48 protein-coding genes, 1 tRNA gene and 1 riboswitch (1 of these 50 running past the window's edge) are annotated in these 57,671 nt (G+C 53.8%); of the genes, 23 read left to right on the forward strand and 26 right to left on the reverse strand.

Annotated elements, in window-relative coordinates; all coding sequences use genetic code 11:
• Positions 1 to 378: 378 nt before the first annotated feature.
• Positions 379 to 753 carry a type II toxin-antitoxin system PemK/MazF family toxin gene (locus VB741_RS19495; protein WP_323366869.1) on the forward strand — a complete coding sequence of 125 codons (375 nt, stop codon included), beginning with the start codon at positions 379 to 381 and terminating at the stop codon, positions 751 to 753.
• A gap of 178 nt (positions 754 to 931) precedes the next feature.
• Here VB741_RS19495 and VB741_RS19500 read toward each other — a convergent pair whose 3' ends face one another.
• The gene (locus VB741_RS19500; RefSeq protein ID WP_323366870.1) at positions 932 to 1,312 is read right to left on the reverse strand and encodes a hypothetical protein; all 381 of its coding nucleotides are present in this window, start codon (positions 1,310 to 1,312) and stop codon (positions 932 to 934) included.
• A gap of 171 nt (positions 1,313 to 1,483) precedes the next feature.
• Between VB741_RS19500 and VB741_RS19505 the strand changes: the two genes are divergently transcribed.
• The gene (locus VB741_RS19505) at positions 1,484 to 1,900 is read left to right on the forward strand and encodes a heavy metal-responsive transcriptional regulator (RefSeq protein WP_323366871.1); all 417 of its coding nucleotides are present in this window, start codon (positions 1,484 to 1,486) and stop codon (positions 1,898 to 1,900) included.
• Between the two features lie 43 nt (positions 1,901 to 1,943).
• On the opposite strand, the gene VB741_RS19510 is transcribed toward VB741_RS19505, so the two are convergent.
• The 3 genes from VB741_RS19510 to acnB all read right to left on the reverse strand — a co-directional run bounded on the left by VB741_RS19510 (position 1,944) and on the right by acnB (position 5,619).
• On the reverse strand, positions 1,944 to 2,495 hold the full coding sequence (locus VB741_RS19510) for an HD domain-containing protein (protein ID WP_323366872.1): 552 nt from the start codon (positions 2,493 to 2,495) through the stop codon (positions 1,944 to 1,946).
• 30 nt (positions 2,496 to 2,525) lie between these two features.
• Complete coding sequence (locus VB741_RS19515; RefSeq protein ID WP_323366873.1) at positions 2,526 to 2,909, reverse strand: 4a-hydroxytetrahydrobiopterin dehydratase; 384 nt, start codon at positions 2,907 to 2,909, stop codon at positions 2,526 to 2,528.
• Positions 2,910 to 3,012: 103 nt separating this feature from the next.
• Positions 3,013 to 5,619: a bifunctional aconitate hydratase 2/2-methylisocitrate dehydratase gene (acnB, locus tag VB741_RS19520; protein WP_442786402.1), complete on the reverse strand. Its 2,607-nt coding sequence runs from the start codon at positions 5,617 to 5,619 to the stop codon at positions 3,013 to 3,015.
• 666 nt (positions 5,620 to 6,285) lie between these two features.
• Here acnB and VB741_RS19525 point away from each other — a divergent pair.
• The 3 genes from VB741_RS19525 (at position 6,286) to VB741_RS19535 (ending at position 8,993) form a co-directional block, all read left to right on the forward strand.
• A complete protein-coding gene (locus VB741_RS19525; protein WP_323366875.1) occupies positions 6,286 to 6,651 on the forward strand; it encodes a hypothetical protein in 366 nt (121 codons plus the stop codon).
• A gap of 405 nt (positions 6,652 to 7,056) precedes the next feature.
• Positions 7,057 to 8,466 carry an LCP family protein gene (locus tag VB741_RS19530; RefSeq protein WP_323366876.1) on the forward strand — a complete coding sequence of 470 codons (1,410 nt, stop codon included), beginning with the start codon at positions 7,057 to 7,059 and terminating at the stop codon, positions 8,464 to 8,466.
• Positions 8,466 to 8,993 carry a plasmid pRiA4b ORF-3 family protein gene (locus VB741_RS19535; protein ID WP_323366877.1) on the forward strand — a complete coding sequence of 176 codons (528 nt, stop codon included), beginning with the start codon at positions 8,466 to 8,468 and terminating at the stop codon, positions 8,991 to 8,993. Before VB741_RS19530 ends, VB741_RS19535 begins: the two co-directional genes overlap by 1 nt.
• Positions 8,994 to 9,017: 24 nt before the next feature.
• On the opposite strand, the gene VB741_RS19540 is transcribed toward VB741_RS19535, so the two are convergent.
• From VB741_RS19540 to sir, 3 genes are all read right to left on the reverse strand, one after another.
• Positions 9,018 to 9,428, reverse strand: a complete 411-nt coding sequence (locus VB741_RS19540; RefSeq protein ID WP_323366878.1) for a hypothetical protein — start codon at positions 9,426 to 9,428, stop codon at positions 9,018 to 9,020.
• A 68-nt stretch (positions 9,429 to 9,496) separates the two neighbouring features.
• Entirely contained in the window at positions 9,497 to 10,084 is a 588-nt protein-coding gene (locus VB741_RS19545) for an NUDIX hydrolase (RefSeq protein ID WP_323366879.1), read from the reverse strand.
• Positions 10,085 to 10,103: 19 nt separating this feature from the next.
• Positions 10,104 to 12,050: a sulfite reductase, ferredoxin dependent gene (gene sir / locus VB741_RS19550; protein ID WP_442786403.1), complete on the reverse strand. Its 1,947-nt coding sequence runs from the start codon at positions 12,048 to 12,050 to the stop codon at positions 10,104 to 10,106.
• Positions 12,051 to 12,438: 388 nt separating this feature from the next.
• Here sir and VB741_RS19555 point away from each other — a divergent pair, with 388 nt between their 5' ends.
• The 4 genes from VB741_RS19555 (at position 12,439) to VB741_RS19570 (ending at position 14,609) form a co-directional block, all read left to right on the forward strand.
• Entirely contained in the window at positions 12,439 to 12,696 is a 258-nt protein-coding gene (locus VB741_RS19555; RefSeq protein WP_323366881.1) for a chlororespiratory reduction protein 7, read from the forward strand.
• Positions 12,697 to 12,858: 162 nt separating this feature from the next.
• Positions 12,859 to 13,713: a YaaW family protein gene (locus tag VB741_RS19560; RefSeq protein ID WP_323366882.1), complete on the forward strand. Its 855-nt coding sequence runs from the start codon at positions 12,859 to 12,861 to the stop codon at positions 13,711 to 13,713.
• Positions 13,714 to 13,812: 99 nt separating this feature from the next.
• Positions 13,813 to 14,274 carry a J domain-containing protein gene (locus VB741_RS19565; RefSeq protein ID WP_323366883.1) on the forward strand — a complete coding sequence of 154 codons (462 nt, stop codon included), beginning with the start codon at positions 13,813 to 13,815 and terminating at the stop codon, positions 14,272 to 14,274.
• Between the two features lie 62 nt (positions 14,275 to 14,336).
• A complete protein-coding gene (locus tag VB741_RS19570) occupies positions 14,337 to 14,609 on the forward strand; it encodes a DUF3143 domain-containing protein (RefSeq protein WP_323366884.1) in 273 nt (90 codons plus the stop codon).
• An 84-nt stretch (positions 14,610 to 14,693) separates the two neighbouring features.
• Here VB741_RS19570 and VB741_RS19575 read toward each other — a convergent pair whose 3' ends face one another.
• Entirely contained in the window at positions 14,694 to 15,107 is a 414-nt protein-coding gene (locus VB741_RS19575) for a thiol-disulfide oxidoreductase DCC family protein (RefSeq protein ID WP_323366885.1), read from the reverse strand.
• Positions 15,108 to 15,549: 442 nt separating this feature from the next.
• Here VB741_RS19575 and VB741_RS19580 point away from each other — a divergent pair, with 442 nt between their 5' ends.
• From VB741_RS19580 to pstB, 4 genes are all read left to right on the forward strand, one after another.
• Positions 15,550 to 16,554 (forward strand): PstS family phosphate ABC transporter substrate-binding protein, encoded by a 1,005-nt coding sequence (locus tag VB741_RS19580; RefSeq protein ID WP_323366886.1) that lies wholly within the window; start codon positions 15,550 to 15,552, stop codon positions 16,552 to 16,554.
• Between the two features lie 148 nt (positions 16,555 to 16,702).
• Positions 16,703 to 17,686 (forward strand): phosphate ABC transporter permease subunit PstC, encoded by a 984-nt coding sequence (gene pstC, locus VB741_RS19585; RefSeq protein ID WP_323366887.1) that lies wholly within the window; start codon positions 16,703 to 16,705, stop codon positions 17,684 to 17,686.
• A gap of 83 nt (positions 17,687 to 17,769) precedes the next feature.
• Complete coding sequence (gene pstA, locus VB741_RS19590; protein WP_323366888.1) at positions 17,770 to 18,678, forward strand: phosphate ABC transporter permease PstA; 909 nt, start codon at positions 17,770 to 17,772, stop codon at positions 18,676 to 18,678.
• A gap of 50 nt (positions 18,679 to 18,728) precedes the next feature.
• The gene (pstB, locus tag VB741_RS19595) at positions 18,729 to 19,526 is read left to right on the forward strand and encodes a phosphate ABC transporter ATP-binding protein PstB (protein WP_442786400.1); all 798 of its coding nucleotides are present in this window, start codon (positions 18,729 to 18,731) and stop codon (positions 19,524 to 19,526) included.
• Between the two features lie 197 nt (positions 19,527 to 19,723).
• Here the strand turns inward: pstB and VB741_RS19600 are convergent, their stop codons facing one another.
• The 3 genes from VB741_RS19600 to VB741_RS19610 all read right to left on the reverse strand — a co-directional run bounded on the left by VB741_RS19600 (position 19,724) and on the right by VB741_RS19610 (position 22,802).
• Positions 19,724 to 20,956: a DUF445 domain-containing protein gene (locus VB741_RS19600; RefSeq protein WP_323366890.1), complete on the reverse strand. Its 1,233-nt coding sequence runs from the start codon at positions 20,954 to 20,956 to the stop codon at positions 19,724 to 19,726.
• Positions 20,953 to 21,660, reverse strand: a complete 708-nt coding sequence (gene ubiE / locus VB741_RS19605; RefSeq protein WP_323366891.1) for a bifunctional demethylmenaquinone methyltransferase/2-methoxy-6-polyprenyl-1,4-benzoquinol methylase UbiE — start codon at positions 21,658 to 21,660, stop codon at positions 20,953 to 20,955. Before ubiE ends, VB741_RS19600 begins: the two co-directional genes overlap by 4 nt.
• A 200-nt stretch (positions 21,661 to 21,860) precedes the next feature.
• Positions 21,861 to 22,802 (reverse strand): response regulator, encoded by a 942-nt coding sequence (locus VB741_RS19610; protein ID WP_323366892.1) that lies wholly within the window; start codon positions 22,800 to 22,802, stop codon positions 21,861 to 21,863.
• A 206-nt stretch (positions 22,803 to 23,008) separates the two neighbouring features.
• On the opposite strand from VB741_RS19610, the gene VB741_RS19615 reads away from it, so the two are divergent.
• From VB741_RS19615 to VB741_RS19625, 3 genes are all read left to right on the forward strand, one after another.
• Positions 23,009 to 23,368: a VOC family protein gene (locus VB741_RS19615; RefSeq protein ID WP_323366893.1), complete on the forward strand. Its 360-nt coding sequence runs from the start codon at positions 23,009 to 23,011 to the stop codon at positions 23,366 to 23,368.
• A 33-nt stretch (positions 23,369 to 23,401) separates the two neighbouring features.
• Entirely contained in the window at positions 23,402 to 24,334 is a 933-nt protein-coding gene (locus VB741_RS19620) for an SGNH/GDSL hydrolase family protein (RefSeq protein ID WP_323366894.1), read from the forward strand.
• 91 nt (positions 24,335 to 24,425) lie between these two features.
• A riboswitch (TPP riboswitch) is annotated at positions 24,426 to 24,522 on the forward strand.
• A 137-nt stretch (positions 24,523 to 24,659) separates the two neighbouring features.
• Complete coding sequence (locus VB741_RS19625; protein ID WP_323366895.1) at positions 24,660 to 26,138, forward strand: sodium:solute symporter family transporter; 1,479 nt, start codon at positions 24,660 to 24,662, stop codon at positions 26,136 to 26,138.
• A 26-nt stretch (positions 26,139 to 26,164) separates the two neighbouring features.
• On the opposite strand, the gene VB741_RS19630 is transcribed toward VB741_RS19625, so the two are convergent.
• Both VB741_RS19630 and pyrE read right to left on the reverse strand, forming a co-directional pair.
• On the reverse strand, positions 26,165 to 26,764 hold the full coding sequence (locus tag VB741_RS19630) for a glutathione S-transferase family protein (protein WP_323366896.1): 600 nt from the start codon (positions 26,762 to 26,764) through the stop codon (positions 26,165 to 26,167).
• A gap of 162 nt (positions 26,765 to 26,926) precedes the next feature.
• Entirely contained in the window at positions 26,927 to 27,529 is a 603-nt protein-coding gene (gene pyrE, locus VB741_RS19635) for an orotate phosphoribosyltransferase (protein WP_323366897.1), read from the reverse strand.
• Positions 27,530 to 27,785: 256 nt separating this feature from the next.
• Between pyrE and VB741_RS19640 the strand changes: the two genes are divergently transcribed.
• Positions 27,786 to 28,217 (forward strand): hypothetical protein, encoded by a 432-nt coding sequence (locus tag VB741_RS19640; protein WP_323366898.1) that lies wholly within the window; start codon positions 27,786 to 27,788, stop codon positions 28,215 to 28,217.
• Positions 28,218 to 28,320: 103 nt separating this feature from the next.
• On the opposite strand, the gene VB741_RS19645 is transcribed toward VB741_RS19640, so the two are convergent.
• Positions 28,321 to 28,393, reverse strand: a tRNA-Ile gene (locus tag VB741_RS19645).
• Positions 28,394 to 28,547: 154 nt separating this feature from the next.
• Between VB741_RS19645 and VB741_RS19650 the strand changes: the two genes are divergently transcribed.
• The 3 genes from VB741_RS19650 to VB741_RS19660 all read left to right on the forward strand — a co-directional run bounded on the left by VB741_RS19650 (position 28,548) and on the right by VB741_RS19660 (position 31,564).
• Entirely contained in the window at positions 28,548 to 28,808 is a 261-nt protein-coding gene (locus VB741_RS19650; RefSeq protein WP_323366899.1) for a hypothetical protein, read from the forward strand.
• Between the two features lie 76 nt (positions 28,809 to 28,884).
• Positions 28,885 to 30,297, forward strand: a complete 1,413-nt coding sequence (locus VB741_RS19655; protein WP_323366900.1) for a hemolysin family protein — start codon at positions 28,885 to 28,887, stop codon at positions 30,295 to 30,297.
• A gap of 208 nt (positions 30,298 to 30,505) precedes the next feature.
• Entirely contained in the window at positions 30,506 to 31,564 is a 1,059-nt protein-coding gene (locus VB741_RS19660) for a Gfo/Idh/MocA family oxidoreductase (protein ID WP_323366901.1), read from the forward strand.
• 3 nt (positions 31,565 to 31,567) lie between these two features.
• On the opposite strand, the gene VB741_RS19665 is transcribed toward VB741_RS19660, so the two are convergent.
• From VB741_RS19665 to VB741_RS19685, 5 genes are all read right to left on the reverse strand, one after another.
• Complete coding sequence (locus VB741_RS19665) at positions 31,568 to 31,828, reverse strand: hypothetical protein (RefSeq protein WP_323366902.1); 261 nt, start codon at positions 31,826 to 31,828, stop codon at positions 31,568 to 31,570.
• Between the two features lie 252 nt (positions 31,829 to 32,080).
• A complete protein-coding gene (locus VB741_RS19670) occupies positions 32,081 to 33,166 on the reverse strand; it encodes a DUF3326 domain-containing protein (protein WP_323366903.1) in 1,086 nt (361 codons plus the stop codon).
• A gap of 44 nt (positions 33,167 to 33,210) precedes the next feature.
• Positions 33,211 to 33,426, reverse strand: coding sequence for a hypothetical protein (locus tag VB741_RS19675; protein WP_323366904.1), 216 nt, complete (start codon positions 33,424 to 33,426; stop codon positions 33,211 to 33,213).
• A gap of 100 nt (positions 33,427 to 33,526) precedes the next feature.
• On the reverse strand, positions 33,527 to 33,847 hold the full coding sequence (locus VB741_RS19680; protein ID WP_323366905.1) for a 2Fe-2S iron-sulfur cluster-binding protein: 321 nt from the start codon (positions 33,845 to 33,847) through the stop codon (positions 33,527 to 33,529).
• Between the two features lie 103 nt (positions 33,848 to 33,950).
• Positions 33,951 to 34,133, reverse strand: coding sequence for a hypothetical protein (locus tag VB741_RS19685; RefSeq protein ID WP_323366906.1), 183 nt, complete (start codon positions 34,131 to 34,133; stop codon positions 33,951 to 33,953).
• Between the two features lie 211 nt (positions 34,134 to 34,344).
• Between VB741_RS19685 and VB741_RS19690 the strand changes: the two genes are divergently transcribed.
• Positions 34,345 to 34,902 carry a DUF2854 domain-containing protein gene (locus tag VB741_RS19690; protein ID WP_323366907.1) on the forward strand — a complete coding sequence of 186 codons (558 nt, stop codon included), beginning with the start codon at positions 34,345 to 34,347 and terminating at the stop codon, positions 34,900 to 34,902.
• A 181-nt stretch (positions 34,903 to 35,083) separates the two neighbouring features.
• On the opposite strand, the gene VB741_RS19695 is transcribed toward VB741_RS19690, so the two are convergent.
• From VB741_RS19695 to cimA, 4 genes are all read right to left on the reverse strand, one after another.
• The gene (locus VB741_RS19695; RefSeq protein WP_323366908.1) at positions 35,084 to 44,794 is read right to left on the reverse strand and encodes a DUF4347 domain-containing protein; all 9,711 of its coding nucleotides are present in this window, start codon (positions 44,792 to 44,794) and stop codon (positions 35,084 to 35,086) included.
• 608 nt (positions 44,795 to 45,402) lie between these two features.
• Positions 45,403 to 48,357: a right-handed parallel beta-helix repeat-containing protein gene (locus VB741_RS19700; protein ID WP_323366909.1), complete on the reverse strand. Its 2,955-nt coding sequence runs from the start codon at positions 48,355 to 48,357 to the stop codon at positions 45,403 to 45,405.
• Between the two features lie 894 nt (positions 48,358 to 49,251).
• Complete coding sequence (gene pgeF, locus VB741_RS19705) at positions 49,252 to 50,067, reverse strand: peptidoglycan editing factor PgeF (protein WP_323366910.1); 816 nt, start codon at positions 50,065 to 50,067, stop codon at positions 49,252 to 49,254.
• Between the two features lie 30 nt (positions 50,068 to 50,097).
• Entirely contained in the window at positions 50,098 to 51,762 is a 1,665-nt protein-coding gene (gene cimA / locus VB741_RS19710; protein WP_323366911.1) for a citramalate synthase, read from the reverse strand.
• Between the two features lie 740 nt (positions 51,763 to 52,502).
• Between cimA and VB741_RS19715 the strand changes: the two genes are divergently transcribed.
• Positions 52,503 to 52,976 carry a hypothetical protein gene (locus tag VB741_RS19715; RefSeq protein WP_323366912.1) on the forward strand — a complete coding sequence of 158 codons (474 nt, stop codon included), beginning with the start codon at positions 52,503 to 52,505 and terminating at the stop codon, positions 52,974 to 52,976.
• Between the two features lie 56 nt (positions 52,977 to 53,032).
• On the forward strand, positions 53,033 to 55,063 hold the full coding sequence (gene thiO, locus VB741_RS19720; protein ID WP_323366913.1) for a glycine oxidase ThiO: 2,031 nt from the start codon (positions 53,033 to 53,035) through the stop codon (positions 55,061 to 55,063).
• 15 nt (positions 55,064 to 55,078) lie between these two features.
• Here the strand turns inward: thiO and VB741_RS19725 are convergent, their stop codons facing one another.
• From VB741_RS19725 to VB741_RS19735, 3 genes are all read right to left on the reverse strand, one after another.
• Positions 55,079 to 56,785 (reverse strand): hypothetical protein, encoded by a 1,707-nt coding sequence (locus VB741_RS19725; RefSeq protein ID WP_323366914.1) that lies wholly within the window; start codon positions 56,783 to 56,785, stop codon positions 55,079 to 55,081.
• 171 nt (positions 56,786 to 56,956) lie between these two features.
• On the reverse strand, positions 56,957 to 57,424 hold the full coding sequence (locus VB741_RS19730; protein ID WP_323366915.1) for a QcrA and Rieske domain-containing protein: 468 nt from the start codon (positions 57,422 to 57,424) through the stop codon (positions 56,957 to 56,959).
• Between the two features lie 89 nt (positions 57,425 to 57,513).
• A protein-coding gene (locus VB741_RS19735) for a cytochrome c biogenesis protein (RefSeq protein ID WP_323366916.1) crosses the window boundary here: on the reverse strand, positions 57,514 to 57,671 show its final stretch. 1,567 nt of this gene lie beyond the right edge of the window; 158 of the gene's 1,725 nt are visible here — the last part of the coding sequence; the start codon falls outside the window, past its right edge; it ends in the stop codon at positions 57,514 to 57,516.

Raw genomic sequence — 57,671 nt, forward strand, 5'->3', positions numbered from 1 at the left:
ATGTTAGTAGTCATTCAACTGACGTTCGCTGCATAGTCGTCCTCTAGTCCGGGTAAGCTGTCCCTCTTTTTTACTTTAAGCTTTTCTAAGAACATGGGCCTGATTTGGAGTGAGGAGCGTACGATATGTTATTAGACATCTGGTCTGTCTCCCAATGCATAGTCGTCTCCTCGTCTCCTCGTTTAATCCCCGTCTCCCCATAAATTCAAATGTAGCGGACGGTTGAGGGTCGTTGATGCTGAGTTCGAGGTTATCTGCCGCCGCTGATTTGAGCCGTTAGCTGTCTGGCTTGATAGCAGATTTGCCTAAACTGGTGATCGACGTGACCATATATAATCGTTCTCCGAAGTGAGTCCGAGATAAAATCGTGGAGAGTACATGCTCATCAATCAAGGTGATATCTACTGGATGTCATTCGATAGGCCGAGTGGGCCCGAATCAAGCATTGCCCATCCTCAGGTCGTCATTCAGGATAACATCTTAAACCGCAGCCGCATTGACACTGTAGTGGTTTGTGGCTTGACGACAAATGCAAAACGAGCCAACTTACCGGGGAATGTGCGGCTTGAAGTTGGTGAAGCCAATTTACCTAAGCCAAGTATCGTGGTCGTTTCACAGGTCTCAACAGTGACTAAGACGCAGTTAGGTGAATACATCGGGTCACTCACTCAGGAGCGGATTGATCAGATACTGGCCGGTATGCGGTTTTTGCAATTACTAGCTGAACATCACGATGCCCATGAAAACCAGTAATCGTGCAAGTGAAGAGCCAGCTAACAACGGCTTGCAAGCGACTCACGTTCCGCTTGGCTTCACGCGACGCCTGAACTCAAACGTTCGACCGCTGAAGTGTAGACAGGCGTGTGGCTGAGAGTTTATCTATTTGACCTATCCCACACTTCTTTGGTTCACGACCGAATTTTGTCAGTATTCATGGACGCGGTTGAGGATGGAGTTGCTTCCTTAGTACCATTAACAGCCAGGGGAGAACGATAATCAAGCCCAATAGGGCTTCACCCAATCCAACTGTTGGTCCTATTTTCGCCATCACTGGTTCGCTGACCACAGCCGCTGACTCCGCCAAGGTTGAAGCCTCCGTATTCAGATCTTGTGCTGCTAGGTCGGCATCATCTGCCGCAATATGATCGTCAGGGGCAGCGGTCTCTGGCGTCGGTTGCCCGTGAAGTTCTCCAGAGTGGGCAAACACTGGATAGGCCAGTGGTATACCAGGGATCGTAGCAGTGGCCCATGGCCATATTTGGCGCATCAATTCTCCCCTTGCAGTTTCACCGTGATCCTTTCCCAGCAGCATGTCGACCCTAGACCGTAGAAATTGAAATCAGTCAACGTTTCAACCATCATCCTTACTTTAACAAGGGCTGACCTTACAGCACTGTTCTATGGATACCTTAAACTCTACAGTTCACTTTAGGGTTAAGACGATATATTGAAACTAGTTTTAATTCTGTCAGCAGCATGAATCATGACAACTACCTTAAAAATTGGTGCCCTATCTAAACAAACCGATGTGGCCATCGGTGCCCTACGCTATTACGAGAGTTTGGGGCTATTGCATGCTCAGCGGGGTAACAATGGCTATCGTCATTACTCGTCTGAAGCAGTTCATCAGGTGCAGTTTATCAAAAAAGCCCAGGCCATTGGTTTTTCGTTAGAAGAGATTGGCGAAGTCCTCAATCTACATCACAAGGGAAATACTCCCTGTGGGTTAGTCCAGTCATTGCTGCAGGGAAAAATTGCTCAGCTAGAGGCTCAAATTCTTCAGATGACTGAGTTTAAGGCAGAGCTGGAGAGTTATCGTGACCGGTGGGCGTCTGATCAGCCTCAACCGTCACTAGGGGATATTTGCCCCTTGATTGAAACGGTGAATTTAGGCTCATAGAGGTTATTCTCTTCTCTATGGGTACGCGAGTCCTCGAATACCTCTAACCAGCCTCACCGTAAACCCTATAGACAGCAATCTTCTCTGCCAATCGCTGCGACAACCATCCATTCGCTTCACCCAACGCAGTCAAAATCACCTGGGCTTCCGACCCGTACCGCACAATCTTTTCTCGGTCCCAATGCTTCGGTGGTGGTTGCAAATTACTAATCCGATCTGCCAGCTTTACCATCCACACCTCCTCAGGCTGCTGCCGAATCCGAGCCAAACTATCCGCCATCTGCTCCGCCTTGGGTAGGTTCGGATTCTTACTCAATGCCGCGACCCCTGCCGCGACCTCGAGCCCAAATGTGGCCTCAACGACTTCATAGGTCACCGTTGTATCTTCAATCGTGTCATGGAGCAGGGCACATTGCACCGCTAGATCGGGTTGCTGCACCGTCGGCCCTGACGCAATTGCCCGCATTACCTCCATGGCCACATTGCCCAGATGGTTAATGTAAGGCCGCTGAGTTCCCGGCACCCGCTGACCCTGATGGGCATCCGCCGCAAAGTTCCACGCCTTGGTATAGGTATCCGGCGTCCACAGATTCATCACGCCACCCCGCCCGTGTCTGAGTTAGGCTCAATCATCCTGGTGGGAAGGGGCTGGAGTATCACTGGTTAACCCCCGGGCAATGTCATCTGTTTTGGCTGCCATAATGAAATCATTGCGATGGAGTCCCTTTAGGGCATGGGTCCACCAGGTGACGGTCACCTTGCCCCATTCCGTCAGCAACGCTGGATGATGTTGCCCTGCTTCGGCTAGAGCACCCACATGGTTGGTGAACCCTAGGGCCGTTTTGAAGTCTCTAAAGTGATAAACCCGTTGTAATTGGTCGACTCCATCTGTTGAAATGATGTCCCACTCCGGGATCTGGGGCTTGAGCTCGGTTACTTCAGACTCGCTGACGGGGGGGACTTTACCACTGCAAGGAATACAGGTTTGATTGGTTAGTGGGGTACTCATCTATTTACCTCCTTGGTTTATCGTTTTGGCTCAATAGACCAGGACTGATCCAGGCAGTCTCTTGTCTTATCTCTTGTTTTGTCTCTTGTCTTAAAAGATGTTTCTAACTGGCGGAGATTGCTGCTTTCTCGATTTTCTCCTCTTCATCCTTGGAGACTACCCGACCTTCATCTTCAAATCCTTTGATTTGATCGAAGTTCAAGTAGCGGTATAGCTCATCTGCAAAAGGATCAATCTTCTTGGCAACAACTTCCAAATACTCTGTCATATTGGGAATTCGCCCCAACAACGCACAGGCTGCGGCTAGCTCGGCAGAGCCTAGATAAACCTGAGCCCCTTTACCCATGCGGTTGTTAAAGTTACGGGTAGAGGTGGAAAAGACTGTTACCCCATCTTCTACTCGGGCTTGGTTGCCCATGCAGAGAGAACAGCCGGGCATCTCTGTGCGGGCTCCAGCGGCGGCGAAGATGCTGTAGTAGCCTTCCTTGCGCAGCTGCTGTTCATCCATGCGGGTGGGGGGACAAATCCACAGACGCCCCTTCACAGTGCCTGCCCCTTCCAGCACCTTGGCTGAGGCTCGATAGTGGCCAATATTGGTCATGCAGGAACCGATGAATACCTCGTCCACTTTGTCGTCAACAACTTCTGACAAAGCTTTGATGTTGTCGGGATCATTGGGGGCTGCCACCAGGGGTTCTTTGATTTCGTTGAGGTCAATTTCAATCACCTCAGCGTATTCAGCGTCAGCGTCGGCTGACATCAGGCTGGGGTTGGCCAGCCATTCTTCCATGGCAGCAATGCGGCGGGCCAGGGTGCGGGCATCGGCATAGCCCCGGGCAATCATGTTTTTCATGAGGGCCACATTGGACCGCAGATACTCGGCAACGGTGTCTTCGCTGAGCTTGATGGTGCAACCTGCGGCGGAACGCTCGGCGGTGGCATCGGTGAGTTCAAAGGCTTGCTCCAGCTTCAAGTCAGGCAGCCCCTCCATTTCGATGATGCGGCCAGAGAAAACGTTCTTTTTGTTTTTCTTCTCGACGGTGAGCAGACCTTTTTGAATAGCTACATAGGGAATGGCATTGACAACGTCCCGCAGGGTAATGCCGGGCTGGAGTTCTCCCTTAAAGCGGACCAGTACAGACTCAGGCATATCTAACGGCATGGCTCCGATGGCGGCGGCAAAGGCCACCAGACCAGAGCCAGCGGGGAAGGAGATGCCTAAGGGGAAGCGGGTGTGAGAATCGCCGCCGGTACCCACAGTATCGGGCATTAGCATGCGGTTGAGCCAGGAGTGGATAATGCCATCGCCAGGCTGGAGGGCTACTCCACCTCGGGAGGAGAAAAAGTCGGGCAGAGTGGCATGGGTTTCCACATCTACAGGTTTGGGATAGGCGGCGGTGTGGCAGAAGGTTTGCAGCACTAGACCGGCGCTAAAGCCAAGGCAGGCCAGCTCTTTCATCTCATCGCGGGTCATGGGGCCGGTGGTGTCTTGGGAGCCCACGGTGGTCATTAGGGGCTCACAGGACATGCCGGGGCGGACACCGGTCAGACCACAGGCTTTGCCGACCATTTTTTGGGCCAGGGTATACCCTTTGCCCGTGTCAGCTGGGATGGCGGGACGGACGAAGACATCGCTGGGTTCTAGGCCTAGTGCGGCGCGGGTTTTGTCGGTCAGGGCTCGGCCAATCATCAGGGGAATGCGGCCCCCGGCTCGGACTTCGTCTAGCAGGGTATCGGGGGTGAGACTGAAGGTGGAAATGACGCTGCCATCTTTGGTGATTTTGCCTTTAGCGATGTGGATGGTGATGATGTCGCCGGTTGCGAGCTGGGAGACGTCACACTCAATGGGCAATGCCCCGGAGTCTTCGGCGGTGTTGAAGAAGATTGGGGCAATTTTACCGCCCAGAATATAGCCCCCGGTACGTTTGTTGGGCACTTGGGGAATGTCGTCACCCACGTGCCAAATGACGGAGTTCATGGCGGATTTACGGGAGGAGCCGGTGCCGACGACGTCGCCGACATAGGCCACCGGATGGCCCTTGGTTTTTAGCTCGGCGATGATTTCGAGGGCGTTGGGCATGCTGGACTCCAGCATTACCAGGCCGTGGAGGGGAATGTCTGGGCGGCTAGTGGCGTGGGGGGCGGGGGACAGATCGTCGGTGTTGGTTTCACCGGGCACTTTAAATACGGTGATGGTGATGCTATCGGGTACTTCGGGCTTACTGGTGAACCACTCGGCGGCGGCCCAGGCATCTACCACTTGTTGGGCATAGTCGCTGCCTTGGCCATTACTTTGGGCCAGTTCGAGGACGTCATTGAAGGCGTCATATATCAGCAGCGTTTTTTTTAGGGCAGTGGCGGCGGCGGTGGCAATGTCGGTGCTGTCTGACTTGAGCAGGTCCACTAGCGATTGCACGTTGTATCCGCCCAGCATGGTGCCGAGGAGCTGCACCGCTTTGAGGGGGGAGACTAGGGGACTGGTGGCTTCGCTGTTGGCAATGGCGGTGAGAAAAGATGCTTTGACATAGGAAGCGGGATCGACGCCGGGGGGGATGCGATCGCAAAGCAACTCCATCAAATACTCAGCTTCACCCTCAGGTGGGTTTTTCAGCAAGTCACACAGATCAGCTGTCTGCTCAGCATTCAGCGGTAGCGGAGGAATGCCTAATGCTGCCCGTTGATCTACATGTTCACGATATTTTTCAAGCATCATTTTCGCTATTTTCGCTACGCTGTGGGGATCGGATCGGTGATTTTCTCAGTTTATTAAAATGCTCATGAAACAAGCATTTTTAGCAGAGGATCCTACCATTGATCATAGCCATTTTATTTGTTTTGTGCTAACACACAAGTGTTTTGGGAATACAGCTTGGTCAAAACTCGCGCGAATGACTTTGTTGGTGTCGAAATATACCTGCCAATCTCTTCAATCATGCCTGTCATCCCCTCAGCCATACTAAAGCCAACCACCTTGAAGGGTTGCAAGACGACTGGGAACACTCTTGCTGCAAAGCGAGCCAACAAACCACTCCGGGCTACACCGATGGCGATACCACCGGCTTGCTAGAATTGCTGCCAAGGGAAGTAGTTTCAACGCCAAAGCAGCCTAAGATGGCGATCACTTAAGATGACGTTCAGTCATGCACCTAGAGTGGACTTGAGGTAAACGATTAATGTGGGGGCAATCGTAGACTTCTGGAGGCTATTGCTGACAAGGCCAATGGCAAACTTGACGAGCTATCGTCCAACAACCCAAAGAAGAATAGCCCCAATGATATTTTGAGGCCCACAGTGTCTAACCCCCATTGTTATATCTTGTGCTTATTCTTAAGCAATTATCCTCAGCTTGCGGCTAACTATCCGATAAATGTGATTTGTGAAACCTTCGTCATCTAACGCCCCATTGCGGCTACGCCTTTATCTAAACTTAGTGCCCGTGTTTGGGGTGCCTGCCTCTCTGTGGACCCTTTACGGCACCCATCAACAATCCCAACCTCAATTGAAACAGGTAAGTCGCTTAGCCATTGTCTTAGGCATGGGATGGCTGTTGGCTACCGTGCTACTAAGCGCTGGTGCCCATAGCGAATTTTCCCAGATGGCCACCCTCCGATTTTGGATTGCCAGTAGCGTTGTGGGCAGTGGTTATTTCATCACCAATCTGTGGCTGATGCTACAGGTGTCTAGGGGACGTTCGCCTAAGCTACCGGGGATCACTCGTCTGAGTCGTCGTTTGCCGGACTAACTGGGCCAAATTAACGAGTGTTGCGTTTTGAAAAGATCCGTCTTTTCTGAGCAATATTGCTACCATGCTGCTAAAAATTAATCAGCCTGGGCAACCTGAAGCAACTCCAAGGCAGATAGCCCTAGGCAAGGGGGTTGCGCATTTCTGGTGTTTGCCCTCCTAACTTGAGCGCCATAAACCCTTCAAGTAATGCTGTTTGATCCCGGCAAGGGGGCGATCGTTGCTTAGTCCATGATCATGGCCGTCAGCTAGGCAGCTAACTTTTTTAGATTAATTAGCCATAGTAACCAGCTATGAAGGGCAAATAGTCGCTACACTAACGTCTACATTATTGTTGCTCATTCCCCGTCCACCGTTTTTCCCTGTCCACCGTTTTTAATCAACATCCAGGTTCGAGGTTATTCCGTGTCCATCCCACACCGTAAAAAGCCGTCGGCTACCCCCCCGAAAAAGGCCAAAGCAACCCCGCAACGCCAGGGACGTGGCTGGCTAGGACTTCCTAAGTGGGCATGGATTACGGTAGCCCTAGCCAGTGTGGCAACGATCTCGGCGGGGACCGGTGCTTTACTGGCCGTGTCCATGAACAGCCAGCCGCTACTCCAAAGTCAGCTTTCGCCTGAGGAGGCAGCGATATTCAGTGAGGGAGATCCCATGCTCTCCACCAGTAGTTTGCGGCTGCCACGGCTGACCAGACCGGTCAATATTTTGGTGCTGGGGGTGAAGGTGTTGACCTCGGATCTCGACGAGCCCGTTCCTGGTGCTGAAAACCTGGGCTATCATGCCCTGGTTAATTCCTTTGAAGGGCTATCGGACACCATGCTCCTACTGCGGTTTAACCCCCGCACGGGGCAAATGGTGGTGATGTCAGTTCCACGGGACACCAGGGCTCTGGTGAATGGGAACTTAACCAAAATCAACGAGGCCAATCGGGAGGGTGGTCCCGCCCTAACAGCGGAGTCCATCAGTGAACTGCTGGGGGGAATTGCCATTGATCGCTACGTCCGGATCAATGTGCAGGGGGTGGAAAAGCTGCTGGATGCTTTGGGTGGTGTGACGGTTAACGTCCCGAAAGATATGAAGTATCAGGATGATAGCCAGCACCTATATATCAATCTAAAAGCCGGTCGCCAGAAATTAGACGGCAATCAGGCCATGCAATTTTTACGGTTTCGCTACGACGAGAATGGTGATATTGGTCGGGTGCAGCGGCAGCAAACGATGATGCGAGCGGTGATTGAGCAAACCTTAAACCCGGCAACCATCTCTCGACTACCCAAAATTTTATCGGTGATTCAGTCCCATGTAGATACCAATCTGTCGGTGGAAGAATTGGTGGCTTTGGTGGGTTATGGCTCCCAAACCAATCGCTCCGATGTCCAGATGTTGATGCTACCGGGCAACTTCAGCAGTCCTGACGACTATGAACTCAGCTACTGGCTGCCGAACTATGCCATGATCGACACTATGGTGGAGCAATATTTTGGTTTGGAATCGTCCGAGGTGATGGAAGCCACCAGTCCGTCCTACCTCCAGGTGGTGATTGAGGATAGTACGGGCGATGATGTGGCGATTCAATCGTTAGTGGATAGTTTGTACGACAGTGGTTACCCGAATGTGATTGTGGGCGAGGATTTGAACGAGGTCCTCTCGGAAACTCGCATTGTGGCCCAGCGGGGTGACCGGGCCAGTGCAGCCATGCTGCAGCAGTTTTTGGGCGTTGGCGAGGTACGAGTGGAAAGTACAGGCAATCTCGACTCAGATATTACGATTCAGCTCGGGGAAGATTGGCTGGACGCACATGGAGCCAATCTTTAATGGCAAATAATGATCGGATCTATCAACTAAAGCTCACCCTTACCGACAGCCAACCGCCTATCTGGCGACGACTATTGGTCAGTGCCGCCACCAGTCTAGAAGAGCTGCACCGCATTGTGCAGATTGCCATGGGTTGGCAAAATCTATCCAATTATCACTATCGCATTGGCCAACAGCGTTCTGATACTGAGCCCGGTTTGTTGCAGATGCCCCTGAATGAAGTCATCAGGGATGATTTAACCCGGTTCTGCTATGTCTATGACCTACGGGATGGCTGGTTTCATACTTTGGAGGTGGAAATGGTTCTACCGGCCGATCCCCAGGGAAACTATCCCCACTGTGTTACTGGAGAGCTGCGCTGTCCGCCAGAAGGTAGTGGTGGGATCTGGGGCTATAACGGACTGCTGGAAATTTTAGATGATCCAGCCGATCCAGAGCACCTCAGTAGATGGGATGAATTGGGTGGTGACTTCGATCCAGACTATTTTGATTTGGGGCTGGTGAATATGCAGCTCCATGCGGGCTAAGGCCACGGGGGCTGCAGGGTTGAATCACTCATCCGGCGACGAAATTTGTTGAAAGCCTTGGGCCGCTTGCTGCCAACCGTTGCGAATTTGGGGCCCTTGGTAGTGGAAAAACCACTGGGCTCGGGTGGCAAACAGGGCCAATTCCATGGGTAATGTGAACTGAATTAAGCCCTTTTTCCTTAGCGTACCGACGTAGGTATCAAACTGCTGTCTTAACTCACGGAGCTTGGTTAAGTACCAGTCAAGGCTGGCATGGCGTAGTTTGGCGGATTTTTTAATGCGCTGCAGTTCGGATCTGAAGGTGGTTAGGGAGGCCATAAAAACCTGATCGCGCATCTGATCTTGCAGCATGTACTGACTGAAAAGATGGGCGGTGCTTAGGGATTGGGATTGCTCTTGGACAAGTTGTTGGGGTGGCTGGGAAAGATCTGGCATAGCTTTAAGGCATAGCTTTAAACAGTGGAAAGAAGTAGCTGAAACCATCCTGCGGTTCAGCCCACCGCTCATTTTGCAGACGGATCTGAAGGCGTAGCTGGGGATGCATCTGACGGTGGCCAAATGCTAGCAAATTCATGGGCGAGGCAGCGACTTAAACAGTCTTGATGCCGGAAGGCTAGGTCCATCCCTAGGGCCTCTTCTAAGGGAAACCAGCCCACATCAGTCACCTCTCCCTGGCTGACTTGGGGAGTTAAGTTTGGTAACTTGGCTCCAGGCTGGAGAAACACCATCAGGGGATAGTGCATGGAGACATTCTGGCGGCGGCGGGGTTCGCTAAATACAAGGCTGGGTTGTTCCAGGCATCCGACTAGGTGATGGTTGGCCTGGAGGTCCAGCAGGTCTAGTCCCAGCTCTTCCCAAACTTCTCGCATCATGGCATCACCAATGGTTTCGTCATAGTCCAGGTAGCCGCCAGCTAAGCACCATTTGCCCACCTCAGAGGGCAGATCAGGACCGCGCTTATTTAAGGGTACGTAAGCGTTACCGTCGCAGATGACGATTAAAATAGCCAACACGGTAACGCTACGGCTAACCCAAATCTCTTCGCCCTCAACCAGGACACATCGATTTGGAGTACTGGTGAACTTAGCCATGGCAAGCCCGAAGGGTTCCTTAGTTGCTTTTTTCTTGCAGATAAGCGGCGATGGCACTTTCTGCAAGCTGAGCCATGCTCAGGCCCTGGGCGGCGGCGGATTCCTTGAGCTGCAGGTAAATATCGCCGGAAAGGCCTACCCGGTGCCTGCGCCGACCTGATGCCCCCTTGGCGGGTACATAGGATTCAGAGAAGTTCCGCAGGGCCTCGAAGCCGATGCGATCGCAAAAGTCCCCAAAACTTTCCGCCGGTTGGCGTCCCTTCTTAAAGAACGCAAACATGGGCTCCAGGGTCTTCTCCAGATCGTCAATGTTCATCTTTTGCATGTAGGCCTGGGCCAACCGAATTTGGTTGGGGGAGCCCCCCAGCCACAGCTGATAGGTATTGGGGGCACTGCCCACAAACCCTAGCTCCGCCATATAGGGACGGGCACAGCCATTGGGGCAGCCGGTCATGCGGATCACAAAGTGTTCCTGCTGCAGCCCCATCTTATTCAAGAGCGCCTGGATGCGATCCAAAATGCTAGGAATGACCCGCTCTGACTCCGTGACCGCCAAACCGCAGGTGGGCAGGGCGGGGCAGGCCATGGCGTAGCGGTGCAGCAGATTAATCTGATCTTCCGCATCAATGCCGTTGCTGCTCAGGATGCGATCAATTTCATCCTTATGGGCTGGCTCAATCTCCGTCAGCAGCAGACTTTGATTGCTCGTCAGGCGAATGGGCAGACGATAGCGCAGCTCAATCTCCTTCAGGGCTGACTTAATCTTGAACGCCCCCCGGTCATGGATCCGACCGTTCTCGATGTGCACCCCGAGGAACAGTTTGCCATCCCCCTGCTCATGCCAGCCCAGGTAGTCATAGAATTTCCACTCAGGCAAGGCTCGGTAGGGTTGAATGCTCTTGCCAAAGTACTCTTCTACCTTGGCGCGGAAGCGCTCTACACCCCAGTCGTTAATCAAGTACTTCATGCGGGAATTGCGGCGCTGCACCCGATTGCCATAGTCTCGCTGGGTGGCCACAATCGCCTTGAGCAGATCGTAAATATCCGCCTTATCGACGTAGCCAATCTCATCGGCCACGCGGGCAAAGGTTTCTTCCTTATTGTGGGTGCGTCCCATGCCGCCACCGGCCAGCACGTTAAAGCCCAAGAGTTCCTTGTTAGCATCCACGATGACCACCAGGGTGACGTCCTGGGTATAGGCATCCACGGAGTTATCGCCGGGGACCGTGACCGAACACTTAAACTTTCGGGGCATGTAGTGGGTGCCATAGATCGGCTCCACACTGTCATGGATGATGGTGCCATTGCCATTGCGCTGGCGAGCGGCTACCACATCTGGGTGTTCTTCTGCGGTTACGGCCTTTTCCCCATCCAGCCAAATCTCATAGTAGGCGGGAGTTTGGGGAGTCAGCAGGTCAGCAATCCGATTGGCATATTCCCGCGCATACACATACTCAGGCTTGTCTTTAAAGGGGGCGGGCACCGCCATTACATTGCGGTTAAGGTCGCCACAGGCCCCTAGGGTGGACCCCAGGCTGCGGATAATTTCCGCCATGGTGGCCTTGAGATTTTTCTTTAGAATGCCGTGGAGCTGAAAGGCTTGGCGAGTGGTGGCGCGGATATTGCCATAGCCATATTTATCCGATAGTTCATCTAGGGTCAGGTATAGCTCTGGTGATACCAAGCCCCCTGGATTTCGGGTCCGCAACATCATGCGGTAGTCCTTCTCTTGCCCCTTGGCCCGGTTATCCCGGTTGTCCTGCTGGTAAGACCCATGGAATTTCAGGATCTGGATACCTTCTTCCGTGAAGTGGGTGGTGTCCTGGGCTAGCTCGGTGGCTACCGGTTCCCTCAGAAACTGGCTCCGCTCCTTAATTCCTTCGAGCTTGGAAACCTTTTGTACGGCTGGAGTTGGCGCTTGACTTGAATTAGCTGTCTGCGCAGGAAATATCGGAGCTTGAACCATGATGGAGCGGTCGATAGCAGAACAATGAACAAAATCCCGAAGGTTGATGCCAAGGGTAGCCATGGCAGGCGACATCTAAATCCTTTCCAATTAAATGAACCAGAAAATGAATTTAGAGGCTTCGGAAACCGAACTTGAAAGAATAATTGTAGTCAGCGAGCTAACTAGCAATGGTATTCCCCATTAAATCGTTAGATTTGATTGTCCGGTAATCCGCTCGGAATAGTGGTGTATGCCTAATGGTATCACTGCTAACTGTTTTCTGAATGATTATTCTGCTTCCAAATGTTATCTAATGCTTAAAAAACCAGATGGAACGAAACGCGATGTTTCCTGGATTTACCCTTTAGGATGAGGGGGTTCAACCCTTATGAAGGGAGGTAAGGCCATGGCAAATGCCACCATGTACAGCGAAGATATGTTCGTTTTGCTCGTTCCTGGCAGCGAACAGGTGTTTCTCGAACCTGATGAGCTACTGGCAAAGCTTAAGTCTATGTTGGAACAATATCCTGATCCTCTGCCTAGGGACTTACAAAAGTTTGCCTTGGTCGATCAGCAGGCTCAGCATCTGCGGGATACGGGCTGCGAGTTTGAGGTTTCTCCAGGGGTGACGTGGCAGTGGTATGCGGTGCGACTGGAAAAATAGGGCGTCAGGGAGTTAGGACATCCGGGGTAGGGGGCCAACGAGCAAGCCAACGCTCCATATGTTTTGGAGAGCTGATATCTGGTGGTTTGGCTACACCGTTTTCCCTAGGAACTAGGTAGAATAAGGCAAATTCTGCTGTTGCTTGGAGCGATTAGCTGATCTGTGGATGAACTCAGGACGGGGTTAGAGTTAGCAACCCATGATGAACTGGCGGCACTGGCTGAGGTGCTGTTTCGGCCCAAATTTAATCCTTTAGACTACTGGTGTACCCCCTCCCCACAGATGGTGCAGGCTTGCGATCGCAACCAACGTCTGGCCCAGATTGAGTCCCGTGTCCGCTACCTCGCCGCCGATGGGCTGACGGTGTTGCGGCAAGAAAGCCAGCAGCTGAGCTATCGGCAGATTTTGCTACAGCTGAGCCAGCACCTCAAGCTACAGCTGTCCCCTCGCCTATCTACCCTCGATCTAGAAGCCGAAATCTTTTTACAGCTGCTGGAAAAAACCTGGCGACGGCTCACCCCGCATCAGCAGCAACAGCTGCAGCGACGGTTGACCAGTGAACTGGCCCAGGCAGAACAGTTCCAGCAGCTATCTCCCCAACTACAGCAAAACCCTATGGCGTTGGTGCTCAAGGGGAGCAGTGCCGTGGCCATTAGCTCGGTCATCCGTCCCTGGCTGATGCAGCAAATCGCTCAACAGTTTGCCCTCCAGCTTGCCCGTTATGAGGTGGCCAAACAAACCCTTCGGGGGGCCGCCACCTGGGGGGCCAAGGTGCAAGGTCGGACAGCGATCCATTTGGCCTCTCGGGGTATGGCCATTAACGCCGCTCGCTATGGTGCGGTGCGCAGTATTTTTGCCTGCTTAGGTCCGGCCCTATGGACGTGGTTTTTAGTCGATCTGGGCTGGCGGGCCGTCGCCTCCAACTATACCCGCGTGGTGCCGGTGGTGTTTACCCTGGCCCAGATTCGCCTGACCCGCGCTGGGGGCAGCCATGGGGAATTAGAGGCAGTGGCATAGGCCTGGAAAATATGACAAACAGCGGCGCGACAGTGGTATTGGCCTACACATAGATATGACAAACAGCGGCGCGACAGAGGTATTGGCCTACACATACATATGACAAACAGCGACTCCGACGATAGTCCGAAAAATCATTACGATCTCCTGGGGGTAAAACCCACGGCCTCTGCCCAGGAGATTCGCCGAGCCTATTGGGAGTTGAGTAAGCTCTATCATCCTGATACGACGGCATTGGCGGCTGCGATCGCAACCCAAAAGTTTCAGGCCCTCAACGAAGCCTATGGCATCCTCAGCAATCCTGAACAGCGCATTACCTACGACATACAAATTGGCTATTCACGCCTTTACGTGAGCCAATCCCCCCAGGAATTTAGGGATGGGGCCCTAAAAAATCAGCCCTTTGAATCCCGATATAGCTACCTTGACCCCCAGGATCGACCCCTCTCAGCAGGGGAAATCTTTGCCCTGTTCATATTGGGACTTACCTTTGCCGGCTGTTTGGTCCTAGTATTTATCCTGGGCCTAGCAAACAGTGATTTCACCCTGTCTGCCCTATAGCCCCAGCCCCTATCTTCACTACACCACCAGCAAAACATCCAAAAACACCCAGAAAACCATCTATGGCCCTCCCCTCAGCAGACACCCCCCTCTACAACCACACCCTGCCTGACATTGAGCTATGGCTCACCCAACAGGGGGGACAACAGGACCGCTCAGAACTCAACCGTTGGGAAATTACGAAGATCGCTTGGCGAGCAGACCTGCTGCTAGAAACCGACTCGATCATCGTGCGCTATCTGGATGCGGGCAACGGCGGTGAAGATATTCAACGCGGCTTTAAATACTCCCTCAGTCGCCAAGATTTAGAAGATGCTATTTTTGCTGGGCCATAACCTGGTTACTAGGCCGTGACCACAAAACGCCCCCAAAAAGACATTCAACCGTCCTAAAGATAGTGCGCCTAGGAATAAGTGCGCCTAGAAATAGTGCTCACATCGATCTGACTGACAGATGCCGTAGGCGGATTCATAGGTAGAGGAGCGGCGACCGAAAAGTCTATATCGGTTATCCCTCACAGACCCATACACTCGATCCCCCGCGCGATTTAACCCCGGCAACCCTCGATAGGCCGCCAGAAATAGCGCCCCTGTCGGTAACAATGCCCCGATTTCTTCAGCCGCATCACTGCCCTGCCACCGCTTCATCGGCTCAGCTGCGTCAATCAGTAACATGCCTAATTCACAGTCAGCCGCTGTCACGTTGAACTGCTTGAGCAGCTCCGTATCCTGCATGGCACCATAGCGAAACCGCTGCCCCCGATCGAGCCACCCCAAAAACTGCACTAGGGTGGTGCAAAGGTTGCAGTCGCCGTCATAAATTACAAAGTGCATCTTGGTGAATCAGGGGCATCAGGGCCACAGCAAATAAGTATCGTAGCTAGACCAACGTGCCGAGGTGCAACGACCTCACAGACAGAGATCTATAGGTATGGGAGAGGTCTGGCAGACATCCATCTGACCTAGAAAAAAGAAGTAAATTTAGTCAGGGGAGAATATAAATATATCACCTCCACCGTGGCACATTCTCCCCCCACTGCGATCTAAAAAAACTAGACCTAATGGACATTGAGAGCGGTCCAATGTATCGCGAACTACATTAATTTCGTTCTCAAAAGCACAAAAGTAGGGAATAAATCATGATAGGTTATGGGCTTTTTCCCAATATCCTTAACCTTGCCTTTACCTTGACTCGGTAGTTTGCACTAAGAATGTTGTCAGACATTCTTAGTGAGGAGTTCAGTCTAAGGTAATCATGGAATTTAAAGCACGGAAAATGCGCTACGCACACTTAGTCTCTTTGCTGGCTCTATTGACTGGTCTAGCTGCTTGCGGCGGTGGCACAACTACGGATACTGCAGATGCGCCCGCTGAAGATGGTGCCGAGGTTGCGTCTAGTGAAGTATCTGGTGACGTTCTAATTGACGGTTCTAGTACCGTATTCCCCATTGCAGAAGCTGTGAGTGAGGAATTCAGCAACGTTAACGCTGCTGTCAATGTTACTGTGGGTGTTTCTGGTACCGGTGGCGGTTTTGAGAAATTCTGCGCTGGTGAAACCGATATCTCTAACGCGTCTCGCCCGATCAAGGATGAAGAGGTTGCAGCTTGCGAAGCAGCAGGTATTGAGTTTATCGAGGTGCCTGTCGCTTTTGATGGTCTATCCATTGTGACTAACCCGGCTAACGACTGGGCCCAGTGCCTGACAATAGATCAGCTCAAGACCATGTGGTCTCCTGAGGCTGAAGGTAAGGTTGCCAACTGGAATCAGGTAGACGCATCTTTCCCCGATAAGCCCCTAGGTTTATATGGTCCTGGTACTGATTCTGGTACATTCGACTACTTCACTGACGAAGTTAACGGCGAAGAGGGTGCAAGTCGTGGTGACTACACTGCTAGCGAAGACGATAACGTTATTGTTAACGGTGTAACTAGTGATGAGGGTGCTCTCGGTTACTTGGGTTACGCTTACTTCGAAGAGAACTCAGGTGCTTTGAAAGCAGTTGAGATCCAGAATGAAGCGGGTGATTGTGTTGCGCCTTCTGCTGAGACTATTGCCGATGGCTCCTACAACCCCATGGCTCGTCCTCTGTTCTTCTATGTGAAGAAAGAGTCTTATGATTCTAAGCCTCAGGTGAAGGGATATGTTGACTTCATGCTAGATCCTAAGAATGGCGTACTGATTAGCGATGCTGGTTATGTGCCGTTGCCCGATGATATCTTGGCCAATTCTAAGGCGCGTGTGGATGAAGGTAAGCTCGGTACCGATCCTACTAACCTGTAGAGTTTGCAGGCGATCAGGACTCTGCCTGATTGGGTAATAATAGCTGGGGAGAGTGAACATCTTCCCAGCTCTCCTTGCATAGATATCATTCAGCATCGTTTGATCAGTTTTCCAAGTTTAGCCCCGCCCTGCGCTGAGAACTTTTTCCATGACAGTCCAGCTTCCCATAACCGATATTGCCCCAGGTGCTTGGCAACCGAATCGTAGTCGTTCTCAAGCTATTCAATTAATTGTCAAGGCCATTTTTGGTGCATTTGCTGCGATTTCGATTTTCACCACCATTGGTATTATCGGAACGCTGATTTTTGAAACCATTTCTTTTTTTGGAGACCTGCCAGCAGAGTTGTCAAAGGATGGTCAGTCCGTCTCCTATGTTCAAGGTATTTTTCATTTCTTAACCGCTGGCCGTTGGACACCTTTATTTGCCAGTAAACAGTTTGGGGTTTTCGTTCTCATTAGCGCCACGCTGATGATTACCTTTATTGCGATTTTGGTGGCTCTTCCCTTGGGATTATTGGCCGCTATTTGCCTCAGTGAATATGCCAGTCCTAAACTACGCCGAATCCTTAAGCCTGTTTTAGAGATTTTGGCTGGGGTTCCAACGGTAGTTTACGGTTATTTTGCGCTCCTAACTGTCACACCTTTTTTGCGGTCGTTTCTGCCCCCTGTGGAGGGTTTTAACAGTCTGAGTGCAGGTATTGTTCTAGGGATTATGATTACACCCCTGATCGCGTCTTTGAGTGAGGATGCCATCTATTCTGTTCCTCAGTCCCTGCGAGATGGCGCCTATGCGTTGGGGACAACTAAGCGTGAAACGGTTTGGTCGGTGGTGTTGCCTGCGGCGCTATCTGGGATTGTTTCGTCACTGATTTTGGCTACGTCCCGCGCGATTGGTGAAACCATGATTGTGACATTAGCCGCAGGTGCAAACCCCACCTTGGGCTTTAATCCATTTGTGCCTGTTATGACAATGACGGCTTACATCGTCCAGGTTACAAAAGGAGATGCTCCCCACGGCACCATTGCTTACGAGACTTTGTACGCGGTGGGTATGGTGCTGTTTTTGATCACCCTAGCTCTGAATATCTTTAGTTTCTGGTTTGTGCGTCGTTTTCGTCAAAAGTATGACTAAAGCTTGGCTTGAGGCTGCTCGCGAATCTGGTTCTAGGGCTTTGGTCAGCGATAGAGAAATTATGCAAGTAGGAATGTAGGGACATGACGGCTCAAGGGACGAAAGGAAAAGATGTAGCAGGTGGTAACTTTGATCAGAACCTATCGGGCCGCTACAATCTGGACAAAATGTTTGCAACAGCTGCCTGGACAGCCACGATTGTTGCTGTTTTGATATTGGGCTGGCTTTTATTTACGATTTTGATCGATGGTTTAGGGACTATAAATCTTAATTTTTTGACTTCCTTTTCGTCACGAAAAGCTGAGGATGCTGGTATTAAGCCCGCTTTCTTTGGCACATTGTGGTTGATGATGGTGGTAGCAGCAACATCGTTCCCTATCGGTGTTGGAGCAGCTGTTTATTTGGAAGAATTTTCTACTGATAACTGGTTTACCCGCTTGGTGGAAATCAACATTGGCAATCTGGCGGGTGTGCCTTCCATTATTTATGGTTTGCTAGGCTTGGCTGTTTTTAAGCGTCTGCTTGAGCCGATTACGGGTGGTAACAGTGTGCTCTCAGGCGGCTTAACGCTTTCATTGCTGATTTTGCCAGTAATTATTGTGGCGACCCGAGAAGCCCTTAGGGCAGTGCCCAATGGTATGCGTCTGGCGGGGTTTGCCTTGGGAGCCAATAAGTGGCAGGTCGTTTCGAATCATGTTTTACCCAGCGCGATGCCGGGTATTTTGACAGGGGTGATTCTGTCATTGTCTCGGGCGATCGGAGAGACGGCTCCCTTAATTGCTATTGGTGCGGTTGCGTTTATTCGCTCAACGCCTAGCAGTCTACAAAGCCCGTTTACGGCGATGCCAATTCAAATCTTTAACTGGGTTGGACGTCCTCAAGCTGAGTTTCATAACCTTGCAGCATCCGGAATCATTGTCTTGATGGTTATGCTGCTGCTGATGAATGCGATCGCAATTTATCTACGCAATCGTTTCCAGCAAACCCGGTAACCATTGCAACCATTCTTTTAGACCTTGGGTATTAGCAGGAATACTGAACTATGCAAGATACACGTACTCAAACTATGACTGATGTAGCTCTGAAGGCCGAAAAAGTCTCAGTCTATTACGGCTCTAACTTGGCGGTTAAAGACGTTTTCTTAGATATTCCTCGCAATCAAATTGTTGCTTTTATTGGTCCATCTGGATGTGGTAAGAGTACCGTGTTGCGTTGTTTTAACCGCATGAACGACCTGATCCCTGCGGCCCGTGTGGATGGCGACATTTCATTCAATGCAGAAAACATCAAGCGGTTTGATCCAGTGGAGCTACGGCGTCGGGTGGGGATGGTGTTCCAGAAGCCTAATCCCTTTCCTAAGTCGATTTACGAGAATATTGCGTTTGGTGCTCGGATTAACGGCTATAAAGGGGATATGGATGGGCTGGTGGAGAATTCCCTTAAGGGGGCGGCCCTGTGGGATGAGGTGAAGGACAAGCTCAAGGAAAGTGGTCTGGGTCTATCGGGGGGGCAGCAGCAGCGTTTGTGTATTGCCCGTGCGATCGCAATTGAACCCGAAGTCATTCTAATGGACGAACCTTGCTCCGCTCTGGACCCGATTTCCACCCTGAAAGTGGAAGAGCTGATGCATGATTTGAAGGCGCGTTACACCATGGTGATTGTTACCCACAACATGCAGCAGGCGTCCCGGGTGTCCGACAAGACTGCATTCTTCAATGCCCAGGCCACTGATGCGGGCGGCAAGATGGGCTACCTGGTGGAATACGACGACACCCAGACCATCTTTAGCAATCCTCGGGAAGAGTACACCCGCGATTATGTCTCTGGCCGATTTGGTTAATGGCCATTTGGTTAATGACCTAAGAGGGGTTTCAAGATTAAATATCTCCGTAGGGGTGCCCCTGGTGGGTGCCTCTTTTTTTTGATGGGTAGGCTTTTGATGGGGTAGGCACAAGGCCCTGCGGGAGTTTAGACACAGTCCCTGGGGTATTCACAAGGCACTGCCCCTACGTCCGCCTGGGGTATTTATGGGGGTATTTATGATTGAAACAATAAAATGGCTGTCTGCATCAGACCGATGATAAACCCGAGGATACCCCCCAGATTAACAATAGCCTGGAGTTCATGGCGGACAATACCTTGCACCGCCATCTCTAAGTTCCGGGGCGATGTGGCATTGACGCGATCCGTAATCACTTGATCAATATCTAGAATCGGAATCGCCTTGGCGACAATATTTTCCAGGTCCTGCTCTAAATAGCGCTCTAAAATCAGGGCCAACTCCTCACTGGCGGTGTCCAGGGAAGCCATCACCACCGATGAACTCTGGAGACGTTTCAGCAGCCGCTGGGCGACTGCCTCCCAATTGATGGAGTCACTCAGGCCCTTGAGCAGGGGGACGCCATCGGTTTGCAAATAGCTGCGAATGGTTTGCCTGAGGGTTACCCGTAGCTGCTGCACCGTAGAAATGGGCAGCTCTTGCAGGGAGAAATTTTGTAGCCACTCTTGAAACCGATTTTCCACCCGGAGGGCGGTAATCAGTTCGGCAATGCGATTGTTGCACTTGATCGGTTCGTCCAGGCAATAGGTGCGCAGCCGGGTGAGGGCATTGCGCACACCAAGAATATTCGCCACCACCCAGTAGGTGCCACTGGTCTTTTCCCGCATGGTTTCGTCGATCACCTTAATATTGCGATCGGTCAGAAAATCAATCATCAGCCGTCGCAGGCGGTCAGGGGGCAAAATTCCTTGGCGCACCCATTTTGAAATTTGCTGGGCTTGGCCCTCATTGAGCCGAAAGTCCAACAGCACCTGCTCAAAAATATGGTCAATCTGCTCCGTCAGGAAGTTTTCATCCCTAGCCCACACCTTAAGCATCTTGGGTAGAGATTGTCCCAACATATCCTGGAGGATATTGCCTAGAATATGGGCCGTTTTATCCTGGTTAGTGGTTCGGGTTTGGGTCAGGGCCAGGTCCAATAGCCAGCGAATGGCGGCCTGCATGCGCTCGGTTTTGAGTAACCGTTTGGCTAGGCGCTGCAATTCTTCTGGGGTGAGTAGGGACCCCATGATCGTATCGGCAATGCGCTTGGCTAGGCGGCTTTGGTTGCTGGGAATCAGGCCTGGGGTGAAGGGCAGCTGACGGCCAAAGAGATGGATGGGCCGATAGGGCCGAAACAGCATTTTGATGGCGAGATCATTGGTGAAATAGCCAATGATGCCACCGGCAATGGGCGGTACGCCCAGGAGCATGGGGGAAAGGGGACTCATTTTTGCGCCACCAGGATGCCCATCATCCCCCCCACTAGGGGATAGTGCACCGCCTGGTTAAAGCCTGCTGCCCGGGCCAGGTCCACCTGTTCCGGGCCGACGGGGAAGCGATCTACACTGGGACCGATGTAGGCATATTCTTCGGTCAGGCCACAGCGCTCCGCCGCTGGCACCACAATGGTGTTGAGATACCACTGCTGAAACTGCTCCACCCAGCCAGCGCTAGGCCGATGAAAGTCGAGCACGGCGGCTTTGGCCCCCGGTTTTAGCACTCGGTGCAGTTCCCGGAGTCCTTGGGGAATATCGATGAGGTTGCGCAGACCGTAGCCCATGGTGAGGGCATCAAATTGCTCTGCTGCAAAGGGTAATTGAAGGGCATCGGCCTCCACCCAGTGGGTGCGGCTGGTATAGCCTTTGACCTCGGAACGCTGGGCTGCGATCGCAAGCTGCTCCACTGCAAAGTCTGCCCCAGTCACCTGCCCCTGGACTCCTACCCGGCGGGCTAGTAACAGGGCTAAATCACCACTACCGCAGCACACATCCAAAACGTTCATCCCTGCCTGGGCATCGCTCCAATCCACCGCCATTTGCTTCCAAACCCGGTGGAAACCCAAGCTGAGGGACTGGTTTAGATCATCATAAACCGGGGCAATCCGGTCAAATAAATCACGAATATAGGTGGCATCGCGGGTGGCCTGGGCCATTAGTCGTTTCCTACAGACGAGTGTGCCCAGTTACCGCAATACGCCAATGCAAGGGGAAACAGGCGATCCCTATCATACTGCCGCTGGACTCAGTCTGCCTCGGCTTAGCATTTTAAACCCAGGTATTCGATCTGCACGATGGTTTAACTGCTCTAGTTCAGATGCATGCTCTAACTCAGTCACAGCTCCACCCCAGCCTTTCAATACCGGAGAGCCACTAGAGCCTGAGCCAGTTGAGCACTGGCAGTGGTCAGGATATTACCCACATCTTCCAAGGTTTCATAGCTTTGCGCCCAATGGAAAGAAACCACGGCCAAAAGAGAACCCCGATACATCACCGGGATAACCAAATGGGCTTGGGTAGCCGTGGCCGCATAGAGGCTGTCAAGGGGGCGACCATCCAATGCTGTACCGCTGCTGGTGGCATGATCGCTGGCGACATTGGGCAATGCCTGCATGGCCCAGGTGGCGATCGCCCGGCGCACCAGGGGATTATCCCCCAAACGTTGTCCCTGCAAATCCCCGAAAACAGCCGTCGTATTCCCGCCCTCCTCGCCTAGCATCTCAATGGCACATAGGCTAGTGGATAAGGTTGGCCCCCAGCCATCAACAATAAATTGGAGTGTATCGCCTAGGGAAAGCTCCATCGTCGCCAGCTGGGCCACTCGGTCCATGAGCTTGGCCTGGCGCTCGGCAACATAGAGGGCATGGTTACTTTGCTTAAGCAGCTCATAGGTCTGGGTCGCCTGTTGCACAAGACTCCTGAGGGTATCGGGCTCCCAGGGCTTAGTAATGTAGCGATAAACTTGGCCGTTATTAATGGCTTGCACCAAATCCTCCACATCCGTAAACCCGGTGAGGATGATGCGTATCGTGTCCGGAAATTCAGGGACCGTTTTACTCAAAAATTCAGTGCCCGTCATTTCAGGCATGCGCTGATCGGAAATGATCACTGCCACCTCACCGCCATGCTGCAAAACATCTAGGGCTTTTCTACCGCTCTCTGCCTTGAGCACCTCATAATCACGGCGAAAGGTGCGGTACAGCAAGGCTAGATTATCGGGCTCATCGTCCACTACTAAGAGCCGAGGTTTACACTGGGTTAATCCTGAAACCATATTTAAAGGGCTGAGGGTACTCATAGATTGGAGCCGGAATATACAAGGAAATATAGCTTTGGCATATCGTTGATCACCCGACATGGGGCGTCAAAGGTGTTCTATGCAGATAATATTAGTAAACCCAAGTTGTTCGAAGAGTCACATTTTTGAGATCTGAACAAGTAGGTTTGATGTAACCTAGGCTCGATGCACCCAATACAATAAGGTAGTTACACGAGAAATAAGAGATGTTACAGTCCCTGCTCCATGCCGCTATCAATGTTTCAGATTTAGCAGCAGCTGAACATTTTTACGGAACAGTTCTAGGTCTGAGTAAGGTTGAGCGCTCCCTAAACTTTGCCGGAGCCTGGTATCAGTTAGGCCCCACCCAAATTCACTTGATTGTAGCGGAGCGGACCCATAACATGCCAGTGCCCGAGGAAAAGTGGGGACGTCGCCCTCATTTGGCCTTTGCGATCGCAGATCTAGCCGCCGTCAAACAGTATTTAACCGCCGCAGGCATCCCCATGCAGCCCAGCGACTCAGGTCGTACCGCTCTATTCATTTGTGATCCAGATGGCCACATCATTGAACTAACTCAGTTATAAAAGGGGTTCGTTTTTGGGGGACAGGGTCTAACCGTGAAAGTTTTTATTGTCGGCTCATTGGCCCTATTGGTAGTTGTCCTACTAACCGAGCTGACCCTGCGACTGATATTAGGCTTGGGCAACCCGCCCCTCTACATCCCGGATGAGCACATTGGGTATCTGCTCGCCCCCAATCAACGGATCCGACGATTGGGCAATCTGATTATCATCAACCAGTACTCCATGCGCACCGAAGCCATTGAGAAATCGCCAGCAGCCAATACCCTGCGGGTTTTTCTCATGGGCGATTCCATCGTCAATGGCAACTGGTGGACCGATCAATCCGACACCTTGTCAGCCCGCATAGAGAACGCCCTATCCCCGCACCAGCTGGTCGAAGTCCTCAACGCATCTGCCAACTCCTGGGGTCCCCGTAATGAGTTGGCCTATCTCCAACGGTTTGGCATTTTCGAATCGCAAATAGTCATGCTGGTGATCAACACCGATGACCTCTTTGGCACCCAACCTAGCCCCCTACAGGTGGGCAAAGATCGGAGTTATCCTGACAAGAAACCGTTACTGGCCCTCTTAGAACTGACCAATCGATTTAAAAAACAACCACCCATCCCAGGGCTGAAAGAGATTCAAAATGAACCCGGCGATCGCATTGGCAAAAACTTGCTGGCCATTGCAGATATCCAGAAATATGTTGCCGCCCATGATGGTCAGCTACTGCTGGCCATGACTCCCCTCAAGCGAGAAGTTCTCGATGGTCCCAGGGACTATGAAATCATTGCCCGCCAACGGGTAGATGACCTAGTGGAACAACAACAAATTCCCTACATCGATTTTCTCGCCGTGTTTCAATCCGCCCCTGACGCTGCAGGTCTCTACCGCGATCACATCCACCTGAGCCCCATCGGCAACAATTTAGTCACCCAATCCATCACTGATCTGATCCGCCAATCTTTACCGGCTCAACCCTAGTCTTCTCCTATTGCAAGTACCATGGGATTTGTCCAAATTCTCCCCTGGTTTCTAGCCTATTCTCCCCCATGCCCTCCTGTGATACTATCAACTACACAGCTAGGGGTGCCCGCAATGATGGGCTGAGATTATACCCTCGGAACCTGACTCTGGGTAATGCCAGCGTAGGGAAGCAGCCGATTTAGTCGATGGCGATTGCTAATTCGTGTTCGTGGGAAATCTGAGGGAAAAGGAAAAGGGAAAAGTCTGTTAATCACAGATCATTAACCCTAAACAATCCGCTCCATGACTCCTAGTGATTTGTCCAACACGATGAGGCAGGACTGTGTCCATAGGAGCCATTGCGCTGCTCGTGACCCTGGTTACGACCGCGGCATTTACCTTGTTTGGCGTATTGTACGCCGGACGGAAAAGTATTGATTTAGAAAGCTATATGGTCAACCGCAACCAGGTAGGTGGTTGGTCGGCCTTGGCGACGGTGACGGCATCGGCCCTGGGGGCCTGGATTTTGTTTAGTCCCCAGGAGGCCGGGTCGGCCTTTGGCGGGGTGTCGGCCATTTTGGGCTATTGCCTGGGGTCCGCCGGGGCTGTTGCCCTGTTTTTTGTGGTGGGCCCCCGGTTGCGCCATCTCATGCCCCAGGGCCATTCCCTGAATGAATATGTCAAGCATCGCTTTGGCGACCCCATGTATTGGCTGGTGGAAGTGGTGATTGTGTTTTACATGTTTATTTACCTGACGGCGGAACTGACGGCCATTGCCAAGGTGCTCCAGCTGGTGGCCGATGTGCCCTTGGGGGTGACGGCCCTAGTGGTGATCATAGCGGTGTTTATCTACACCACCGTGGGGGGCTTGGGTGCCACCATCTTGACCGATGTGGTGCAGTTTGTGGTGATTGTCCCCCTGTTGTTGCTATGCGCTGGAACCATTGTTATGGCTCTAGGCGGGGCCGATGCCTTTAGGGCTGTTGCCGCCCAGCAACCGGAGTTACTGTCCCTGGGTAATATTGGTGGTTTGCGCTTTGGGGCAACGCTGCTCATCGCCATTGTGGCGGCGGAGGTGTTTAACCAGGGCAACTGGCAACGGGTCTATGCCTGTCGCGATAGCCGAACTGTGCGCCGCGCCTTTCTTGGGTCAGCTGTGGTGATTTTGCCCCTGATCTTTATTGCGGGGATGTTGGGTTTGTTGGCGGTGCCTTTGGCCACAACGCAGCCCGACATCATTGGCGAGACCGCTTTGTTTGGGGTGTTGAGTCAGCTGGCAATGCCCAACTGGGTGTTGGTGACAGTGATTGTTCTGGCCCTGGCGCTGGTGATGAGCAGTCTGGACTCCCTGCTCAATGGTCTGGCCAGTGTGTTTACCTTGGATTTGATGCGACTACTGCCCGACCCCTCGGCCACCAATGTGCTGAAGATATCGCGAATTTTGACGGTGTTGATGGGGGTGCCTGCGATCGCAATAGCTTCCCAAGGCTACAGCGTACTGTATCTATTCTTTGTGGCCGATTTAATCTGTGCCGCAGTCGTGTTCCCCGTGTTGTACGGCCTGTACAGTCGTCATCTGACAGGGATAAATGCATTTGTTAGCTCCCTGGTGGGCATGGTCGCCGGACTGCTATTTTTCCCAAAACCGGACTTCTCCCCATTATTTGCCGCCGTACCTGGCAGTGCCGATCTGCTGCACAGTTTTGCCGCAGCCCTGATGGCGTCAACCGTTGTCACCTTAGTGTGGACTGCCTTAGCCAAACAAAATAAAACGGCTCCAATTTTTAACTACGATCAGCTCCGGGCTAAAACCTACTCATGATCGATCAGATGCACTATGCGCGCCGTTTACCCCATGGTGACGTGCTGAGGATGGTTGGCAATGCGCTGTAGCCAAGCCTGAATCGCAGGATAATGGGTCAGCTCAAAATCACCCTCATGGGCGACATGGGTATAGGCATACAGGGATATATCAGCAATGGTCATGGTGGAACCCACGAAAAAAGCCTGATTTGCTAGGGCAGTTTCCATCACATCTAGTGCCCTATATCCCCCCGCTTTTTTGCCTTCAAATTCTTGTCGCCGTTCTTCCGGCAGGCCTAGATATTTGGCAATAAAGCGAGCCACAGCGATGTAGGGCTCATGGCTATACTGTTCAAAAAATTGCCATTGCAACACATTGGCCCTTAACCAACGCTCCTCAGGCAGATAGTCAGTGCCCTGGGCAAGATAGTTGAGAATGGCATTGGATTCCGCAAGACATTGACCCGAGGGCAATTCTAGGACTGGAATTTTGCCGTTGGGATTCTTTGCGAGAAAATCAGGGGTGCGCGTGTCTCCCTGCAAAATATCCACCTCTATCCATTCATGGGCCATGGCTAGGTGGGCCATGAGGAGTTTGATTTTGTAGCAGTTGCCAGACTGGCTATCTCCATACACTCTGTACACAGGCAAATCTCCTCCAGGAATGGACTGTCAAAGCATTGTACGGGTCTGCATAAACAATGGAGGTACAGATGAATGAATGACCCAACTAAAAAGCCCTACGGGGGACGGAGCGATGGTTCTGGCACCTGAGGCAGAGGGGGAGGGAGCCGAATAGGGGGGTGGCTAGGCTGTTTGGAGTTCTTTCCAGCGGGCTTGGATCTGGTCGATGGTGTAAACCGCCTTGAAATCGATATTTTCTCGGGTGTAGTATTCTGCTCCCCCCTGTTGCCGATCGACTAGGGAAATCACCTGATTCACCGCGTAGCCAGCATCCCGTAACCGCACAATGGCCTGCATGGCAGACTGTCCGGTGGTGACCACATCTTCCAGAATCACCACGTTGCTTTGAGCGGGTAAAATTGGCCCTTCAATATAGGCTTGGGTGCCGTGACCTTTGGCCTCTTTGCGCACAATCAGCGGGGTGATCGAGCGATGCTCATAGGCTGCTACGACACTCACAGCGGTGAGAATGGGATCGGCCCCCAAGGTGAGTCCACCCACTCCCACGACGCTGCTGTCTAAATAGTCGAGCATTACCCGACCCACCATCTGTCCTCCTTGGGGATGGAGGGTGACGAGCTTGCCATTGATGTAATAGGTACTCTGCTGGCCCGATGACAGGACAAAGTCGCCTTCTTTGTAGGCGTCTGTACAAATTAAATCGAGTAGCTGCTGCTTAACCGTAGCGAGGTCAGCAGCGAGGTCAGCGGTCGCGGGGGACGTCATGGCGGATATCACGTGATCAGTGGGTAATTTAGAAGAATCGTCAACTAGGCTCTAGCACTAATATGACCAAGCAGCGTTGCAAAAATTAGTAAAACAGATAAGATAGAGTCCAACTTTTGTTAAGCAATTCTGCTTGAATTTTTGGCAGCTTCATTATCAACTGCCGATATTAGCTGCAGAATAGTGCTTAGCCAGTTTATCGATTTTTATGGACCGGGGTACCATATGCCCCAAATTGTGAGGGAAAAGAACCATCATGACATTTAAGGGATTAGTCCTCGGTACGGTGGTTGCGATCGCAACCTTATCAGCAATGGCCACCCGTGCCAATGCTCAATCTGCCTCGTTTGATGAACCTACTGTGCTGGAAACCATGGACGAGGTTATGACCGCCGAAAGTGGTGATTATTCCAGAGATCGCAGCAGTCTCCGGCAAACGGCCCATTACTTTGGCCTCGGATTACCAGGCCGCTCAGCGTTTCCTGAGCTAGAGCTAGACCGTAACAGCGATGCCATTCTTGAAGCCTATAACGAGCTAATGCTACTGCAGACGCAAAATACGGCAACTATTCGGGTACCTGATCTAGCCAGCCCCTACTACACCTCCTTGCAAAGCTTGCCCAGTGCCCAGTCTGGCACTCGGGCGATCGGCACTGAACTAAACTTTGCCCCCCTGCCAAGTCGCTAAGCTAGATTCCCGAACGCAGCTTTGGCCCTTTACCAAGTCGCTAAGCTAAAGCCCCTTGCCGATTGAAAACCCCCGGAGTTTTTAAAACTCCGGGGGTTTATAATCCAGGGTGCAGGAGTTGAACCTGCCTAGGGCGAATTATGAGTTCGCTGCCTCATCCGCTCGGCCAACCCTGGCTTGATGAAAGCGTATTTATCGTTAGATTCGTTATAGCATAGCCAACTACTCAAAATAGTTGAGTGGTAGTTTTTGATATATTTGAGCTGAGGTTTTTAAAGCTACGCTGCTTCTGAATAAACCCCACCTACACCGAGTCCATCCCCTGATCCCATGAGAATTAATCCAGCCATCGCCTTTACCTTGATACTGCTGGCTGCCATGTTTGGCTCCGGTATCGTTAGCGCCTCCTGGGGATATTCACTGGGGCGCCAGGCCCTCACGGGTATTCGTCAGCCCGAAACTCGACCCGCCAGCGCTTCCACGGCCAGTCGAGGCACTAGCCAAACCAGTGACTTTGTCCTGCTCAAAGAAGAGGATATCCTCAAAAACGTTAAGGCCCGCATCGAAGGCGGTTTAGAGACCACTGAGTAATGGAGCCGAGTCCGCGATATATCAGCAGCTTGATGATGAAATCACACCGAGGATCAGTAACGTCCATCAATAAACTTTGCCTTTTAGGGGACTGGCGGTGACTGTGGAAGGCATAGATGCCGTTGGTAGTGGTTCTTTACCCATCAGCGCTACAGGCATCACGATCCGCCTCTTGGTGATCGTGGGCTTGATTTGTTTGAATGCTTTTTTCGTGGCTGCGGAATTTTCCATCGTTTCGGTTCGCCGGTCGCGCATTAATCAACTGGCGGCCGTGGGTGATTTCCAGGCCCAAGCCGTACAAGGCTTACAGCAAAGCATTGAGCAGTTCCTCCCCACTGCTCAAATTGGCATTACCATGGCCAGTTTGGCCCTGGGATGGATTGGGGAAGATACCCTGGCGCTCCTATTTCGTCATTGGTTTCGGCAATGGTCCATTCCCCTGACCTCCTTTTCCCATGAGATCGCACTTGTGGTGGCCTTTTGGACCCTGGCCTATTTACAAATTGTTTTAGGGGAACTGGTCCCCAAGTCCCTAGCCCGTAGTTATGCCGAACAAACCTCCCGCCTGCTAGGCCCGGTCAGCCTCACCGTATCTCGTCTATTTTCGCCGGTGGTGTGGGTGTTAAACCACTCCACCCAGGCGTTTCTAACGCTGCTCGGACTACAGGGGCAACGGCAGTTCGATAATCAGCTCACCTCTGACGAACTGCAAATGATCATCAGCACCCCCACCGCCGTGCTCGATTTGGACCAAGAAGAACGGGAAATTCTGAATAATGTCTTTGAAACCCGCGACTTTACCGTAGAAGACATTATGGTGCCGCGCACCCAAATCATCGGTCTCGAAGAAACCGCCACCTGGCAGACATTGCTCAATATGGTGGTTGAGACCGGCTATTCCCAGTTTCCGCTCCTCGGTGACTCCCTGGACAATATCAAAGGCATTCTCGACTTTAAGGCCATGGCTGAGCCCCTAGCCAAGGGTGAGCTTACCTTGACTACCCCCATTGCTGCTTGGATGAAGACGGCCCGGGTGGTACCGGCCGATTTACCCCTCAGCGATTTACTCAGTCGCATGCAACAGTTAAACCGTTCCATGCTGATTGTGGTGGATAACTATGGCGGCACGGCGGGGTTGGTGACTTGGGCCGATGTCACCGCTGAACTGATTGGCGAAGCCGATGAGGTGGCCGGGGACATTGCTTATGTCGATGACTACTCAGCGGTGGTCCCGGCTCAAATGGAAATTGACGCGGTCAATAAGCAATTTATGTTGGAATTGCCTACCACGGAAGACTACCAAACCCTGGCTGGATTTCTGATCCACGCCCTACAAAAAATCCCCAGGGCAGGGGAGCAGCTAAGTTATGGTGAGGATTTGGTGTTTACGGTCAAGGCGGTTAAAGGTCCTAAGTTAGAGCAGATTCAAATTGTGCGTCAGCAGGTACCCCTACGTCGTCGAAGTTCCCGTAGACAGCCGGGAAATTGACACAGTGCCTGCTGCAGTCATGCCCAATCTGGCCACAATCCGGATAGCAAAGGCTGGTAAAACTAGTTTGAAAATTAGTTGGGTAATTGCCCCGATGGGGTTGCAGTCCACCAAAGAAGGCGAGATTGCTGTGGTAATATCTGGTTGACTTTGAGCAAAGTAAAGTCATTTTGAGAGGAATTTACTCTCTGGTGTGAGGGACCCTGGTGTGCAAAAACGAGATTCTCAAATCGCAAGTGATAGTCATGAAGACTTGCTCCGCATTGGTGTTATTGGCGTGGGCAATATGGGCCAACACCATGCTAGGGTGCTTAGTCGCATCAAAGAGGTGCAGCTAGTCGGCATCGCGGATACTAACGTTGAGCGCGGTCTGTCTACGGCGGGCACGTATGGGGTGCGTTTTTTTGAGGAATATGACGAGCTGCTGAAATATGTGGATGCGGTTTGCATTGCCGTGCCCACCCGGTTTCATCACACGGTGGGTATGGCCTGCTTGAAAGCAGGGATACACATGCTGATTGAAAAGCCCATCGCCGCTAATATTGCTGAGGCTGAGTCCTTGGTGAATGCAGCAGCAGAGGCCAACTGCATCCTACAGGTGGGGCATATTGAGCGCTTTAATCCCGCCTTTCAGGAGCTCCACAATGTGCTCAAAACTGAGAAACTCCTGGCGTTAGAAGCTCGACGCATGAGTCCCTACTCCCAGCGGGCGAATGATGTGTCGGTGGTGCTGGATTTGATGATCCATGACATTGACCTGCTGCTGGAGTTGGCTTCGGCTCCGGTGGTGAAGCTGACGGCCAGTGGTAGTCGCGCTGAGGATTCTCCCTATTTGGACTATGTGACCGCTACCTTGGGTTTTGCCAATGGTATTGTGGCCACCCTCACCGCCAGCAAGGTCACCCATCGTAAAATCCGGAGCATTGCCGCCCATTGCCAAAACTCCCTGACCGAGGCGGATTTTCTCAATAATGAGATTTTGATTCATCGTCAGACAACGGCCAACACCATGACCGACTATGGGCAGGTGCTGTATCGCCAGGATGGTCTGATTGAGAAGGTTTATACCAGCAATATTGAACCACTCCACGCGGAGTTAGAGCATTTTATTAACTGCGCGCGCGGGGGTGGTCAACCCTTTGTGGGTGGTGAACAGGCGCTGAAGGCCCTGCGGTTGGCTAGCTTGATCGAGCAGATGGCCCTCGATGGCCAAGCTTGGAAAACTGAGGATGAGATGATCGGGGTATTGCAGACCGCTACGGTATAGCACTTAAGGTATGGCGGTGATGACGGCGGGTTCGATTGCGATCGCAACCCACCCACTTTCCTGGCCGGACATACCAAAAATCACCTCCCCGGCATGGGCGGTAAAGAAGCAGCGGCGGATACCATCCACGGTGCGACAGAGGGCGACCGTGCCGGAACGCACTTGCCATGCCTGTTCTGGAGAATTTAGCTCCAGAATTTCATCCCGCTGGATATGGCACGCCGTTGGTCGGTCTGCTCGGGGTAGTGTGCTCAAAGTAGCCATAATTATGTGCGGTATACCAATTAACAGAATCTCCTAGCATAATCACCTGGGGGTATGGAGTGGGCATTTCCCCATTTATCTTAGGAATATTGAAATAAACTTTATGGAAACCTAAGGGCATATTGCCCTAGCCCGATAAGGGCACTACCAGAGCGTATTTTATCGGGGTTTTTACGGAGGGACCGTGATCTGGGTCGGGCTCGGTTTTGGCGGCCTAGCTTTGTGGAGCTAGTTTTGTAGAGACCTGGGCCGTTACGGTGTCCCGTTTAGTTGGGTGCCCGCTAGCGGTTGTAGCTGCGCGATGTGGGGACTTAATGAGGATAGGGCAATGCCCGCTCTCTGGGCTGCGATCGCACCCACGGCCTCCAGATAGGACGTTACTCTGACCACCCTCAGGCCCAAGGTCGCCGCCGTCACATTAAGGGCCGTTCTGTTGTCTTGGACGGCAATGATTTGGGTACCAGTGCCACTCAGGCTGAGGACGGCACTGCCCCCTAGGGCGCTGGCTGGCACCACCAGGGCATCCACATCTTGGGCGCTGATACCCTGGGCAGGAAAGGTCTGGGCAGGGAAGAGGCTGCTAGGATTTGTATCCCTAACCTGAGGCATAAACTGGGGGGCTTTACTTAACCCAGCCAACACACAGGGTAAAAACGTGTAGCCCAGTTCCTCGGCGGCAGACCGGGGGGAAATGGTGGGATCGAGGGGCAGGGGTTGTAGGGCGGGGGCATGGGCACAGGGCACCTGAAACTGGCGCACCACCAGATGACTAATGACGGCTTCAGCCCCCGCTAGGGGGTCCACCCCCTCCCCCTGACGGTAGGCGGTGAGGGCATCGCTGTCCTCATCATCGGGAAAGCGGGCCACCACGGCAATGGCGGTACAGCCTGCCTGGAGTAACTGTTCCACGGCCCGCAATAGGCTGTCAGGGCAGTCTAGGGTACCCCAGGTGGCGGCTTCGGCCTGTTGTAGACGCACCCCCAAAGGCTGGTCGGTGGTGACATAACCGCGAATATCTAGACCTAAGGTGGCTCGGGCCGCATCGGCTGCCTGCAGGTGTCGCCAGCGCAAGTCGTCTTCCATAGCCTGGTCTAACACCAAGCCGATGGTGTTTTGATGCACCGGCTGCAGGTGCCAATGTCCGGCGGCGAACTGGTCTAGGCCATAGCCTTCCACATAGTAGGCATTGGGCAGGGGCCAATAAAGCTGGGCCCCGTTGAGGACATTGGGATGGGTGATCAGACGGTCGGTGACCTGTGCGATCGCACGGGCCACGGGCAATGCATCCCCGGCATAGCCACCGATGGCAGCCCCCACACCGGTAGGAACAATCATCATCGTGGTGTGGGGCCGGGCATAGGATGGGAGCGGAGCATTCACCCTCATGGCTGGGCAGCAGCGCCCAACGTCACCACCGCCTCCACATGGGCAACAGACCCATCCACTGACGTAATTGCCCACCGCAGGGGCTCACCATAGTCGTGGAGCTGGGTTTCAATCTGATGCCGCAGCTCCACCCCCGTAGCCCCTAGCTCCACCGTCATCCGCACAAACTTCGTAGCCAGCCGCGCACTACCGGCTGCTGCGTTATTGACCACTCTGATCACCTAATTAATTCATTGGGCATTCCCACTCTCCAACCATGGCCATGGCCCCATGGGCATGGCCATGGGTAAAAGATACAGTGTTCAGACACAGTTACCCCTGAAACTGACCAAACTGAGCCTGATAGACTTCATCTTCCTTTTCCGTCACGATTTTGAGATCAGAGGTGGCATAGGCCACACACAGCAGGGCATAGCCTTTATCCTGTAACTCTTGACTAACCCCCATCCCATCTTCCTGGGATACGCTGCCCTCAGTCACCAATGCAGCGCAGGTGGTGCACACCCCCGCACCACAGGAGGTGGGCAGGTCGATGCCAGCGGCATGGCCCGCTTCTAAAATCGTTTGGCTGCCATCAACAGTGATGGTTTGCACAGTCCCTTGATGATTAATTTCGACAGAGTAAGTCGCCATGGCGCAGATTATTTTGAAAAATGTTTTTGAAAGAGTCTGAAACGGAAAGAGTCTGGAACGTGATTAGCCTGAAACAGATACCAATTGGACGGGGATTGTCATCCTAGGCCTGAGATTTTTCTTGGAACACCCGCTCAAATTCGTCGAGCAAATCATCCATTTCCTCCAGGGCCTGATTAACGTCGATTCTCAATGTACCGAGGTTAGGTTGTTCTAGCAGCTGAAGCAGGGAATTACGTTTTAATTTGATCTGTTCAATTTGAGTTTTAATCATTTCTAGGGTCATGGTCAGGTCTCCTCTCAACGTCTACAGATTTCAGAATAAGCAAATTTGGGTGACTAATGCCAGGTATAAGGCTAGGGGCTAGGGACAATAGCCCATGGGTTCCCAGGCGTTATGTTTTGGTCGGAGGTCAACGTCAAATCCCTTTACTATGGATTGAGTACGTTTATTTATTATCTCTCACCACTCTTTTTTTCTTAAGACTGCAATCCATATGCTACGCAAAATTCCCCTCGGTGGTGTTTTACTATCAATCGGGTCTATCCTGACCATCGTTGGCTTTGTGGCCTATTTCAGGGATATGGCGACCTTAAACTTGGTGGGCTTTTTCTATGGCATCCCGATTTTGCTGGGGGGAGCGGCGTTGCGAGCGGCTGAGTTAGAACCCGTGCCCTACAGCCAAGCACCCAGTAACACGGTGATTGAGCTTAGGGATAAGACGGCTACACAAACTCAGAACCAGGTGCGCAAAGATGTCACTCGCTATCGCTACGGCCAAGATGCCCATCTGGATATTGCCCTGGAGCGCCTTGGTCTGAGTCCGAATGATAAGCAGCGGCCAGTACTCAGTGGTTTGCGGGAAGAACTGCGGGATGGTGCCTATGCTCTGGTATTGGAGTTTGACTCTCCGTATATCACCCTGGATACTTGGCAGGAAAAGCACGAAAAATTTGAAAATTTCTTTGGTCCTAATATTCGGGCTGAAATTGGCTTGATGGCCGATGAGCGTAAGGAATTAGCGTTGATTACTGTTCTAAACTCGGATACGTAATCTGGATCCTCCCAAGGCTCAACAACGCCAAAAAAATAAACATCAGACGCGCCTTTTCTAGGGAAGACGCGTCTGATGTTTTTGGATAATCAATCCTTTTGGATTTGGATTTGGGTGATGCCGAATCAGTTATCTTGATTCGACATCGTTATGCCCATGGGAAGCTCCTTTAGAAGCTCCTTTAGAAGATGAAGTTGCTGTCGTCAATGGTGACGGCATTGACATTCATCAATAGGGCTACCTGCTCCATGCCCGTGCCGGGGTTGGCCATAATCGCGGTATGGTTACCGACTTGTTGGGCCATGACGTTACTACCCAAGACGGCATTGCCGTTGAAGACGGTGCTGAGGTCGATGCGATCGCGCACAATCTCAAAGTCGAAGACGATGTCTCCAAACTCATTCACCCCCTCATAGCGGAAGGTATCTCGACCCTGGCCACCAAACAGTAGATCGTTAGCCGCGCCACCCACCAGGATGTCATCGCCACTGCCACCCCGCAGGATATCGCTGCCTTCGTTCCCATAGAGGCTGTCATTATCACTGCCGCCAGAGAGCAAGTCATCCCCCAATCCGCCGTAGAGTAGGTCATCACCACTACCGCCGTTGATTAGGTCCTTGCCCGCCATGCCATAGGCCACATCATCACCGCTACCCGCGTTGACAATATCGTCCCCATCGCCCGCGTCAATCTCATCGCCATCGCTACCGGCATTGAGGATGTCGTTACCCACACCCCCGACCACGATGTCCAGGTCACTACCGCCGTTAACGATGTCGTCACCGGCTCCACCATCGAGGGTATCGTCGTCACTGAGACCATTGATGATGTCGTCACCGTCACCGCCCGTAATCACATCATCACCCCCGGTCCCTGAACCATTGTCAGGGTTGCTGTTGCCCGCTTGCAGGTAGTCAGGTATACCGTCACCGTTGGTATCCAGGGCCGTTGGATCACCATCATCGCCAAAGCCATCGGCGGGGTCAACCGCATCGATAACGCCGTCACCGTCGGTATCGACACCGTCAACCATGCCATCATCATCGGCATCCAGATCACCGTTACCGCCTTCAACGACATCGAAAATGCCATCACCATCGGTGTCGAGGTCAAGGTAGTTAGGCGTATCGTCACTGTCAAGATCTGGAGCCTCGGGTGCACCATCATCCCCAAAGGAATCAGGGGCCGGGTCCACCGAATCCTTGATGCCATCGCCATCGGTGTCAGGGCCATCCACCAGGCCATCGCCATTGGTATCGGGGCTGCCGCCTTCGAGCACATCGTTGATGCCATCGTTGTCGGAGTCGAGGTCAAGATTATTGACCACCCCATCGCCATCGGTATCGGGTGGAGCGGTGTCACCCTGGTCGCCAAAGGTATCAGGGGCCGGGTCGACCACATCGGCAATGCCATCGCCATCGGTGTCAGGGCCATCCACCAGGCCATTGCCATCGGTGTCCTCGTTACCGCCTTCGAGCACATCGTTGATGCCATCGTCGTCAGAGTCGAGGTCGAGGTTATCAGCCACCCCATCACCATCGGTATCGGGGGCAGGCTCATCGCCGACATCACCAAAGCCATTGTTGGGGTCCACCTCATCTTTCAGGCCGTCGCCATCGGTATCGGTGCCGTCAATCAGACCGTCGCCATCGGTGTCCTCATTGCCCCCTTCAATTACATCGTTGATGCCATCGTTGTCGGCATCCAGGTCGAGGTTGTCGGCCACCCCATCGCCATCGGTATCGGGGGCAGGCTCATCGCCCACATCGCCGAAGCCAGCGTTGGGGTCCACCTCATCTTTGAGGCCATCACCATCAGAGTCAGGGCCGTCAATCAGGCCATCGCCATCGGTGTCCTCATTGCCCCCTTCAATCACGTCGTTGATGCCATCGTCGTCGGAGTCGAGGTCGAGGTTGTCGGTCACCCCATCGCCATCGGTATCGGGTGCGGGGGTATCGCCCTGGTCACCAAAGCCAGCATTGGGGTCGACCACATCGGCGATGCCGTCGCCGTCCGTGTCAGGGCCATCAATCAGGCCATCACCATCGGTGTCCTCATTGCCCCCTTCAATCACATCGTTGATGCCATCGTCATCGGAGTCGAGGTCAAGGGCATCGACCACCCCATCGCCGTCGGTATCCGGTCCGGGCTCTTCACCCACATCGCCAAAGCCAGCGTTGGGGTCCACCACATCGGCAATGCCATCGCCATCGCTGTCGGGACCATCCACCAGGCCATCGCCATCGAGGTCCTCATTGCCGTCTTCGAGCACATCGTTGATGCCATCGTCGTCGGAGTCGAGGTCACGGAAGTCGTTGACGCCATCGCCATCGGTGTCAGGATTATCAATGGGGGTGCCGCCGTCGCTGGGGTCGAGGGCATCGGGAAGACCATCACCATCGGTGTCGAGGGTACCGGTATTGTCATCCAGGCCATCGCCGTCAGTGTCAGTACCGCCCGCTTCAATCACATCGTTGATGCCATCGTTGTCGGTGTCGAGGTCTTTGTAGTCGTCGACGCCATCGCCATCGGTGTCCATGGGAGCATCGGGGGTGCCATCGCCGTCATAGTCCGGCGCACCCGACTCAGGCGCGGTTTCCACCGGATCCGCCAACCCGTTGGGGCCAAAGGTGTTGCCAGGGTTAATGTCGGTCGGGTCAATAACGCCATCGCCATCGGTATCGAGGGCGTCGATGTCATCAGGACTGAGACCGGATTCCTCAAGGTCCGTCAGACCATCGCCATCGCTATCGAGATCGAGGTAGTTGGGAATGCCATCGCCATCAAGGTCATCGGTGCCTTCTTCGGTATCGAGGATGCCGTCATTGTCACTATCCAGGTCACGGAAGTCTTCGATGCCATCGCCATCACTGTCGGGGTTGGGAATTGGCGTCCCCGCATCGCCGGGGTCGAGGGCATCGGGAATGCCATCGCCATCAGCATCGGGGCCACCGGTATTGTCATCAACGCCATCCTCATCAGCGTCGGTACCACCGGCTTCAATCACATCGTCAATGCCATCATCATCGGCATCGAGATCCTGGAAGTCGGGCTCTCCATCACTATCCGTATCCACTGGTGCATCCAGAACACCGTCGCCATCGTAGTCAGGCTCACCAGACTCCGGTGTGGTTTCCACATCATCGGCGAGACCATTGGGGCCAAAGGTATTCGTGGGGTCAATGACGCCGTCATTATCGGTGTCGAGGGCATCGATATCGGTGGGGCTAAGCCCGGACTCATCCAGGTCAGGAATGCCATCGCCATCGGCATCTAAATCGAGATGGTCGGGGATACTATCGAGGTCGGTATCGTAAGCATCGTCCACACCGTCGCCATTGACATCGCTAAAGCCAGGGGCATCGGGGTCTAGATAGTCAGGAATGTCATCGCCGTCGGTGTCGGTGGCCGGGTCAGTGGGCACTTCGTCGATATCGAGGATGCCATCGTTGTCATCGTCAATGTCAACGCCATCGCCGATGCCATCGCCGTCGCTATCGAGCAGGTCGCGGTAGTCCACATCACCGCCGCTAGCGGCATCCCCGTTGGCATCCGGTAGGTCAGTGACCGGGTCAGTGACGCCATCGGTGGGGTCAGCGCCGGGGACATCATCAAAGGCATCGTCCAGACCGTCGCCATCGGTATCGGTACCGGTGGGCACATCGGAGTCGCCATTCTCAGCAAAGTCAGGGAACCCGTCGTTATCGGAGTCACTGTCGAGGTAGTCGGGGTCATCGATGCCGTCGGTGTTCTCGGGGGTGACCGCCGTGCCGCCATTGTCGGGGTCAAAGACATCGTCAAGACCATCACCATCGGTGTCGGTACCCGAGGGCACCCCATACCCTGTCGTGGTTTGGGCTTCAACGATATCGGGGATGCCGTCATCATCGGCGTCGATGTCCTGGAAGTCGGCCAGTGGGTCGCTGTCGCTGTTGACGGGAACGACTGGCGTACCGCCTTCGCTGGCATCGACACTATCGGCCAGACCGTCGTTGTCCAGGTCACCGGTAACGGGGTCATCCATTTCGTCGAGGGTGCCGTCACCGTCGGTGTCCACTACGGCTGGGTCTTGACCGCTCTCAATCAGGTCAGTGATGCCGTCGTTGTCGGCGTCGATGTCCATGTGGTCGGGGGTGCCGTCACCGTCGGTGTCATAGGCATCGTCTACACCGTCACTATTGGCATCGGTGAAGCCGGGGGCATCGGGGTCGAGATAGTCAAGGACGCCGTCGCCGTCGGTGTCGGTATTGGGGTCGGCGGGCACTTCATCGGTGTCGAGGATGCCGTCGTTGTCGTCGTCGAGGTCAACGCCATCGCCGATGCCGTCACCGTCGCTGTCGAGCAGGTCACGGAAGTCCACATCACCGCCAGTGCCCACATCGCCGTCTTCGTCGGGGAGGTCGGTGGCCGGGTCGGTCAGGCCATCGGCCGGGTCAGGGCCAGGGACATCGTCAAAGGCATCGTCGAGGCCGTCGCCATCGGTGTCGGTGCCAGTGAGGACATCGGGGTCACCATTTTCGGCCACATCCAGATAGCCGTCGTTATCACTGTCGGTATCCAGGTAGTCGGGGTCGTCGAGGCCGTCGGTGTTCTCCGGCGTAATGGCGGTGCCGCCATCGTCGGCATCAAAGGCATCGTCGAGGCCATCGCCATCGGTGTCGGTGCCGCTGGGGGCGATATAGGTATCGGTGGGTTGACCTTCGACGATATCGGGGATGCCGTCGTCATCGGCGTCGATGTCCTGGAAGTCGGCGAGACTATCGGTGTCGCTGTTGACGGGCACCACGGGGGTGCCGCCATTGTCACCGTCGACGCTATCGGCTAGACCGTCGTCATCGGTGTCACCGGTAACGGGGTCATCCATTTCGTCGAGGCTGCCGTTGTTGTCGGTGTCCACTACGGCTGGGTCTTGGCCGCTCTCAATCAGGTCGGTGATGCCGTCATTGTCGGCGTCGATGTCCATATGGTCGGGGGTGCCGTCACCATCGGTGTCATAGGCATCGTCGACACCGTCGCTATTGGCATCGGTGAAGCCAGGGGCATCGGGGTCGAGATAGTCAAGGACGCCGTCGCCGTCAGTGTCGGTGTTCGGGTCTGCCGGAACCTCATCGGTATCGAGGATGCCGTCGTTGTCGTCGTCGAGGTCAACGCCATCGCCGATGCCGTCACCGTCGCTGTCGAGCAGGTCACGGAAGTCCACATCACCGCCGGTGCCCACATCGCCGTCTTCGTCGGGGAGGTCGGTGGCCGGGTCAGTCAGGCCGTCGGCCGGGTCAGGGCCAGGGACATCGTCAAAGGCATCGTCGAGGCCGTCGCCATCGGTGTCGGTGCCGGTGAGGACATCGGGGTCACCATTTTCGGCCACATCCAGATAGCCGTCGTTATCACTGTCGGTATCCAGGTAGTCGGGGTCGTCGAGGCCGTCGGTGTTCTCGGGCGTGATGGGGGTGCCGCCATCGTCGGCATCAAAGGCATCGTCGAGGCCATCGCCATCGGTGTCGGTGCCGCTGGGGGCGATATAGGTATCGGTGGGTTGACCTTCGACGATATCGGGGATACCGTCGTCATCGGCGTCGATGTCCTGGAAGTCGGCCAGACTATCGGTGTCGCTGTTGACGGGCACCACGGGGGTGCCGCCATTGTCACCGTCGACGCTATCGGCCAGACCGTCGTCATCGGTGTCACCGGTAACGGGGTCATCCATTTCGTCGAGGCTGCCGTTGTTGTCGGTGTCAACCACAGCTGGATCTTGACCGCTCTCGATTAGGTCGGTGATGCCGTCATTGTCGGCGTCGATGTCCATATGGTCGGGGGTGCCGTCACCATCGGTGTCATAGGCATCGTCCACTCCATCACTATTGGCATCGGTGAAGCCGGGGGCATCGGGGTCGAGATAGTCCACAACGCCGTCGCCGTCGGTATCGGCATTGGGGTCGGCGGGCACTTCATCGGTGTCAAGGATGCCGTCGTTGTCGTCATCCAGGTCAAAGGCATCGGCAATGCCGTCCTGGTCATGGTCGAGGATGTCGCGGTAGTCCACATCGCCACCGGTGCCGACATCGCCGTCTTCATCGGGGAGGTCCGTGGCGGGGGCATCGATTTCGTCGTTGATGTCGACATCATCGAGAGTAGCGCCTTCAAAGGCATCGTCGAGACCATCGCCGTCGGTGTCGACGCCGCTGGGGGCGTTGACGGGGTTGCCGTTTTCCACCACATCGGGCACACCGTCGTTGTCGGTGTCGGTATCGAGATAGTCGGGGTCATCGATGCCGTCGGTGTTTTCGGGGGTAACCGCCGTGCCGCCATTGTCCACATCGTAGAGGTCGTCGAGGCCATCACCGTCGGTGTCGATGCCGCTGGGGGCGATATAGGTATCGGTGGGTTGACCTTCGACGATATCGGGGATGCCGTCGTCATCGGCGTCGATGTCCTGGAAGTCGGCGAGACTATCGGTGTCGCTGTTGACGGGCACCACGGGGGTGCCGCCATTGTCACCGTCGACGCTATCGGCTAGACCGTCGTCATCGGTGTCACCGGTAACGGGGTCATCCATTTCGTCGAGGCTGCCGTTGTTGTCGGTGTCCACTACGGCTGGGTCTTGGCCGCTCTCAATCAGGTCGGTGATGCCGTCATTGTCGGCGTCGATGTCCATATGGTCGGGGGTGCCGTCACCATCGGTGTCATAGGCATCGTCGACACCGTCGCTATTGGCATCGGTGAAGCCAGGGGCATCGGGGTCGAGATAGTCAAGGACGCCGTCGCCGTCAGTGTCGGTGTTCGGGTCTGCCGGAACCTCATCGGTATCGAGGATGCCGTCGTTGTCGTCATCGAGGTCAACGCCATCGCCGATGCCATCGCCGTCGCTGTCGAGCAGGTCACGGAAGTCCACATCACCGCCAGTGCCCACATCGCCGTCTTCGTCGGGTAGGTCGGTGGCCGGGTCAGTCAGGCCGTCGGCCGGGTCAGGGCCAGGGACATCGTCAAAGGCATCGTCGAGGCCGTCGCCATCGGTATCGGTGCCCGTGAGCACATCGGGGTCACCATTTTCGGCCACATCCAGATAGCCGTCGTTATCACTGTCGGTATCGAGATAGTCGGGGTCGTCGATGCCGTCGGTGTTCTCGGGCGTGATGGGGGTGCCGCCATCGTCGGCATCAAAGGCATCGTCGAGACCATCGCCATCGGTATCGGTGCCGCTGGGAGCCACGTAGGAGCCCGTGGGCTGACCTTCAACAATATCGGTGATGCCGTCGTCATCGGCGTCGATGTCTTGGAAGTCGGCGAGAGTGTCGCTGTCGCTGTTGACAGGAACAACGGGGGTGCCGGAGGTAACTTCACCCACACCGCTACCGCTATCGACACCATCGACACTATCGGCAAGACCGTCATTGTCGGTGTCACCGGTGACGGGGTCATCCATCTCGTCTAGGGTGCCGTCATTGTCGGTGTCGACCACCGCCGGGTCTTGACCGCTTTCAATCAGGTCGGTGATGCCGTCGTTGTCGGCGTCGATGTCCTGGTGGTCGGGGGTGCCGTCTAGGTCGGTGTCGTAGGCATCGTCGACGCCATCAGCATTGGTGTCGGTAAAGCCGGGGGCATCGGGATCTAGGTAGTCTAGAACGCCGTCGCCATCGCTGTCGGTGTTGGGGTCAGCAGGCACTTCATCCGTGTCGAGGGTGCCGTCGTTGTCGTCGTCGAGGTCAGCAACATCAGGCACCCCATCTTCATCGAAATCGGGCAGTTCTCGATAGGCAACTTCGGTGGTATCGCCGACTTCATTGGCCAGGGCTGTTGTGGGATCGTTAATCGTGCCATCGGGGTCGGCGTAAGTGGCACTAAGCGCATCGTCGATGCCATTGGTGGAGGTATTGCTGAGAGTGAGACCACTTTCGGTAGTGTCATCAACACCGTTGCCATCGCTGTCGGTGTCACGGAAGTCTCGATTGGCATCAGCGTTGTTGTTAAGGGCCGTATCAGTATTGACGGGGGCGATGAAGGTGCCGCCAAAGGTCCCTGTGGGGCCATCGTTGGTGTCGAAGAGATCAATAACACCGTCACCGTCGAGATCCTGGTCAGTGACATCGCCATCGACAGAGCCGATATAGCCCGTGGTGGGCTGGGCTTCAACAATATCGGGGATGCCGTCATTGTCGGAATCAAGATCGAGAAAGTCGTCGATGGCGTCACTATCGGTGTTGGTGGGGTCGACACCACCGCTGGCAGTATTGGCGACACCATTAGCATCAAAGTTGTCGTCGATGCCATTGGCATCAAGATCAATGCCGGCCAGATCGTATCGGCCATCGCCATCGCTGTCGAGGGTGCTGATGTCGGTACCGGCAAGAAGAGCTTCGAGAAGATCGCTGATGCCGTCGTTGTCAGAGTCTAAATCTAAATAATCAGGGACCCCATCGTTATCGGTATCCGTAGTAAATGTGGGAAGAAAGTTAGGATCACTCATCATGAAGCCGGGTGTTCCCGATAGCGACATGAGTGTCTGCAGATTGTATTGCTCTACCGCTGAACCAGGTGTAACTTGAAGGCCTCCATGGATGGAGTAGGACCATTGGTAAGAGGTCGGTGTGTATCCATAGGTTGAATTGAAGAAGTGTGTTGTATTAACAACATCAGGATCGCCTTGTACAGTGGAGGATACAGTAGAGAGTCCAGAAAATGAACCGCCTAAAAGAGGGAACCAATCAGAGCCATTGGTCGCATAGGCACCTTGATGTAAAAGCAATCCTGGACCGTTATCACCAGCCCCTGCGTAAGCTAAGGTGTTGTGCACCAAGTCTCTATTTTGATTGACATTGTAGTGGAAGTCGTAGTCTCCACCTGCAACGATCAGGCGATTTGGATCGATGACCGCTTCCCACACTGGTCGAGATGCAACGGCCTGACTAAAGTCATTATTATTGACTCCTCCGAAGTTATCTGCACCTATCCATAGAAGGTCATATTGCTGAAAATCAGCCGCTGTCATTGTGGCCCAAGTCGCCTTGGGGATATGGGTGACGTCAATGTTAGCTTGGGCATCGAAACCGTTGGCTCCCAGGATCCCGGCAGCGATCCCGTCATCTCCTAAACTGTCGTATAATGCGACTTTGATTGTCCCTGTGCCAGTGGCGTAGCTGTCTCCGGACCAGGTCCCAGTAGCAAAGCCGCTACCACCGCCAGATCCTCCTCCCCCTGCGAAGCCTTCATCGGTATCGAGGATGCCGTCGTTGTCGTCGTCATTGTCGTTGTCGTCGTCGAGGCCATCGCTGTCGGTGTCGGGGAGGATTGCAGGGTAGGCGGCGAGGGCGGTGAGGGAGAAGGGGAGCCTCACCCCGGCCCTCTCCTCCCAGGAGAGGGGGTAGGAGGTGTCTAGGGACCAGTTGCCGCCGAGGGCTGCGTTACCAACTTTGGAGGAGGAGGCGTGGATTGTCGCGCCGGTAAGGCTGTGGAGCTTCGTGATAAATTCTTCGCCAGCATCTCCAGTGGCTAGGTTGCAGGCGTAGAGGGAGATTGATGATGATGGGGTGTAGGGCTTTGCCCTTTTTGTAGAGTTGGGGTGATGGGGTGATGGGGTGATGGGGTGACTGTTCCCCTGCTCCGAAAACCAACAGTGGAGATCGTTAGCATAGCGGTCGAGGGTGTCTAGGGAGAGAGGGATATTGCCAAGGTAAATGCTACCAGGAATAGCATGGGCAACAATGTGTAACCTCACCTCGGTCCTCTCCTGGGAGGAGAGGGATAAGAGGATATCTGTAATTTGTCGGATGCCATCTTGGTCCGCAGCCAAAATATGGGCTTGCACTCCGGGTTGGAGCCCAGCTAACAGCTGCTGTGGGGCTTCAACGCCTGCATCGATAAAAACAAGAGAAGTTGTTCCGAAAGCCTGGTTAGTCATGGGTTTTGTTGATGATAAATGAAGTAAATAGAAAAAGTGGAATGCAAGCGCCACCCCCAACAGAATGGGGTGGCAATGGGCTTTAATGAGAAGCTGTTAATCAATAACTGAATGTATTTTCTGGCTTCCCCCTTTGTAAGGGAGGGGGGCGGGGGATCGGCCAAACCGATGAATGAGGAAGATCCCCCCTAACTTCCTCCGGGCATGCGCAAGGCATAAGAAAAAGGAGGAATGCCAAAGGCATTTAGTTGAAAATTAACCGATCCTAACAAATCAGTGCAGATATTTGGAACATGGACAAAGCGGTGGATGCATCGACTAAGACTCAGTACTGTATTTATTGATCGAATCTACTGAGCTATGGGCATTAGAAACTGACCATGATTTAGATTAGCCTCCAAACATACACAACCATAACAATCTTGTCATCAAACGATAACCGCTATTTTCCCTAACCCTGAAATCACTTGGATATGAGCCAGCCCCTGGCCATCCATAATGTCTCAGGAAATTTCCTGAGACATTATGGATGGGCCTATAAGCAACAGGAAAAGTACGACAGAAGGTATACATAGCAAAACGCAGGATCTCTTCTGCTGTGGGTAGTCCTACTGAATACAGCTACCCGTCTCATTGCCATAGGCTGCTGTACCTGGAGACAGAGTACCCAGGAGGAAATTCTCCACCAAGAACGTATAGTTGGCATCGGCAATCAGGGTGGGTAAATCCTGCACCAACACCGATGGAATGCCGGTGTTCAAGATGGGGTCAGGGGCCGTAATTTGAACAGCCACAGCCCCATTATCACCAAAGACTAAACAGGCATTGACCGTACCAGCGGGTAAGGTATCTAGGGTATTGATTTCAATGTCAGGTGTTGCCCCATTGCCCGAAATCGTATTGTCGCCAATGCCCAGAATGGGCATGACCGCCACGTTTTCTAGATCAATCGTAATCGCCTGACCGCCATTACCTGTAATGGTGTTGCCACTAATACCCAAGTCACCATCCGTGCGCCATTCCTGGACGCTGGCCGTCTGGGCAATAGAGTCAATGCCATCGCCACCGTTATTGATGATTTGGTTGCCCTGAATCACCAGTTCCTGGGCACCGGCATCGAGCAGGGTAATGTTAATGCCATCCAAGGCATTGTTGGCAATCTCACTGTTGAGGATGACAATCTCCTGGGGAGACGCTCCATCGGGGGTGGCCGCAGTGACGCTGCCGTTGATGGCCGTATCGCCATTAACGATGGTGATACCATTGCCACCGCTGTTGGTGATAAATCCGGAGTCAAAGGTGAATTCCTGTTGGTGCACACCCACATCGGCGATAATCTGCAACCCGTCAGCCCCACTCATGTCGATGGTGGTATCTACCACCGATAGCTGCTGGGTACTGGCACCGGTCAAGGCATCGCCCTCGGCCCGCAGCACTAGTCCCTCGGCGGTACTGTTGAGAATACTGTTGGTGAGGGGGGTGCCACCGGGGGTGCCGACACTGGTATTAGCCGTCGTACTGGGGCCAACTGCAATAATCTGACTGGGGACCTCGGCTCCGGCGGTGGCAATGGTGGAAAAGTCTATACCCACCTGGTTATTGTCTAGGTCAAACCCGGCAATGGTCACCTGGAGCGGCCGGTCGGTGGCGGTGTTTTCGACAAAGATGCCTCGGTCGGCGGAATTGTTGATCACGTTGTCAAATAGGATGGCGCTGCCGCCGACATCATTCAGGAAGATGCCACTGCCGCCGGAGTTGGTAATTAGGTTGTTGCGCAGTTCCACATTGTCAATGTCGTTCCCTGTCACACCATGCTGGGCGGCGGCATCGATTTGGAAACCGGCTAGGACAGTCCGTTCCCCCAGGGTGACCAGGTCAAGGGCACCGCCGGTAATCAGCGGGAAGACACCGTCATTGGAGTCGGGCAGGGAAACCGTAATGCCGTTGGCATTGGGGTCATCGGCGGACACATTAAAGTTTTGGGTGGACGAGAAGGGTAGCCGGGTTGCGGTGGATGGGAAGCCGGGAAACTCCATGCCCGCAATAATTTGTTCGGGACCTTGGGACAGTACCCGCACCCGCTCGGGAATGGTAAAGCCGGGAATGGTGGTGGCGGGGGCCGCTTCGCCATCGACATAGACAATGGTGTTGCCGTCACTGTAGGTGGTGGCATCGCTGTTGATCAGGGCAATGGCATCGGCTACGGTGCCAAAGGGGGCTTCGTAGGTGCCGTCACCGCCGCCAGCGGCGAGATCCACATGGATAAAGCGATAGTCTTCTTCTTCTTCGGGGTTCCGCAGCGGTTCGATCTGTTCTTCGTAGATGATTTCCGATTCGTTGATGGTGTTGACCGCCACATTGTGCCGACGGGCGATGGAGTCACGCAGACGAATGGGAACTTCGTATTCGTCTGCAAACTCTGCTTCTTCGTTATCTTGGAAACGGAATTCGGGCCAGGTGGCGCTGACAGACAGGGCGACGGTGGTGCCAAATAAGCCGTCGTGTTGCAGGGAGAGACCGGCATTGAAATTGGATTCAAAATTGGCGGCAATGCGCAGTTGGCCCCCAAGGCTGCTTTCTTCACCAGAGAGCAGGTAGCCCCCGGCATAGCCCATCAGTTCACCGCCGTCCCAGTCGTCGAGTTTGATGCCAACTTCGGCGTCAAAGCCCCCAAGGGCATCTTCCTGTTGCAGGATGCGCTGCCGTTCGCGGATGGCGGATAGGACGAGCTTATTGGCCTCGAAGCCGCTGTTGGTGACCAAACCGGTGTCGAAGTCGACACTTTGGATGGTGTTAGTGCGCTCGCCGATCGGGAGATAGCCGTTGATGCGAAATTCCCAGTCGTCGTTGATGTGTTCGTAGCCCGTGGCGAGCTGGAAAAAGTTACTGTTGTCGGTGAAGCGCCCATCGACGCCCACATAGCCGCCCCGGATGTATCCTTCATTGTCGGGATCTGCTGCATCGCGGCGGTAGCCCCGGTGGCCCAGGTTAAGGCTAAAGCTAGGGTCGCCGTCATTGACCTGCAGATCCCCTTCGAGGAAGGTGACGTCTAGCTGATTCAAGTCTTCGCTGATGGCCTGGTCGAGGGGGATAAAACCATGGACGCCGATGGTTTCGCCAAAGCCATTGGTGGCGGTGCTGGCGTTGACGCCAAAGCGGGAGGGCACCTCTAATAGGTCAGCAGCGCTGAGGCTGGGGGCCGGAGATGTTTGGACCGGTTCGGCCGGGGCCATATCTGCCGGGGCCATATCTGCCGGGGCCATATCTGCCGGGGCCGGTTCGGACTGGACAGTCTGCTGACTAAAGCGGACGCTGGGGGACGCTGCTGGCTGACTGATGGCCGGGGGAGCGGCGGGCAGGGTCTGGGCCCATAGCGTAGGGGCTGTTGCTGGGGGTGCAAGGTCTGGCGTGGCAATCGGTTCGGTGACTGAGTCTAACTCTTTTGGCGGTTCTGAGGCCAAGGTTAACCCGGGAGACAGGGGGATGAGGATACTTGTTGCCAGGAGCACTTTTGCGACTGCCGCAGTGTTGTGATGGGAACTTCCAGATGGGATGGACAGCATAAAGGAAACCTTCTACAGGACAAGGTGATGGTTTTTTTGAATAGGCTGGGGATTGATGGCCCCCATGGGTTAGCAGCTGACACGCAAGAGAAAAGCAGCCAAGATTTAACCTCAGCGTCGTTTTTGATGCTGTGAAGACTGTTTTTTGTAGATGACTTAATCGGTAGCGCCCCAAGCTTGCAAAGGCTATGGCAACAGTTTCTAGAATGAGTACGTTTAGTGGAATTGGTCTCTGAAATGTTCAGATTCCTTAGCCTTTGGAGATAAAAAGTATGCTCTTGATAAAAGATGTTTGTTTTGTGTCTCCCAAGCTTGCCCGGTTAAATCTGTGTACTTTTTATGTAGAATCACCAAGGTGATGCTGACCAAATAGTTTGGCCAACGGCTAAGCCATTTGGCCTATGGACAGGTGATCTGCGCTGGGAAACTGTAGGGACTTAATCGTAAAACCCTTTTTTAGCAAGGACTAAAGGGTTTAATGGGGCTAGTTTTCGCCGGGTGAAAAACTCTGAACCCACTCTATTTTTCGGCAAATAAACACATTTTTAATAAAAAAATCTTATTTAAGGTTTTCATTAAATAAGATTTTTTTATTAAAAATGTGGCTAGATCCCCCTAAATCCCCCTTGGAAAGGGGGACTTTGACTGTCGGTTATGTTGAAGGGCTGGCGCTGTGGTCTGATTCTCCCCCTTTTTAAGGGGGCTGGGGGGATCGATGCAGGATTTTGAGCTTTAGGGGGCTACGGTGTCCATGCAAGTGGCTAGATCCCCCTAAATCCCCCTTGGAAAGGGGGACTTTGAACGTTAGTCCGAGATGTGTGTACACGGTAGGGGTAAAGGGGGAATCCCCATCGGTGGTGTTTTGTTTAGCTGCGAGTCCCTAGGTAGTTTGGTTTAAACACTAACAATGCCGGACCACTGAATTTGTTTTAGGTGGGTACGACGATAGGAGAAAAATCGTTCGGGTTCTTGGTAGGTGCAATGGGGGGCGATGGCGATTTGGGATGGGGAGAGACCTAGCTGTTGTAGCTGGATGTGGTTAATGCGGCGGACATCTAGGCGGACATGGCCGGGTTGAGAATCGGGGAGCAGGGGGGGATGCTCCTGATTGAGGAGATGCGGGATGATGTCGGTGGGATTGGCAAACTGTTGATTGTCGTTGACAACACTTTGGCCAATGGTGGCGGCGACGTCTTCACCGACTTGGTATACGTCACCCGCGATCGCAGGTCCCAGTAGAACCCGTAGATCCTTTAGCTGGGAGCCTTGGGCTTGGAGCTGTGCGATCGCAACCGGCACAATTTTTTCAGCGGTGCCGCGCCAGCCAGCGTGGGCCGCCGCCACCTGCCCCGTGCGCACATCGGCAATTAGGGCGGGGGTGCAGTCGGCGGTGCAAACCCAGGTGGCCTGACCGGCTTGGGTACTAAAGCACCCATCGCCATGGGGATACTGCACCTGATTGGTGGAAGGGGTGGCCGCACCACTGGCCACCAAGGACTTAGTGCCAGCGCGAATATCCGCTGGGGAGAGCACGATATTGCCATGGACCTGTTTTGTCCGCAAGACTTCAGCCCCTGGTCTGAGGGCCGGGGTTAAATCTTCCGGCAGCTGGGGGTCAAAGGCAGAGGTAAAAAAACCGTGGGGCTGGGGAATTAGATCGCAGGTTAAGTAGGACTTACCCTGCCAGGGTTGCCAGGTCCAGTTGTGCATGGGAAAGGATGGAGTAAAGGGTGAGTAGGGTCAATGCTGACACGCTACTAGCTTAGCCTTTACTTGCGATCGCAGCTTTAGGAGACCATATTCTAAACCTTCCACCACCGCCTGATAGGACGCCTCTAGGATGTTGGACGATAGGCCCACGGTGGTCCACCGCCGTTCGCCATCACTAAATTCCACCAGCACACGGGTTTTGGCAGCGGTGCCGGAGGCGCTATCTAGAATCCGCACTTTATAGTCCGTCAGATAAAACCGTTCTACTTCAGGATAAAAACGCTCTAACGCTTTACGCAGAGCCTGGTCAAGCGCTTCTACGGGACCATTTCCCTCCGCTGAATGGAGCAAATTTTTACCCTCTACCGCCACCTTTACCGTGGCCAAAGAGAAGTTACCGGCGGGACTATCGAGGGATTGGTTCACCTCGATCGCCGCATAGGGCCTGCGTTCACAATGGACCTGAAACCCTTGTACATCAAACATGATGGGGCGTTGTCCCAGCGCCTCCCGCATCAGTAATTCAAAACTGGCCTCCGCCGCTTCAAACTGATAACCCTCGTCTTCCAGGTACTTCAGCCGCTGCAACAGCTGCCGGGAGGCGGGATTACTGCGCTCCAGATCGAGACCAAAGCTGCGAGCCTTGGCCATAATGTTGCTCAAGCCCGACTGGTCCGAAATCACAATGCGGCGCATATTCCCCACCGCCTCGGGCACGATGTGCTCATAGGTTTTGGGGTTTTTCTCCACGGCACTGACATGGATACCTCCCTTGTGGGCAAAGGCTGACAGGCCGACATAGGGGGCATGGTCATCGGGGGCCAAATTCACCACTTCGCTGACATAGCGGCTCGTTTCCGCCAGTATGGCCAGCTTTTCCGTGGGTAAACAGTCGTAGCCCAGTTTCAGCTGCAAATTGGGCACCAGAGAGCAGAGGTTGGCATTGCCACAGCGTTCACCATAGCCATTGATGGTGCCCTGGACCATGATGGCCCCTTCCAGGACAGCCGTCAGACCATTGGCCACCGCCAACTCCCCATCATTGTGGGTGTGAATGCCTAATTGGGGTGGGTTTTCCAGATTTAAGGTGGCCAGCCACTGGTTCACGGTGCGCACAATATCACTAATTTGGTGGGGCAACATGCCGCCGTTGGTGTCGCACAGCACCAGCCATTCCGCCCCAGCCCGGATAGCAGCTTCTAAGGTCTGTACGGCATAGGCCGGATTGTTCAAATAGCCATCGAACCAATGTTCAGCATCGTAGATCACCCGTCGCCCCTGCTGTTTGAGATAGGCAATGGAGTCGTAAATCATCGACAGATTTTCATTCAGATCCGTTTTGAGACTCTCCGTCACATGGAGGTCCCAGGATTTCCCAAACAGGGTGACCCAATTAGTTCTAGCTGCCAGGGCAGCGGCCAAGGTGACATCCTCTGCCGCCGGACAGTGGGGGCGACGAGTAGAACAGAATGCTACCACTTCAGCCTGCTTGAGGGGTTGCTGCTGGAGCTGGGCAAAGAACTGTCCATCCTTGGGGTTAGCCCCTGGCCATCCCCCTTCAATGAAAGGAATACCTAAATCGTCTAAACGTCGGGCAATATTGAGCTTGTCCTCAACGGAAAGGGACAAACCCTCTCGCTGGGCACCATCTCGCAGGGTGGTGTCGTAAATCCAAAGCTGGGTAGGAAAAGGCATGGCAGCAGGGAACGCAGTTGCAGGGATAGGACGCGAAGTTAATCTTATAAAGGGAAAGATGCTACCCATTAGGGAAAGATGCTACCCGTTGGAAATACTAAATTGTGGTTGAAGCTATCTGAAGTGGACTGGACCGATTGTGGTCTAGACCGATTGGGCCGATGTTCAAAGTGGTTCGAAAAAATGACCATCCTGAACTACGCGACCAAAAACCTCCGGTGGTTACTGTCTAATAATTTCCGTTTCCAGGTCAGATCTATCAGATCTAAACTCTGTCCGCGTCCATGAGGGAAGTTTTGCCCTAGGAGAAACCTGGAGTTTCAACTTGGGAGCAGCCTCAGACGCGGTTTGTGTCCCCGTAGTTCCATCAAACCACCTAGGTAAGTTATATACACCTAATCGCAAACGAAAGTACGCTTAAGTTTGGAACTCTTAACTTTTGTGCCAACAGTCACAGTTCATGACGATTAGGGGCAATCGCCGTCGGCCATCCCAGCACGGTGGTGACGACTAGCCTGTCAAACGTAGGTCATGGGAGACATGACGATGCCTTAGTCCGCTCAGGGATGGGCCAGGACAGAGGGGGCGGTGAACACACCTGAAGGTTTTTAGGACAATTTTTCAGGGCAAATTGGGACAAAGTTGTTAGAGTTAATAACGCTGTTACTGCGTGTAGCGTGCTAACTTTCGAAGAATTGGGCGATGATACAAGTCTTTGGTAGCGAGGAGAAGATAGATTTATGAATAAGTTCGTCTTAGGGGGGATTCTGGCGGCGATTTCCCTAATAGCAATCTATGGCACCAGTGCCTCTAATCGGGTGATATCTCGCGTGGACAACACCGAGGGCATCTCTAGCCAAAGTAATTCTGGTCAAACCACATCTACCAGTGGCAATGCCAACTCAGTGGTAGCGCTCAATTCTCAAAACGGTCAGGGTGTTCAGAATGACCCTTTTGTGGATGTGAGTGCTAAGACTCCCTTAGAAAAGGCGGGAACCATCCCCCAACGGCAGACCATCGGTACTACGCCCAACTTTGGGGCGACTACCACAACGGATGATACGGATGGTCAGGTGGTTGAAGCACCCACTCAGCCTGTGGCCCAACCCCCCGCCACCCCGGCCACTCCGGCTCCGGCGGCCACTCCGACTCCGGCGGCCACTCCGACTCCGGCAGCCACTCCGGCCCCGGCACCCATTCGGGCACTGTGGTAGCAAACGATTAGGAACGGTGGATTTTGGGATTTTTACAGGGTGGTGAATAGCAATCTATGGGGCAGGCAGATGTACTGGTAATTGGGGGCGGTATAGTGGGGCTTGCGATCGCAACCGAACTCCGCCACCAAGGTGCTACCGTTACCGTACTCAGCCGTGATTTTAATGCCGCCGCTGGCCATGCGGCAGCAGGCATGTTGGCCCCCAGGGCCGAAGGGTTAACCGGCCCCTTATTCACCCTGGCTCAACGGAGTCTGGCCCTATATCCCGACTGGAGCCGCAAGCTGGAAGAGTTGACCGGGGAAGGGAGTGGCTATTGGCCCTGCGGTATCCTCAAGCCCTTGCTGTCTGCACCCTCCGCACCCTCCTCCCCCCAGGGGGACATCCCCTCCCCAGACCAGCCACCAGCCCAGCGGCTGAGCCTGGTTGCCATGCGCACCTATCAACCTCACCTCAGTGCCGATGTGACCGGCGGATACTGGTATCCCGAAGAGGGGCAAGTTGACAACCGCGCCCTGCTCAAAGCCCTTCGCATGGCCGCCCAAACAATGGGGGTGGAGATCCAAGACGGGGTGAGGGCCGATGCTTTTTTGCAAAACAACTATCACATCAGCGGGGTGCTCACCTCCCATGGACAGCAGCAGGCGGGCCACTATGTGCTAGCGGCGGGGGCCTGGTCCAGCGAGTTGTTGCCGGTGCCTGTCAAACCCCGCAAAGGTCAGCTAGCGGCCCTGATCACTCCCCCGAATTCTCCCTATGGCCTCCATCGCGTCCTCTATGGCGAGCACATCTATATCGTGCCGCGCCAAGATGGCCGGATTGTCCTGGGGGCCACGGACGAGGACGTGGGATTTGCCCCCCACAATACCGCTGCCGGGGTGGCCCATTTGCTCCATCGGGCGACTCAACTCTATCCGCCGTTGGCTAATTTCCCATTGCAGGAATGTTGGTGGGGGTATCGTCCGGCCACCCCCGATGACGCGCCTATTTTAGGGCCGGGTCAGTGCGATAATCTAACCCTGGCAACGGGACATCATCGCAACGGTATTCTGTTGACACCGATTACGGCGAAGCTGATTGCTGATTCGATCCAAGGTAAACAGGATGTGCTGTTAAATGGGTTTCATTGGGAGCGGTTTATGAATTCCCCCCAGGATCAGGTGGGCTGTGCCCACCCTCCGACCACCCCGACCACCCCGACGCCCCAATTGCCAATTCACAATGCTTCGACGCCCTCCATTGTTTTTCCTAATCCTATGCAAACTCTCTCTGCACCGACCATAGCTACCACTAATGACGATTGCTTGATCATTGCAGGCCGTTCTTTTTCGTCTCGTTTAATGACGGGCACTGGCAAATTCGACAACTTTGACACCATGCGGGCCAGCTTGGCGGCTAGCGGCAGCCAAATTGTGACGGTGGCGGTGCGGCGGGTGCAGACCAATGCCCCCGGCCATGAGGGACTGGCCCAGGCGATTGACTGGACCAAGATTTGGATGCTGCCCAATACGGCGGGGTGTACCACAGCGGATGAGGCGATTCGGGTGGCTCGGCTGGGGCGGGAGATGGCGAAGTTGTTGGGGCAAGAGGACAACAACTTTGTGAAACTAGAAGTGATTCCCGATGCTAAATATTTGTTGCCCGATCCCATTGGCACCCTGAAAGCGGCAGAACAACTGGTTAAAGAAGGCTTTGCCGTGCTGCCCTATGTGAATGCGGACCCGATTTTGGCGAAGCATCTGGAGGATGCGGGCTGCGCCACGGTGATGCCCCTGGGCTCCCCCATTGGTTCGGGGCAGGGGGTGCGCAATGCGGCGAATATTCAGATCATTGTGGAGAATGCAAAAATTCCGGTGGTGGTGGATGCGGGGATTGGTAGCCCCAGTGAAGCGGCGGAATCGATGGAACTGGGGGCGGATGCGCTGTTGATTAATACTGCGATCGCACAAGCCCAAGACCCGGTAAAAATGGGCCGAGCCATGGGGCTGGCAACGGAGGCGGGACGATTGGCCTATATGGCGGGGCGGATTCCGGTGAAAGCTTATGCTAGTGCTAGCTCTCCCCTCACGGGCAGGATTACGGGTTAGGCCCGGCCAGGCAGCTTACTCCTGCGCCTCTAGCATACAGGCTGCTGAGATGAGAGTTTTTCCCTGATCATTCACAACAGTACAGGTTGGTTGGAGCCGCTGGAGGGCTGGAGGCTGTTGTTGTAGTTGTTCCATGGCTGTTGTTAGTTCTGGCTCAAACTGTTTGAACCACTGTTCGGGTAGGGTTTCTAGATTAAATGAATGCTCGTCTAGGAGCCAGAAGTCAATGTCGTAGGTGGTGATGACGGATTTAAGCTGGGCCAGGGCGGGACTGTATTGGGCGGCCATCAGGTCTAAAATTCGCGGTCGAATTTGGGCGTAGTAGCCCTGGTGATAGGCCACACTATGGCCTGGACTGACCAAAACTGAGCGACCCGTAAATGGGGGAATATTCTCGGCTTCCTTGGCCAAGGAGGCAATGCGAATATCGTGGGGTTGCTGTTGCAGGTACTGGTAGAGGACAGTGTGGCTGGAGTTGACATACACCACATTCAGAAAACTATTGAGTAGACAGGGATAGCCCACGGTAACGGTGGCAAATCCGGCGACTAGGGCCAGGGCCAGCCCCTGCTGCCACAGGTGGTTACGGCCCAAGCGGCGGAGGGCTGAGTCTAGGAGGGTGACGAGGACTAGGGCGGCTGCGATCGCAACAATAATTTTCAGGCTGTGACGACTATAGCGACTGGGTAAATGCAACCGAAACAACAGCCCATGGGCGGCCAGAAACATGATGCCCGAGGCGATACCCAGCTGATGGAGAACAGCACCATCGGCGGTGATGGTTTGCAATAACGGTAGCCGCTGCCGTAGACGTGGGTGACAGAGGAGGGGCAAAAACAGGGCGACGCAGATGGTGACCGGCACCACGGGGGGCAGCAAACCACTGCGAGCGGCAAATAACCAGTAACGCAGAGGATCGTCGTAGAAAAAAGCATTGCGACTACCGGGTTGAAATTCTGCCATGGCCTTAGCCTGCTCCAGGGTCACCACTGGGCCATAGGGGGATGTATCTAGGGCGTAGGGCAGAAGAACAATCGTGGCAACGATCAACCCCAATCCGAGGAATCGCCAAGCATGGCGTTGACGGTGGGGCCACATTGCCCGTACCCCCAGCAGTACCACAGAGATAAAAACTGTCTGGGGATAAAACAACCCTTGCAATCCCAACACCAAGGCAGCGAGCAGTAATCTCTGGCGCACCACATAGTGCAAAAAAGCCAGGATCAGGAGAATGTTGAAAGCCTTGGGGGTGGCGGAGGCTAATTCATCCCACATCCATAGGGACTGGTTGAGGATGACGGTGCTGGTGAAGGCCACCAGGGGGGCCGGGATAATGGCCATGGCCAGGTGAAAGCAATAGGCGGTACCGACAACGCCCAAAAGCGGTGGTAACAGTTTGCTCAGCAAAAAGGGATGTAGTCCCACCTGGGCACCGAGCCAATACAGGGCTTTATAACCCGCCGGAGCCACTGATTGAAAATAGTCTGCGATGATATCGCCGGGAAACAGACTGGGATCTACATAGCGCAGCATCCAAAATAAATGTTGGCGGCCATCGTCTGGAATGGTGTAAGGACCGGCAAAGGCGACACGCCAGAATAGGATGCCGTAAATAACCGCCATGACTAAGCTGGCGGTTAACCAAAGACGCTGGTTTTTAGGGGTGGCCCGCAGACCGTAGTTATGGAACCAAGGGGCAATGGTGGGCGCAATAGTCTTCAAAACAACATGAGAAGCAAGGTCAGGCCCATATTACTAGAGAGGTGTTCGAGGGACGCGTTTTAGGGACGCATTCTGGGGACACGTTACTGGCCTTGCTTCAGAAAAGCTCAAAAAAGTAATTCATGAAAGTAATTCATGAAAGTAATTTATGACCGCGCCCATGCTTATGTCCTAGGTCGTTTTCACTAATACTAAATCCCCATCGATCATGACTTCGTAGGGGGCTAAGGGTGCCGTGGCGGGGCCGTTGGCAAGACTGCCATCGATATTAAATTTTGAGCCATGGCAGGGACAGACAAAGGCGTCGTTTTTCCATGCCACATCGCAGCCCTGGTGGTTGCACACGGAGTTGAGGGCGATCAGGCCATCGGCATTGGCGGGATCACGAATAACAATCACTGGTCCGGCAATGAAGTCTTTTTGGCTGAGGTAACCGTCGGCATCCAAATCGGCTACGGTGCCTAGGGCGGCAAACCCATCGGCCCTAGGGGTGGAGTCGATTTTTACGGCGGCGTCGGGGGCTGCAGCTGGAGGTTCAGATGCGGTTTCTTTGGGGGTGCAGGCTGCGATCGCAACCGGCAGCGATGTGGCGATCATCCCTAGACCAACCAAATTGCCAAATTCACGACGGTTCATCATCAGATTCCTCTCTAGTGAAGTGATTTTAGTGATCTAATAGACCTGACATAGATTCATTAACAGACTGATTAACAGACGAATCAACCGGACTAATGACCCGATGAATGGGAGGTGACGCCAGGGCTAGTCTCGGCTTTGGTCTCCAACTCGGTCAACCCCAACCCCAACCATCCCTGATGTCGCACAGTGGTGGCCAACACAAAGAGTAAGTCTAACCCAACTACTGTGGCAATCATCAGCTCAGAAC

The sequence above is a fragment of the Leptothoe sp. PORK10 BA2 genome, assembly GCF_034932105.1.
Classification (GTDB): Bacteria; Cyanobacteriota; Cyanobacteriia; order Phormidesmidales; family Phormidesmidaceae; genus Leptothoe.

Coding starts and splice junctions, on each gene's coding strand:
- VB741_RS19685 (WP_323366906.1), bottom strand. CDS start 34,133: ATGACCCTAGAAATGATTAAAACTCAAATTGAACAGATCAAATTAAAA.
- VB741_RS19665 (WP_323366902.1), bottom strand. CDS start 31,828: ATGGCTACTTTGAGCACACTACCCCGAGCAGACCGACCAACGGCGTGC.
- VB741_RS19515 (WP_323366873.1), bottom strand. CDS start 2,909: ATGAGTACCCCACTAACCAATCAAACCTGTATTCCTTGCAGTGGTAAA.
- VB741_RS19680 (WP_323366905.1), bottom strand. CDS start 33,847: ATGGCGACTTACTCTGTCGAAATTAATCATCAAGGGACTGTGCAAACC.
- cimA (WP_323366911.1), bottom strand. CDS start 51,762: ATGCCTTTTCCTACCCAGCTTTGGATTTACGACACCACCCTGCGAGAT.
- VB741_RS19700 (WP_323366909.1), bottom strand. CDS start 48,357: ATGCTGTCCATCCCATCTGGAAGTTCCCATCACAACACTGCGGCAGTC.
- VB741_RS19640 (WP_323366898.1), top strand. CDS start 27,786: ATGACATTTAAGGGATTAGTCCTCGGTACGGTGGTTGCGATCGCAACC.
- pyrE (WP_323366897.1), bottom strand. CDS start 27,529: ATGACGTCCCCCGCGACCGCTGACCTCGCTGCTGACCTCGCTACGGTT.
- VB741_RS19695 (WP_323366908.1), bottom strand. CDS start 44,794: ATGACTAACCAGGCTTTCGGAACAACTTCTCTTGTTTTTATCGATGCA.
- VB741_RS19495 (WP_323366869.1), top strand. CDS start 379: ATGCTCATCAATCAAGGTGATATCTACTGGATGTCATTCGATAGGCCG.
- VB741_RS19500 (WP_323366870.1), bottom strand. CDS start 1,312: ATGCTGCTGGGAAAGGATCACGGTGAAACTGCAAGGGGAGAATTGATG.
- pgeF (WP_323366910.1), bottom strand. CDS start 50,067: ATGCACAACTGGACCTGGCAACCCTGGCAGGGTAAGTCCTACTTAACC.
- VB741_RS19600 (WP_323366890.1), bottom strand. CDS start 20,956: ATGAGTCCCCTTTCCCCCATGCTCCTGGGCGTACCGCCCATTGCCGGT.
- VB741_RS19570 (WP_323366884.1), top strand. CDS start 14,337: ATGGCCCTCCCCTCAGCAGACACCCCCCTCTACAACCACACCCTGCCT.
- VB741_RS19715 (WP_323366912.1), top strand. CDS start 52,503: ATGAATAAGTTCGTCTTAGGGGGGATTCTGGCGGCGATTTCCCTAATA.
- VB741_RS19615 (WP_323366893.1), top strand. CDS start 23,009: ATGTTACAGTCCCTGCTCCATGCCGCTATCAATGTTTCAGATTTAGCA.
- VB741_RS19575 (WP_323366885.1), bottom strand. CDS start 15,107: ATGCACTTTGTAATTTATGACGGCGACTGCAACCTTTGCACCACCCTA.
- sir (WP_442786403.1), bottom strand. CDS start 12,050: ATGGTTCAAGCTCCGATATTTCCTGCGCAGACAGCTAATTCAAGTCAA.
- acnB (WP_442786402.1), bottom strand. CDS start 5,619: ATGCTTGAAAAATATCGTGAACATGTAGATCAACGGGCAGCATTAGGC.
- pstB (WP_442786400.1), top strand. CDS start 18,729: ATGCAAGATACACGTACTCAAACTATGACTGATGTAGCTCTGAAGGCC.
- pstA (WP_323366888.1), top strand. CDS start 17,770: ATGACGGCTCAAGGGACGAAAGGAAAAGATGTAGCAGGTGGTAACTTT.
- VB741_RS19670 (WP_323366903.1), bottom strand. CDS start 33,166: ATGATGATTGTTCCTACCGGTGTGGGGGCTGCCATCGGTGGCTATGCC.
- pstC (WP_323366887.1), top strand. CDS start 16,703: ATGACAGTCCAGCTTCCCATAACCGATATTGCCCCAGGTGCTTGGCAA.
- VB741_RS19505 (WP_323366871.1), top strand. CDS start 1,484: ATGACAACTACCTTAAAAATTGGTGCCCTATCTAAACAAACCGATGTG.
- VB741_RS19540 (WP_323366878.1), bottom strand. CDS start 9,428: ATGCCAGATCTTTCCCAGCCACCCCAACAACTTGTCCAAGAGCAATCC.
- VB741_RS19535 (WP_323366877.1), top strand. CDS start 8,466: ATGGCAAATAATGATCGGATCTATCAACTAAAGCTCACCCTTACCGAC.
- VB741_RS19650 (WP_323366899.1), top strand. CDS start 28,548: ATGAGAATTAATCCAGCCATCGCCTTTACCTTGATACTGCTGGCTGCC.
- VB741_RS19565 (WP_323366883.1), top strand. CDS start 13,813: ATGACAAACAGCGACTCCGACGATAGTCCGAAAAATCATTACGATCTC.
- thiO (WP_323366913.1), top strand. CDS start 53,033: ATGGGGCAGGCAGATGTACTGGTAATTGGGGGCGGTATAGTGGGGCTT.
- VB741_RS19510 (WP_323366872.1), bottom strand. CDS start 2,495: ATGAATCTGTGGACGCCGGATACCTATACCAAGGCGTGGAACTTTGCG.
- VB741_RS19580 (WP_323366886.1), top strand. CDS start 15,550: ATGCGCTACGCACACTTAGTCTCTTTGCTGGCTCTATTGACTGGTCTA.
- VB741_RS19730 (WP_323366915.1), bottom strand. CDS start 57,424: ATGATGAACCGTCGTGAATTTGGCAATTTGGTTGGTCTAGGGATGATC.
- ubiE (WP_323366891.1), bottom strand. CDS start 21,660: ATGGCCCAGGCCACCCGCGATGCCACCTATATTCGTGATTTATTTGAC.
- VB741_RS19610 (WP_323366892.1), bottom strand. CDS start 22,802: ATGAGTACCCTCAGCCCTTTAAATATGGTTTCAGGATTAACCCAGTGT.
- VB741_RS19555 (WP_323366881.1), top strand. CDS start 12,439: ATGGCAAATGCCACCATGTACAGCGAAGATATGTTCGTTTTGCTCGTT.
- VB741_RS19690 (WP_323366907.1), top strand. CDS start 34,345: ATGCTACGCAAAATTCCCCTCGGTGGTGTTTTACTATCAATCGGGTCT.
- VB741_RS19545 (WP_323366879.1), bottom strand. CDS start 10,084: ATGGCTAAGTTCACCAGTACTCCAAATCGATGTGTCCTGGTTGAGGGC.